The following is a 43,433-nucleotide window of genomic DNA, read 5'->3' as shown; positions in this document are numbered from 1 at the left end:
CGCTGCGTTGCATCACGAAATGCCCCTGCGCTATGAGGCCAAGCCAGCATTGGCACGGCACGCACTGGCATGGTCCTCGCTATAAGAGTCGCGCACCCTGAATCACACGAACACCAAAACAACTCAAGTGTGGACAGGACGCTACGGGGCTGATGCGGTTCGTTTTCGATTTGCCTGCTTCTGCGGGCCCACAAGAAAACAGTCACATCAGTAATAAAGAATGAAGCGCAACGCGCAAAGTCACGAGAGAGAACCAATCATGCTGACCCTTCAGTCCGATCTGCACGGCAATCATCTGCTTGGCGCGCTGCCTGCGCATGAGTGGCAAGCACTCACTCCTCACCTCGAACTCGTGCAACTGCGCACGGAACAATTGCTGTGCGATTCGGGTCAGCGTATTCATCACGTGTATTTTCCGACGACGGCGATCATCTCGCTGCTGCACACGATGGAAGACGGTGGCTCGGTGGAAATCGCCGCAGTGGGCCGCGAAGGCATGACGGGCGTGCCGGTACTCACGGGCGGCGAAACCATGCCGACGCGCGTGCAGGTGCAATGCCCCGGTTTTGCGTATCGCATGAGCGCGCAGGCTCTGCGCGAGCAATTCGGCCGTTCCGACTTCCTGCGCCGCCTGATGCTGCTCTATATGCAAGCGCTGCTGACGCAAGTTGCGCAGACGGCTGCCTGCAATCGCCATCATTCGCTGAACAAGCAACTGTGCCGCTGGCTTCTGATCGAGATCGATCGCACCGCGTCGAACGAACTGCAAGTGACGCAGCAACTCATCGCCGACATGCTCGGAGTGCGCCGTGAAGGCGTCACCGAAGCGGCGGGAAAGCTGCACGATGCGGGCCTGATCCATCACAGCCGTGGCTGCATCAAGGTGGTGGATCGTGAAGGCCTGGAAGCACGCGCCTGCGAGTGCTATGGACTCGTCAAGCGCGAATTCGACCGCCTGCTGCCGCGCCTGCGCGCGACGGAAACTGCGTCGGCCTCCAGCGTTTAACAATACTTATGCAGACTAGAAAACCCGGTGTGTTCTCGTGGGCGGCTCGTACGCTCGACGTTCTCTTTGTGATTGCGGGCGGGTTGATCGCGCATTCCATGCGCTTCTCCACGCTCGATATCAGCGACGTCGAAAAGCTGCTGATCGCCTTCAACGGCGTGTTGACGCTGCTGCTGTTCCCCGCTTACGGCGTGTATGAAACGTGGCGCGGCAAGTCCTTGCCGGTGATGCTCGCACGCGTCACGCTGGCGTGGATGTCGGTGGTGGCGGCCGGGCTGCTGCTCGCGTACACGCTGCATCGGATGGATGCGGTGTCGCGCTTGTGGTTCGCGTATTCCACGCTGATTTCCGGCGCGCTGATCGTCGCGACCAAGGCCGTGGTGTATAGCTCGTTGCGCGTGATGCGCGGGCACGGTCTCAATCAGAAGACGGTGGCGATCGTTGGTGCGCAGGGATTTGCGCGCACGCTGCTGGCGCATCTGTCGAGCACGCCGGAGCAAGGCTTCACGCCCGTCTGCCTGTTCGATACCACCGGCAGCGAAGAACTCACCGCGAGCGGCGCAGGCGTTATCACGAGCACGGCGGGCACCGACGGCACGCGTCTGCCCGTGCTGAACGACTTCGATGCGCTCGTCGCCAAAGTGCGCGCGGAAAAAATCCACGAAGTGTGGCTCGCGCTGCCTTTATCGCAGGAACACACGATTTATCGCTTCTCGCACGCGCTGCGCCACGATTTCGTGAACCTGCGCCTGATTCCGGACACGCGCAGCATTTCCCTCTTCAATCATTCGATGACGGATGTCGCGGGCCTCGCGACCATCAATCTGACGACATCGCCCGTCAGCAGCCTGCAGATGTGGCCGAAGATGCTGTTCGACCGCTGCTTCGCGGCGACGGCGCTGCTGGCCCTTTCGCCGCTTCTGATCGGTATTGCGATCGCGGTGAAGACCACATCGAAAGGTCCGGTGTTCTTCACGCAGAAACGCAAGGGCGCGGACGGCCGTCCGTTCCCGATCTACAAATTCCGTTCGATGGCCGTGCATCAGGAAAACACCGGCCACGTCACACAAGCCACGCGCAACGATCCGCGCGTGACGAAAGTTGGCGCGTTCCTGCGACGCACGAGTCTGGACGAGCTGCCGCAGTTCCTGAACGTGCTGTTCGGGCATATGTCGGTGGTAGGTCCGCGTCCGCACGCGCTCGAACACGACGATCTGTACAAGGATCTGGTGTACGGCTACATGTTCCGCTATCGCATCAAGCCGGGGATTACGGGCTGGGCGCAGGTGAACGGCTATCGCGGCGCGACGGAAAAAGTGGAAAAGATGCAGAGCCGCGTGAAGTTCGACCTGTTCTACATCCACAACTGGTCGTTCTGGTTCGACATCAAGATCGTGGTGATGACGATCTTCAAGGGATTCATCGGACGCAACGCGTATTGATTGGCAGGCGCTTGCGCGGAGGAGACAGGCCCGGCGATGTGTATCGCCGGGCTTTTTTGCTTTTTATTTCGGGTTTAGTTCTTATAGTCGATGCGCTCGACGCCCTGCTCCGTGCCGAGCAGGCAAAGATTCGCCCCGCGCGATGCAAACAAGCCCACGGTCACCACGCCCGGCCATGCGTTGATCTGCGCTTCGAGCGCGCGCGGGTCGGTAATCGACAGACCTTTGACGTCGAGAATCTCGTTGCCGTTATCGGTGATGAAGGGCATGCCGTCCTTCTGCACGCGCAGCACCGGCACGCCGCCGAGCGCCGCGAGCTTGCGGCCGATCGCGGTGCGGGCCATCGGCACGACTTCGACGGGCAGCGGGAATGTGCCCATCACCGGCACGCGCTTGCTGGCATCGGCGATACAGACGAATACGTCCGCCACCGACGCGACGATTTTTTCGCGCGTCAGCGCGCCGCCGCCGCCTTTGATCATCGCGCCGCTGGCGTCGATTTCATCGGCGCCATCGACGTAGATGGAGAGCGTGTCGATATCGTTCAGATCGAACACTTTGAAGCCGTGCGATTCGAGCCGCGCCGTAGTCGCGAGCGAACTCGACACCGCGCCGCGATAACGCGCTTTCGACTGAGCGATGGCATCGATAAAACAATTCGCCGTCGATCCGGTGCCCACACCGATGATCGAGCCTTCCGGCACATTCGCGTTCACGTAGTCGGCGGCGGCCTGGCCGACCAGTTGCTTGAGTTCGTCCTGAGTCATGGAATGGTGCTGCGCGTAGAGGGGAAAGCTGAATTTTAGCGGAGGAAACCGAGCGGATCGTGCGTGCGCGCAACCGAGGCAATGAACGCGAACACGATGATCGCCAGCACGCCCGTCACCGTGCGCACGCCTTTCGTGCGGCCGCGTTTCAGCGCAAACGTACCGAGCACGATGTAGACGACGAGGCTCAGGATTTTGGTCGAAATCCACGCGGCGTTCGCCTGAAAGCCGACGATGACCACGAGCGCGATCGCGCTGAGCAACAGCAAGGTATCGACGATATGCGGCACGATCTTCGATGCGCGCGCGTTCAGCAAGCGCGAGTCGTTGAGCATCCAGATCCAGCGCAGCACGAAACCGGTGATGCTCAGTGCCGCGCAGGACATGTGGATGGCGCGCAGTATCGGGAAGAATTCGGTCATTGCGGGAAGTATTTGTCGAGCAAGGCTTGCGCGATGGCATCGGTTTGGGCGTCTGGATTACCGGCGTAATCCGATGGACGGAAATGCATCTGGAACGCGCCGATCACGCGACGCGTTTTCTCGTCGAGCACGCCGTCGGTAGCGACGTCGTAGCCGTAGCGTTTGAGCTTTTCTTGCAGCGCGCGGACATCGACGGGCGATTTTGGATCGCGGTTGGCGAGAAGCGCGGCGACGGTGGCATCGTCGGGCCATGCGCCGATGCCGGCGTCGTAGAGCGTTTTCCACGGAAACGCGGGACCGGGATCGATCTTGCGTTGCGGCGCGATATCGCTATGTCCGACGATGCGCGTCGGCGGCAGCTTGTAGCGCGCGATGATGTCGCGCGAGAGTTTGATGATCGCATCGACCTGTGCGGGCGGATAAGGCTGCCACTGGCCGTTGCCGAGCGGCCCGAGATTCACGTTTTCGATGCCGATCGATGAGGCGTTCAGTTCGGTTGCGCCTTGCCAGTAACTTTGGCCCGCGTGCCAGGCGCGTTTTTCTTCGGGCACGAGTTGGTAGACGACGGGCTCGCCTCTTTCGACTTTAGGCGCTTCGGGGACGACGTAGTGGACGCTGACTTCGTCGCCGGTCAGGACCGCGAGCGAGCCGGATTCGTTGATTTCCGTGTAGTGCATCACGAGGAAACGGATGCGGGAATCGGCGGATTTCGCTTGGTGGGACGTGTCGGTGTAGTAGGTGCCGTGGTCGATCATCGTGGTGGTGCAGGCGGTGAGCGCGAGGAGCGCGGCGAAACCGGCGAGCCGTTTAAACAGATTCATGAGCGCGTGCCTGCTTGTCCCAGATCGATCGGACGAGGTGTAAGTGTGTGAGCAATGCGGCTTGGCTCGGTTGGTGCTCGGCTTTCTTCGGGAGACGCAGCACGCCGCTTTGCAGAAACGCGTACCTGCTCTTTCGCAATTCCTCAGCGACGACAACCTCGTATGTCGCCGGATCGATCGCGATCAAGGCGCGGTCGTAGAGCGTGTGCAAATCCGCGCGCAGCAACAGTCCGTTCGATACAACGTTGGTGTGCGCGCCCATATAGCGGCAGATATGCGCCGCTTCGAGCACGGGTTCGACGTCACAACCCGTCAGGGCGCAGCGACGCTCGTAGGCATCGAGTAACGCTTTTCTGAACGCCGGCTGACCTTGCCGCACGACAATGGCCGCAAAAGTCTTCTTGCGCGCGTCTTCGAGACTGGTGGGATCGAATGCGCCGGTTTGTACGGCTTCGTGTTCCGCGTCGGCTTCGGCGGTGAGTTCGGAGGCGACGAGCTTCGCGTATCGATTCAATACGAAGCTCGAGGGCAAAGGGCCCTCGTGAGACTCGTACACGAACTTGCCTTCGAACCGGAAGCCCGCGTACTCGTGCTCGTACTTCTCGGTCCGATAGAAAAGCAATAGCTCGATACCGCGTTCCTGATGCTCGATGATCAGCGAATCGGTACGGCCCGAGTTTTGGCCTTGCCAATGCAGCGTGTCGCCATCGAGTTTATCGACGTATTGCGTGCGATCGGACGGCTTCTTTACGGTCACGAAAAGCAGCACCGAATCGAAACCGGCGGGACGGAAGACGCCGGTATTGATCGTGGCGTCTTGCGTGTCGAGGATCGATTTCAGTTGATCGCGCGTGTAGATCTCGCCGGGGATCAGGAGATCGCTTACGAAATTCATGACGCGCCGCTTACTTCTTCACCCCTCTCTGCCTCACCGCCTCGAACAAACACACGCCCGACGCGACCGACACGTTCAAACTCTCCACCGCGCCCGCCATCGGGATATTCATGATTTCATCGCAGGTCTCGCGTGTGAGTCTGCGCATGCCTTCGCCCTCAGCGCCAACCACGATCGCCACCGGACCGTCCAGCTTGGTCTCGTACAACGAAGCCGTTGCCTCGCCCGCCGTGCCGATCACCCACACGCCCGCATCCTTCAACTCGCGCATCGCGCGCGCCAGATTCGTCACGGTGATGTAAGGCACGCTCTCGGCCGCGCCGCTCGCCACCTTCGCCGCCGTCGCGTTCAAGCCCGCCGAGCGATCACGCGGCGCGATCACCGCATGCGCGCCCGCTGCATCGGCGACGCGCAGACATGCGCCCAGATTATGCGGATCGGTCACGCCATCGAGCACGAGCAGCAAGGGCGTGCCGGAGACGCCATCGAGCAGTTCGGCCAGGTTTTGCGCCAGCGGCAAATCGCTCGCCCGCGCCACCACGCCCTGGTGCTGAGTGTTGCCCGCCAGGCCCCACAAGCGCTGTTCATCGGCGGCAATCAGGCGCACGCCCGCTTCCTTCGCGCTGCGCAGAAAATCCGTCATGCGCCGATCTTTGCGCGAAGGGTCGTACAACACCTCTTCGACCGACGATGCATCCGCGCGCACGCGAGCCGTAACCGCGTGAAAACCGTATAGAACCTTGAGACGTGACATGACTGTGATCCGAACCTTTAAAAAACTTCACGCGGTCCGATGCGCCTGCATCGGACCGCGTGCCTTTATCTAGCTACTACGACGGCCTTAACGCTTCTTGCGCGCCGGCCGCCCCTGCGCCGCCGATTTCGACGCCGCCCCGCGTTTCTTCGCCGCGCCCGCGCCGTTGCTGCCGCCACCGCCGCCATTGCGCGGCGTCGCTGTGCCACCGCCCTTCTTCGTGCCGCCACGCGCCCGCGTGCTAGGCATCTCGTCGTCGTTGAACGAACGGATGCGCGGCCCCGCCGATTCCGCTGCCGCCGATGACGACGAAGCCGCACGCGGCGCCTGCGGCTTCACCGGCGTATCGCGTACAAGGCGGAAGTCGATCTTGCGCGCATCGAGATCTACGCGGCTCACCTGCACGCGCACGCGATCCGACATCCGATAGCGAATGCCCGTGCGCTCGCCGCGCAACTCGTTTTTGATCTCGTCGTACTGGAAGTAGTCGGAGCCGAGTTCCGTGACGTGTACCAAGCCTTCGATAAACAGCGAATCCAGCTGCACGAAGATGCCGAACGACGTCACGCCGTTCACCATGCCGCCGTATTCCTCGCCGAGCTTGTCGCGCATGAAATAGCACTTGAGCCAGGCTTCGACATCGCGCGAGGCTTCATCGGCGCGACGTTCGTTCGACGAGCAATGCAGACCCAGTTCTTCCCAGATCGCGACGTTGTTGCGCGAACGTCCGCGCGCGGTGTCGTCGGATTTCTGCATTTCGCGCGCGGCCTTGGTGAGGCCCGTGCTCAGGAAGATATCGTGGCCCACTTCCGGCAGATACTTTTTGCCCTGCAAAATCGCATAAATCGCGCGATGCGTAAGCAAGTCCGGATAGCGGCGGATCGGACTGGTGAAGTGCGCGTACGCCTCATACGCCAGACCGAAGTGACCGATGTTGTCCGGACTGTAGACGGCCTGCTGCATGGAACGCAGCACCATCGACTGAAGCATCTGCGCGTCGGGCCGATCGCGAATCTGTGCGATCAGCGCGGCGTAATCGCTGGCGTGCGGTTTCGCGCCGCCCGTCAGCGTCAATCCGACGCCACGCAGGAACGTGCGCAAATTCTCCAGCTTCTCTTCCGTCGGCCCCGCATGCACGCGATACAGCCCCGGATGCTTGTTACGCTTCAGGAAATCCGCCGCGCAGACATTCGCCGCCAACATGCACTCTTCGATCAACCGATGCGCATCGTTCCGATGACGCGGCACGATCTGCTCGATCTTGCCCTGCGAGTTCACGACGATATACGTCTCGGTGGTATCGAAATCGATCGCGCCGCGTTTTTGACGCGCGGCATGCAGCGACTTGAACACGCCATACAAGTTCTGCAATTGCGGCACGACATCGGCACGTTTAGCCGCTTCCGGACCCTTGGTATTCGCCAGCACCGCCGCGACTTCCGTATAGGTCAGCCGCGCCGCCGAGTGCATCACGCCCGGATAGAACTGATACGCCTTGATCTCGCCGCGCGCGGTGATGACCATGTCGCACACCAGCACGCATCGATCGACGTCCGGATTCAGCGAACACAGACCGTTCGAGAGCTTCTCCGGCAGCATCGGAATCACGCGGCGCGGGAAATACACCGACGTGCTGCGGTCGAGCGCATCGACATCGAGCGCTTCGTTGGGGCGCACGTAATGCGAAACGTCGGCAATCGCGACCAGCAGTCGGAAACCCTGACCGCGCCCGACCGTGATCGGCTCGCAATACACGGCATCGTCGAAATCGCGCGCATCTTCACCGTCGATGGTGACCAGCGGCACATCACGCAAATCCACACGATGGCGGATATCCACCGGACGCACTTCGTCGGGCAGCTTGGCGGCTTGCGCGAGTGCGGCATCGCTGAATTCATGCGGCACGCCGTATTTGCGCACCGCAATTTCGATTTCCATGCCCGGATCGTCGATATCGCCGATCACTTCGACCACGCGCCCGAGGGGTTGCGAATGACGGCTCGGAAAATCCGTCAGATCGACGGACACCACTTGCCCGACCTTCGCCTTCTTCGGATTCTGCGTGATGAGAATATCGTGGCCGATACGCTTGTCTTCCGGCACGAGAATCAGCGCGCCGTTCTCGTTGATCAGCCGCCCGATGATGCGCTTGTTGGCGCGCTCGGTGACTTCGACGATATGCCCTTCCGGCCGTCCGCGCCGATCAAACCCGACGATGCGCGCGAGCACGCGGTCGTTGTGCATGACCTTCTGCATTTCGCCGTTCGGGAGGAACAGATCGTCCTGACCGTCATCGCGGATCAGAAAACCGAAACCGTCACGATGCCCCTGCACGCGGCCCGCAACAAAATTCGATGGATGCGTGAGCTGATAGTGACCGCGTTTGTCGAGACGGATCTGGCCGTCGCGTTCCATGGCCGCGAGTCGCTTGAAAAATCCTTCGCGCTCCTGGCGTTTGATCGACAGCGCTTCGGCGATGTCATTCGCGGCGTGGGGAGTCTCGCTCGTGCGCAATACGCCGAGGATCTCTTCGCGGCTGGGAATCGGATACGGATATTTGCTCAAGGGCTTGTCGATGATTTTTTCTCGTTGGGCTGGACTTTTTTGCCGTGCTTTGCGGCCTTGTTCGGCCTTGTTCATTGGCGGCCTGATTCACAAGCAAGAACAAGCAAGACGGACGGACATCGTTCGGACCATTCTAACACCCGTGCTTCAGACGCCACGGGCGTTACAGGCCGCTCATGTGTCGATGCGGTCCGCCACGCGCCGGTTGCATCGCGGGTTGTATCGACTGAATGCGAAACGCTTGACAGCCTCGTTACGCTCGCTATAATTGCGTTCTCTGCTGCTGACGAACTGACAGAAGCAGATCGCAACCTTGCCCAGGTGGCGGAATTGGTAGACGCACTAGGTTCAGGTCCTAGCGGTGGCAACACCGTGGAGGTTCGAGTCCTCTCCTGGGCACCAAGATGTTTGAAAAAGCCGCCTCGATGTCAAAGTCAGGCGGCTTTTTCTATTAGTGCAGGGACTGCGTTTTGATTCGATGAAGTCGTAAGACATTTCGGTTGACACGCCGCTCTGACCCGCTAGAATAGCGGGCTTGCTGTACCCCTTGGCCCAGGTGGCGGAATTGGTAGACGCACTAGGTTCAGGTCCTAGCGGTGGCAACACCGTGGAGGTTCGAGTCCTCTCCTGGGCACCAAGGTCCTTATTCTCGCGGTTCGCTCTTTAGCGCGTCGCGTACAAAAACCCCACGACTTCATCGTGGGGTTTTTTGTTTTTGCGCGCCGCTTTTTGCACGCCTTCTATTTCCCGCCACCACGCCACACAAAGGGCTAACCCCTTTCCTACCTGATTCGGGTGGCGTCCGCTCGTCCCCTCGCCCTTACCTTGACGTGAACGGCCCGTGCTCCGCCTCGCGCGAGAAGCCGATCAGCCGAGACGAAAAGCTAAGGAGACGAAATGATTGAACGGGGTCACGCGTGGACACTCGTGGCGGGAGCGCGCCGATGAACACTCCCGTCACCGATACTTCCGGCTTCCAGCCACGGTCTGCGTGGACGCTGGCCTTGATGCTCACGGGCCTGGCGACCATCAATTTTCTCGACAAGGTCGTGTTCGGCATGGTCGCCGTGCCGCTGACCGCAGAGATGCACCTGTCGCCCACCCAGTTCGGCTTCGTCGCGGGCAGCTTCTTCTGGCTGTTTTCGACCTCGACGATTGTCATCGGCTTTTTGTCCAATCGCGTGCCGACGCGCATCCTGCTGCTTGCCATGAGCATCTGCTGGGCTGTCGTGCAGATTCCGCAGGCGCTGGCCACCAGTCTGGTGGTTTTTCTCGTGTGCCGCGTCATTCTCGGCGCGGCCGAAGGGCCGTCCTTTCCGGTGTCGGTTCACGCGCTCTACAAGTGGTTTCCCAACCATAAGCGTGGCCTGCCCGTTGCAATCGTCAATCAGGGCGCGGCGCTCGGCTTGCTGCTCGCCGGGCTTCTGATCCCGCTGATCACTCACAAATGGGGCTGGCGGATGAACTTCTTCATCCTCAGCGCAGTGGGCGCGGTATGGACGGTGTTGTGGCTCTACTTTGGGCGCGAAGGCACGATCGGCACTCAGCAGCAAACGCCTGCCTCGCGCCATCTTGACGATAAGCCGAGCGCTCAACCCACGCGCCTGCCTTATCGAAAAATCCTGACGGACCGTTCGGTGCTGTCCACGTTCCTGCTCGGCTTCGTCGCCTATTGGATGCTCGGGCAAAACCTCGCATGGCTACCCACTTATCTCGAGAAAGGGCTCGGCTTCGCCAATATCGATGCAGGCCGGTGGTTCGCTGCGGTCATCGCGGTGGCGTCGCCGGTCAATATCGGCTTGAGTTGGTTCTCGCAATGGTTGCTGGGACGCGGCGCGACCACGCAGCAAGCGCGCGCCCGGCTCGTATGCCTGACCGTGTTCATCGGCGGCGCGATGCTCGTGATGCTGCCGGTCGTTCAGACGGGCGCGGTCGGCAAGGCGGCGCTGCTGGCCTTCGCCTGCGCGCTGCCGACGCTCTGCTTCACGCTCGCGCCCGCCTTGCTCGCGGAAGTCGTGCCCGATAGTCAGCGCGGCGCCATCGTCGGGATTCATACGGCGGTCGCGAGTCTGGGCGCGGCGATCGCGCCGACGGTCATGGGCCGCATCGTGCAGGCGAATGGCGCGACGGTCCACGCCTACGAGGTCGGCTTCGCGACGGGCGCTGTTCTGTTGATGGCCGCCGCGCTGATCGGTCTGCGTTTTCTGAATCCCGTGCGCTCGCATCAGATGCTGCTCGGCCAGCCGGTGAGCGACGTCGATTGGACGATCACGCCGACGCAAAACGTTCCGGAGCGGTGAGACGACCGCGTCCGCCACCGATCCATCGCAACAAACTGCATCAAGCCCGCGTATCAGGAGACACCCCATGCAAGCAGCAAGCACCGCTTTCCAATCCAGCCGAACCAAGGCATCGGATCTCGAAAACTGGCCGTTCAACGTGACGCGCCTCACGCCGACCATCGGCGCGGAAATCGATGATCTCGACCTGCGCGATCCGCTGGACGACGCCACCTACCTCGCGCTACGCCGGGCGCTGCTAAAGTTCAAGGTCCTGTTCTTCCGCGATCAGGATATCTCGCCGGCTCAACATATCGCGGTGGCGCGGCGCTTCGGGAATCTCGAAGTGCACCCGGCTTTTCCGCATCATCCGGATCATCCGGAACTCGTGATCCTCGGACGCAACGACTCGAAACGCGGCCGTGAAAACCTGTACCACTCCGACGTGTCGTGGCGCGAAGTCCCGTCGATGGGTTCGATGCTGCGTTGCGTGCAGTGCCCGGAAGTCGGCGGCGACACCATCTGGATCAACATGGTGGCGGCTTACGAGAATCTCTCCGATGACGTCAAGGCGCGCATCGACAGTCTCAAGGCCGTGCACGAGTTTCTGCCGCTGTTCGGCATCGTCATTCCCGATGATCAGCATGACGAAATGCGCAAGAAGTTTCCGCCGGTCGTGCATCCGGTCGTGCGCACGCATCCGGAAACCGGCGAGCGGATTCTGTTCGTCAACGAGGCGTTCACCACGCATCTGGAGAATTTCGGCAAGAAGACCGTCGATGAATACCGCATCGGCTTCGACTACAAGCTGGCCGAGATGGACCTGCTTCAGTATCTGTTCCGTCAGGCACAAGCGCCCGAATATCAGGTGCGTCTCAAGTGGCAGCCCAACACCATCGCGTTCTGGGACAACCGCTCGTGCCAGCACTACGCCGTGCAGGACTACTTCCCCGCGCCGCGTCAGATGATGCGCGCGACGATCATCGGCGACCGGCCGGTCTGAGTTCGCGCATCCAGGAAAGCCACATGAAGACGCTCAATACTTTCTATATCAACGGTCGATGGGTGGAACCCGCTCCCGGCGGCACGCTGACCGATCTGAACGATCCGGCCACGGAACGCCCCGTCGGCACCTTGGCGATGGGCACGGCGGCCGACGTCGATCGCGCCGTGGCGGCCGCGCGGGCGGCGTTTCCGGCGTGGTCGGAGTCGAGCCGCGATGAACGCATGGCGCTGCTCGAACGCGTGATCGCGGGATATCGCGCGCGCCTCGAGGAACTCGCGCGGGCGGTGTGCGAGGAAATCGGCGCGCCCATTTCCCTGTGCAATACGCTGCAAGCGCCGATCGGTCTCGCGCAGTTGCAGGCATCGCTGGAAACGTTGCGGCAGTTCGAATTCGAAAGCGTTCGCGGCAAAAGCTACGTGCGTCGCGAGGCCATCGGCGTCGCCGCGCTGATCACGCCGTGGAACTGGCCGCTGAACCAGATCACCGCGAAAGTCGCGCCCGCGCTGGCGGCCGGCTGCACGGTGGTGCTCAAGCCGTCCGAAATCTCGCCGCTCGACGCGCATCTCTTCGCCCAGATCATGCACGAAGCCGGTACGCCCGCCGGCGTGTTCAACATGATCTATGGCGATGGCGCACTCGTCGGCGAAGCGCTGGCGTCGCATCGCGGCGTGGACATGGTGTCGATCACAGGCTCGACGCGCGCCGGTATCGCCGTGGCGATGAGCGCCGCACCGACCGTCAAGCGCGTCGCGCAGGAACTCGGCGGCAAATCTCCGCTGCTGATTCTCGACGACGCCGATCTTCAATCGGCGGTGACGAGCGGCGTCGTGCAGTGCATGGTCAACTCCGGGCAAACCTGCGTTGCGCCCACGCGCATGCTGGTGCCACGCAATCGGCTCGAAGAGGCATCGGCGATTGCCGCGCAGGTGGCCAATGCCGTTGTCGTTGGCGATCCTAACGATCCCGCCACCAAGATGGGACCGATTTCGAACCGGATGCAATACGAGAAAGTGCAGCGCCTGATCGGTCTGGGTATCGAAGAAGGCGCGCGCGTGGTGGCGGGCGGCCTCGGCAGACCGGCCGGACTGGAACGCGGCTTCTACGCGAAGCCGACCGTATTCACCGATGTCCGCAATCACATGGCGATCGCCCGCGAAGAGATTTTCGGACCGGTGCTGGTCATCATCCCCTACGACGACGAAGAACAGGCCATCGCCATCGCCAATGACACGGAATACGGTCTGGCCGGGTATATCGCATCGAGCGATCCGGAGCGGGCGCGTCGCGTGGCGGCACGCCTGCGGGTCGGCTCGGTGCGGATCAACGGCGCGATGCTCGACATCACCGTGCCGTTCGGCGGCTACAAAACCTCGGGCAATGGTCGCGAATTCGGCGCGGAAGGTCTCGCCGAATATCTGGAATGCAAGTCGGTGACGATGTAATCGTGAACTCCGGTTCCGGCTTCGTCGCCACACAAAAAACCGGAGACAAGGAGATTGAATGAGCTTCGAACCACGCAGTGAATGGGTCGATTTCGGCGATTCGCTGATTCGTTTCATCGACCGGGAAGTGGCCGTGCTGGAGCACGAGCACCGCGCGCTGTTCGCCAGCGAACGGACCATCTACGGCACCGATGGCCGCTTCACCCCCGCCGTCCTGAACGTGCGACGTCAGGTGCGGATGCGCTCGGCGGAACTCGGCTTCTACACGGCGCTCGCGGATGAAAAGCTGGGCGGCGGCGGGCTCGGCGCGCAGGCCGCCGTCTATATTCAGGAGCGATTGAACGCGCATTGCGGACCTGGCAGGCATCTGGTGCAGACGGTCGTGCTGCCCTCGCCTTTCACGAACGGTCTGTCGCCAGTGTTGCGTCATCTCGACCCCGCCGTACTGGACACGTGCCGCGACGCACTCGCGAGCGGCCAGAAGACCATGTGCTTCGGCCTGAGCGAGCCCGACGCCGGTTCGGATGTGTTCGGCATCCGCACCCGCGCCGTGCGCGACGGCGATTCATGGATCATCAGCGGTACGAAGCAATGGATCACCAACGCGCCCTACGCGGATTACGCAATGATCTTCGCCATCACGGATGAAGAGAAGGTCAAGGCACGGCGCGGCGGCATCACCGGCTTCTTCCTGCCGACCGATACGCCCGGCTTCTCGGTGCCCGGTGTGATTCCCGTCATGGGCCATTTGGGCGCGGAGGTCGGCATTATCGCGCTGGACAATGTGCGCGTGCCGGACACGCATCGGCTTGGCGAAGTCGATCGCGGTCTTGCCGTCGCGCTCGATGGCGTCAATGCGGGACGGCTCAGCATGGCGGCATCGTGTCTGGGGCTGGCGCGCTGGGCGCTCGATCAGGCGCTCGAATACGTGAAGGTGCGTAAGACGTTCGGGCAAGCCATCGGCGAATATCAGGCCGTGCAGATCATGCTGGCCGAGGCGGCGATGGAAATTTACGCGTGCAAATCCATGATCCGTCATTGCGCATGGCTGATCGACGAGGGCCAGCCAGCCACCAAGGAGACATCGATCGTCAAGGCTTCCGCCACGGAAATGTGCGGCCGCGTGATGGATCGCGTCATTCAGATTCACGGTGGAATGGGTGTGACCAACGAGTTGCGGATCGAAGAAGGATATCGCTGGGCGCGCATGATGCGCATTCTGGACGGCACCTCGGAGATTCAGCGCCGCACGATCGCGCGCCGATTGCTCGACGGTGATTCGGAGTTCTGATCGGAGTTCTGATAAACCTCATTCCGGAGCGAGCGATACCCCGCGCGCTCCGGCCAAACTCTTTCTTCCTACAGCGTAGACAAGGTCAGCATATTCTTGACCGATGTCACGCCTGGCACGCCTGCGGCAGCACGTGCCGCCAATTCCGTCTGCGATTGCTCCGGCACCGTGCCTTCAAGGATCACCGCGCCGCTATTGGCCCGCACGGTAATCGCGCTGCTGCGCAATCCCTTCGTGGTACTCAACGCACGCACCACCTGCTTTTGCAGCGCACGGTTTGCCGCCTTCATCGCCTTCGCGTTGGACGGGCTGGACGCGTTCGCGGGCGAAGATGCCAGCGCGGCATCGCTCTCCTGCGCGTAAGCGCCAAAAGAAATCAATGCGACGAGCGCGCCGCTTGCGAGCTTGAATCCGAGAGTCGTTTTCATTACTTTGATGATCCACTTTTGATGATGTTGCTGATATTGCGAATAGAACCGCTCAGGCGCGGATCGACAGCGATCCGCCGATCCGCGCCCGAAGTCCTTGCCGCCTCCTTGCCGCCTGAAAGCGCCACTTAGAAGCGATGCGTCATCCCGAGCACGCCGACGACCTGCTTCGAACCCGCCGCGACGCCGCTCACACCCGGCCAGCTCATATTCGCGCCGCCGTTGTTCTTCATATACCCGGCGCGCATGTAGAAACTGGTGCGCTTGGAGATGTTGTGATCCGCGCCCACTTCAATGCCCCACGTGTTGTCATGCACGCCGCGCACCTGACGCTGAATGCCCGCGATTTCGATCACATCGACCGGCGTCGCCTGAATCGTTGCGCCCACTTCGGCGATGCTGTACGAGTGCACCAGCATCGACAACGGCACCTTGAGCGCAGGCGTGATCGATACGACCGCGCCATCCGGCACGTCCTTCGAGCGGTTATACGAGTAGTTCGCCTGAAAGTTGACGATGCCCCAGCGGTACGCGAGCGCGGCCGTGTAATGCTCCGTCGCCATCAGATCGAAGCTGGTGAGCAGACTCGGCGCGCTGGGCACAAGCGGCGCGGTCTCGCGGCCGCCGTGCTGGAACTGATAAGCCAGCGCGGCATAGAAGCCGTAGCCCGAATAGTTCACCGCGAGGTCCAGCATGTTCCCCGACGCCACCGCGATCGGCTGCGACACGGTGGATGCAAGCGCGTACATCGCGTAAAAGCGCGCGCCGCGCATATCCGGCGAGATATAGACGATCGAATTGCTGGTGCGCCCGGCGACATACTGCGTGGCAAGCGTGGACCGATCGGTCGCGCCCGCCAGATCGGCGGCGGCCAGCGGCGACATGACTTCGTTGCCACGGAAGGGATCGGTGAAATAGACGGCCCAGAAGCTCGGTTGATACTGTCTGCCGAACGACAGTTGCCCGTAAGCATCGCTCTTCAGGCCAACCCACGATTGACGATAAAACATCGTGTTGCTGTCAGCGAAGTATGTGCCATTGTTGATATTGAAACCCGTTTCGACGTCGAAGACTGCGTTGACGCCGCCGCCGAGTTCCTCGGTGCCTTTCAAACCGAACTGCGAACCCGCAGAACCCCCGCTTCGTTCCGAGTACGAATGTTTGCCGCCATTGTCCAGATACTGAATGAACGTGTCCGCCACGCCATACAGTGTGACGCTGGACTGCGCCGCTGCGCCGCTCGCGGCCAGCACCAGGCTGGTCCCGAAAATACTCTTGCTGATCAACCGCATTCACGTCTCCCTTCTTATGTTTGCCGAGCCAGTAAGCATCGGTGCTTCGAGCGTGGTACGAAGCAGACCTGAACATCGTGTTGCGTTCGGACGCGGGCGCTCTGTGCGCCATGATGCTGGCTTGAAAAACGGCGAAACCTACCCACGCGGAGTGGGAACGGGATTACCCGCACGTGCAGGAAGAACGCGGCATGCGCATTCGGTCTATTAGGGTAAGCCGCACAGCGAATTCGGAATTTGCGCGCTGCCGAACCACTGGAAAGCCCGGAAAGCAGCGTTACAATCGATCGACTCTTTTATTGGCTTCGGCTCATGTCGCTCAGGCGCGGGGCCGCGATTGTCAGGCGCTCGTGACCATGCCGCAAATCATTCTTTCGCCCGAAGCATGCCGGCCGCAGCGCGCGGTCGCGGACAAGGCAGACCCAAGATTGAATCCGCCGCGCAGCACTACGCGCGTGATCGCACGCGAGCGTCTGCTGGCTCAATTGCTCGATGCCCGGCGCAAACGCTGCGTCGTTATTCAGGGTCCGGCCGGTTGCGGCAAAACCACGGCGCTGGTCGCATGGCGCGAAGCGCTGTTGCCGCTCGGCTTCGAAATCGCGTGGCTCACGCTCGCACCGGACGATAACGATCTCGCCCATTGCCTCGATTACCTCGTGGCAAGCCTCGCACAAGTCGCGCCGGAAGCGTGCCACGAAGCCCTGCTGCTCGGCGGCCGTGGCATGGACGAGGAAGCTGTCGAGCGCACGGTGATCGCGCTGGTGCGGGGCATGGCCGATTGCGGCAAGGATGTCGTGCTGGTGCTCGACGACCTGCATCAGGTCAGCAACGCGCGTTGCCATGAAGCGCTCCAGTGGTTACTCGACTTTGCGCCCGCGAATCTGCATATCGCGCTGGTATCGCGCGGTGCGATACCGCTGTCGCTCGGCCGCTTGCGCGATCAGGACCTCGTCCTCGAACTGGACACGCGCGATCTGCGTTTTTCGCAGGCCGAGTCCGAGGAATTTCTCAAGACGCAACTCGGTCATCTCCATCACCGCGATGCCCGTCGTATGCATGAAATGACCGACGGCTGGGTCGCGGGCCTGCAATTGATGGCCATGCGCCTGAAGCGTCGCAAAACGGGCGCGTCCGACGCCCCGTTCGCCGATGCCCTGCCGCACGCGAAGCTTCATTTGCAGGATGTGCAGGCCTTCGCCGATTATTTCGAGCGCGAGGTGCTGTCGCGACTGTCTTCATCGGAAGTCGAATTGCTGACTCGCATGGCGATCTGCGCGCGGGTATGCGCGCCATTGTGCGTCGCACTGGTCGGAGAAGATCAGGAAGCCGAACAAGTTCTGGCGCTGCTGACGCGCCTTGAAAGCGACAATCTGTTTATCGCGCCTGTCGAGCGATCGGGCAGCGAAACGTGGTATCGGCTCAATCCGCTGTTCCGCGAAATTTTGCTCGCGCGTTTTCAGGCGCATAGCGAGGCCCAACAGCGCGCCATCCATCACGCCGCGTGGTCATGGCTGCGCGATCACAATGAACCCGATCAGGCCGTGCGCCATGCACTGCTCGCCGGTGAGCCGGGCGCGGCTGCAGATCATGTGCAACAGGTGGCTCGCGCCATGCAGTTGCGCGGCGACCTGCGCAAGCTGGTCAGTCTGATGCGCCTGCTGCCCGCCTCCGAAATTCAGTCGCGTATCGCGTTGCGCTTGTGGATGCTGCATCTGCACTTATACGCACGCGAATTCGAGGCATGCGCCAGCGGCATCGCGCAATTGGAAGCGGAATCGCCGGATGCGGACCGGGCATCGCGCTATCGCCTGACGTTATTGAAAGCGGCGCTCGCCGTGCAATGCGACGATCCCGACGCCGCCGTCGCCGTGCTGCCCGCCCTGCTCCAGCCGCCGCCCAGAACGGACGGTTTCGCCATGGGCGCGCGCAACAATCTGCTGTCATGGATCTATATGCGGCGCGGCGAATACGAACACGCGCGGCGCATCCAGCTCGAATCGCCCACGCTTGTCATGGATGGCGCGCCGCTCAGCGGCACGTCCGCAGGCATGCTGAACGGGCGCTGCATGATGGGCTTCAGTTATGCGCTGGAAGGCAAGTTCGCGCAGGTCGAGCGCATCAGCCGTGATGTGCTCGCCCAGGCCGATCCGCTCGGCAGCGCAGCGGCGGAAGGCGCGTGTTTCGCTGCCGCGCTGCTTGGCGAAGTGCTGTACGAATCGAACGATCTGGAAGCGGCGCGCAAGCTGCTCGAAGAGCGCGTCGATGTGCTCGAACGCGTCTCGATTCCCGACTCCGTGCTGCGCGTGCTGACGGTGTTATCGGCGGTGCATTGGCTGGCGGGCCATCGGCTCGATGCGTTCGCCTATCTGGAACGTCTCGAAGAATATGCAGCGCAACGCGGTCTGCAGCGTCTGATCGCGCACAGCCTCGCCGATCAGGTCCATCGGCACGTGTTGTGCGGCCAGATCGACGCGGCGGAATGCTGCCTCGCCCGGCTCGACGCCATGATCGCGTGCGTTCCGGAAAGCCGCCCGCGCACGCGCGCGGAGATCGAAGTATTGGCGCAACGCGCGCATATCGACTGGTGTATCGCGCAGGAAGATTTCGAGGGCGCGGCGACCCGGCTGCGGCCTCTGATCGCTCTGTGTGAGGAACGTGGATGGCAACGTCAGGTGGCGCGTTTGCTGATGCAAAGCGCGCTGATCGACGAACGACGCGGCCGTGCCGATGCCGCGCATCAAAGCGTGCTCGCCGCGCTGCGCCGTGGCCATAAACTCGGTCTCGTCCGTGGCCTGCTCGACGCCGATCCCCGCGCGCTCGAACTGATCACGCGGGCCGTGAAACAGGAAGCCGCCGATCCCTTGCTGTCCTTTTACGTGAGCCGCCTGGAAGCGGCGCATCAGAGCACGCCGGTCGATTGCTGCGAACGTGCCGGACGGAGCGCGCCCCGCCATGCGCTGCCCGGCATCGAGGCGCTCAGCGAACGCGAGTCGCGCGTGGTCGGTCTGCTCGCTCAGGCGCTGCCGAACAAGAAAATCGCTCGCACGCTGGGTATTTCGCCTGAAACCGTGAAGTGGCATCTCAAGAATATCTACGGAAAACTCGGCGTGTCGAGCCGTGATGAAGCCGTGTCACGCATGCGCGATCTCGAATGCGGGGCATCGGCGGCATCGGCACATTCACGCAGCGCGGCGACCGACAGCCACCGCGTATAACGCGCCAATTCCCCCGCCGCGCCCCCTCTTTTCCCCTTCCGATACCTTCCCATGCCTTCGCTACCCGCCTCGGGTGGTGCAGGCATTCAGACGATTCCCTATTCTAGTTTTCAGGGTGTCGTGCGTCCGTCTGGGCGACTCACACCTGCAAAACAAAACGCGGCTGCGCAATGCGCGCACCAAAGCCCAGGAGACACGCGTCATGACTTCGCTCAACCCGAGTGAATCCACCGTCGCACCTTATCGTCCGGTGCGATTCCCGGACCTCGCCACGCTGGTCGAACGGCGTACGGACGGCTCGCTGATTCTGCGTTCCGCGCATCCGCCGCCCGCCATCACGCAGCTCGGCTTTGCGGACTTTTTGCCGCTGTGGGCGGATCGCCGCGGCGAGACGCTCGCATTTTGCGAGCGCGACGCGCAGGGCACCTGGCGCGTGATGAGTTGGAACGCGCTGTGGCAAGAGGTGCAAGCCGTCGCGGCGGCGCTGCTCGATCTGGGGCTGGGACCGTCGCGTCCGCTGATGCTGCTGTCGGGCAATTCCATCGAACAGGCGGTGCTGCTGCTGGCAGCGGAATACGTCGGCGTGCCGACCGCGCCGGTTTCACCCGCTTACGCGCTGCTGAGCAAGGACTTCGCGCGTCTGAAAGGCGTGTGCGAACTGGTTCCGCCCGCCGCGATCTTCGTTCAGGCGGCGGCGCCGTTTGAACGCGCGCTCGGTGCGCTGGGTGCTGGAAAGATTCCGGTCATCGCCGTGCAGGGCGCGACGAGCGGGCAACTCGCGTGGAGCGCGCTGAGCAGCACCGTGCTGACAGCGCAACGTCTCGGCAAGATCGCCTCGGCGCACGCCGCGCGGCGCGCCGAAGACACGGTCCGCGTGCTGTTCACATCCGGTTCGACGGGACTGCCCAAGGGCGTCAATCTGACCTACGGCAACTTCAAGGCCGTTGCTTCGTACTACGCGGCAAATCTCGCCTGGCTCAGCGAAACGCAACCGCGATTCCTCGACTGGCTGCCGTGGCATCACGGTCTTGGCGGCGTGCTGAATCTCGGCCGTTCGGTGCAATTCGGCGCAACGCATTACATCGACGATGGCCGGCCGCTGCCCGGTCATATCGATCGAACGGTGCGCAACCTCCGTGAAGTCTCGCCCACGGTTTTCACGAGCGTGCCGTCCGCATGGGCCATGCTCGCGACCGAACTCGAACGCGATCCGGTGCTGGCGCGCAATCTGTTTTCGAGTGTGCAATTCCTAGGCTACGGCGGCGCGAGCATGCCGCGCGATATCTGGCAGCGCATCCAGAACGTGGCCGAACGCACCGTGGGCGAACGCATCGCGTTCTGCACGGGGCTGGCGTGCACGGAGACCAGTGGCATGGGCACGTACTGGGGCCGCACGGGCGACCATCTCGGCAATGTTGGCACGCCCGTCCCCGGTGCCGAAGTCAAGCTGATCCCGCTCGATGGCGACGGCAGCCGCTATGAAATCCGCATGCGCGGCCCGCATGTGTTCGCGGGCTACATCGGCCATCCCGAACTGACGCGCGCCGCCTTCGATGAAGAAGGCTACTTCCGCCTCGGCGACGCCGTGCAACTCGCCGATCCGCTCGATCCGGCCAAGGGGCTGCTGTTCGCGGGCCGCGTGGTCGAAGACTTCAAGCTGGACAACGGCACCTGGGTACGCACGGGCGCGGTTCGTCTCGAACTGATCGACCGCTGCGCCCCGCTCATCAGCGACGCCGTGATCTGCGGCCACGACCACGGCTATCTCGCCGCGCTTGCATGGCCGAACGTGACGGGCTGCCAGCGTCTCGCGCCCGAACTCGCCGGTCTCGGCGCCGCCGAACTGGCGCGGCATCCGCTGGTCGTGGCGGCGCTCGAAGAACGCCTGCGCGAGCAGCCGCAGCGTGGCGCGAGCCTCGCCATCGAACGGCTGGTACTGATGACCGAACCGCCATCGATGGATGCCAACGAAATCGCCGATAAGGGCTACGTGAACCAGGCCGTGACGCGCGCCCGGCGCGCACATCTGATCGACGAGCTGTATCGGCAGGATCCCGAAGCGCATGTCGCCTGCATGCGATAACCCCAGTCACGACTGACGCCTCAAATCTATTCAGGACAACGCAATGCACATCTCCCGTACCGTATTCCGCGACGATCACGAAATGCTCCGCACCACGGCGCGCCGCTTCCTCGAACGCGAGTGCGCGCCGCGACAGGCGGCCTGGGACAAGGCCGGCTGCGTCGATCGTGAAACCTGGCTCAAGGCCGGGCGCGAAGGTCTGCTGTGCCTGACGCTGCCAACCGAATACGGCGGCGGCGGCGGCGGCTTCGGCCATGCGGCGGTCTTCAACGAAGAGATCAACGCGGCCGGCATCAGCGGTCTCGGCTTTTCGGTTCACTCGGACATCATCGCGCCGTATATCGCCCGTCTCGGCAACGAAGAGCAGAAGCAGCGCTGGCTGCCCAAGATCTGCTCGGGCGAAGCGATTCTCGCCATCGGCATGACGGAACCCGGCACCGGTAGCGACCTGAAAGCGGTTCGCACAACCGCCGTGCGCGACGGTGACGAATACGTCATCAACGGTAGCAAGACCTTTATCAGCAACGGTCTTATGGCCGATCTGATCATCATGGTGTGCAAGACCGACCCGAGCGCCGGATCGCGCGGCGTGAGCCTGATCGTCGTCGAGGCGACGCGCCCAGGCTTTCGGCGTGGCCGCAAGCTCGACAAGGTCGGCCAGCATGCACAGGACACGGCCGAACTCTTTTTCGACGATGTACGCGTGCCGGTCACCAATCTGCTCGGCGAAGAAGGCAAAGGCTTCTCCTATCTGATGGCCGAACTGCCGCAGGAACGTCTGTCGATCGCGCTTGGCGCTGCCGCGAAGCTCGAAGCGTGTCTCGAACACACGATCAACTACGTGAAGGATCGCCGCGCGTTCAATCAGACCGTGTGGGATTTCCAGAACACCAAATTCAAGCTCGCCGACATCAAGGCGCAGGCCGTCGCCGTGCGTCTGATGGTCGATCACTATCTTTCCGAACACGTGCGCCGCCGGCTTACGCTCGAAGAAGCCGCGATCGCCAAGCTTTTCGCCACCGAGACGCTCGGCAAGGCGCTCGACGAAATGGTGCAACTGCATGGCGGCTACGGCTACATGCTCGAGTATCCGGTGGCCCGCGCCTTCGCCGATGCACGCGTCACGCGCATTTACGGCGGCACCAGCGAGGTCATGCGCGACCTCATCTCCCGCAAGTTGTGAATCCGAACAATTCCGAATAATTCTTCAGGAAGGAGCAACACCATGAGTCGTAAGGTCTTCGTTGCCGGCGTCGGCATGATTCCGTTCAAGAAACCCGGCACCAGCGATGCCTATGACGTGATGGGCGCAGGCGCGGTGCGGCAGGCGCTGACCGACGCGGGCGTCGCCTACGCCGATGTGCAGCAGGCCTACGCAGGCTATGTTTATGGCGACTCGACCTGCGGTCAGAAGGCGCTGTATCACGTCGGCATGACGGGCATTCCGGTCATCAACGTCAACAACAATTGCGCGACCGGATCGTCGGCGCTGTTTCTCGCGCGTCAGGCCGTGGAAAGCGGCGCGGTGGATTGCGCGCTGGCGCTGGGCTTCGAATTCATGAATCCGGGCGCGCTCAAGTCGGTCTGGACGGACCGCGCATCCGCACTGGAACGCGCCAATCATCTTGTCGATGAACTCGTTGGTCCTCCTGACGGTTTGAGCAACGCGATCCGCCAGTTCGCCGGCGCGGGCATGGCGCATATGAAGAAATACGGCACAAAGCTCGAGACCTTCGCGAAGATTCGCGCCAAGGCGAGCCAGCACGCGGCGCGCAATCCGCTCGCGGTGTTTCGCAACGTCGTATCGACCGAGGACGTGATGGCCGCGCCCATGCTGTGGGACGGCGTGCTGACGCGCCTCATGGCCTGCCCGCCGACATGCGGCGCAGCGGCGGCCATCGTCGTCTCGGAAGCGTTCGCCCGCAAGCACGGTCTGCGCACCGATGTGCTGATCGCCGGTCAGGCGCTGACCACCGATCAACCCAGCACGTACGACGCCAAGGACATGATTCGCGTGGTCGGTTTCGACATGACGCGTTCGGCGGCGAACATCGCGTATGAGCAGGCGGGCATCGGGCCGGAAGATATCGACGTGATCGAACTGCACGACTGCTTCGCGCAAAACGAACTGCTCACCTACGAAGGCCTCGGCTTGTGCGGTGAAGGCGAAGGCGAAAAGCTCGTCAACGATGGCCACAACACCTACGGCGGCAAGTGGGTCGTCAATCCGTCGGGCGGTCTGCTTTCGAAGGGCCATCCGCTGGGCGCGACCGGTCTTGCGCAGTGCTACGAAATGACTCAGCAGTTGCGCGGCACGGCCGAGCAGCGTCAGGTCGATGGCGCGAAGGTGGCGCTGGCGCATAACGTCGGGCTGGGCGGCGCATGCGTCGTCACCGTGTACAAGGCCGCCTGACGCGCGCGTCGAAGGAGGGACTCACATGATCGACAAGAAATTTATCGGCAAGGTGCTGCCGTCCTTTCGCGCGGTGGCCGAGGCGGGGCAACTGCGCTTCTTCGCCAAGGCCACGGCGGAATCCAATCCGATCTACTTCGATGAATCCGCCGCGCGCGATGCAGGTCATCGTCACCTGCCCTTGCCGCCGACGTTTTTGTTCTCGCTGGAATTCGAACAGCCCGACAAAAGCTGGCGCGATGAAGTGGGCATTCAGATGGCCCGCATCCTGCACGGCGAACAGTCGTTCACGTACCACCGGCTCGCTTATGCGGGCGACGTGTTGCGCTTCGAGAGCCGTATCGCCGATATCTACGACAAAAAAGGCGGCGCGCTTAGCTTCGTGGTGCGCGAAACGCGTGTCACGAATCAGAACGACGAGCACGTGGCCGATTTGCGCAGCGTGCTGGTGCATCGCAACGGCTGAACCTGAGAGGCAGACTGTATGAGCACATTGAAATTCGCGGACATCCGAGTGGGTGACACGCTGCCGCCGCTGACGCTCGCGCCGATCAACCGCACCACGCTCGCGCTTTTCGCGGGCGCATCCGGCGATCACAACGCCGTGCATATCGATCTCGACTATGCCCGCCGCGCCGGCATGCCGGACGTGTTCGCGCACGGCATGTTGTCGATGGCGTATCTCGGCCGCCTGCTGACGCAATGGGTCGATCAGCGTCAACTGCGGCAGTTCGGCGTGCGCTTCGTCGGCATTACGCATCTCGGGCATCAGATCACCTGCAGCGGCTTCGTGACCGAGAAATTCGAAGCGGACGGCGAGCAGCGCGTGCGGCTTGAAATTCGCACGACGAATCAATATGACGAGCCGCGCGTACTCGGCGACGCCGTCATCGCTTTGTGATATCGATCAATCAAGGAGAAAGAAACATGGGAAAGCTTGACGGCAAAGTGGCGCTGGTCACCGGCTCCGGCCGTGGCATCGGCCGCGCGATCGCCGAAAAATTCGCCAGCGAAGGCGCGCGTCTCGTCATTAACGATCTCGACGCCGATCCGGCGCATGAAATGGTCGAAGCCCTCAAAAAGCGCGGCGTCGATGCGGTGGCGTGTGTCGGCAACGTGAGCGCCCCGGACTTCGGCGATCGCTTCGTCAACACGGCCATGAGCAAGTTTGGCGGCATCGATATCATCGTCAATAACGCGGGTTATACGTGGGACGACGTGGTGCAGAAGATGACCGACGAGCAGTGGTACGCCATTCTCGATTGCCATATGACCGCGCCCTTTCGCATCCTGCGCGCCGCCTATCCGCATATCAAGGCGCTCCACGCCGCCGATAAGGAAGCGGGCCGCGAGAACTATCGGAAGATCGTCAATATCTCGTCGGTTTCGGCGCTGAACGGCAATGCCGGACAGATCAACTATTCGTCGGCGAAGGCGGGTGTGATCGGCATGACGCGTGCAATGGCGCGCGAATGGGGACGCTTCAACGTCAACGTGAATTGCGTGGCGTTCGGGCTGATTCATACGCGGATGACGTCGGCGGATGCCAATGCGGGCGCGACCGTGCAGATCGAAGGACGCGATATTCGTGTCGGCCTGAATCCGGAAATGCTGAAGAGCCACGCGCAACGCAATCCGCTCGGCCGTGGCGGTACGCCGGAAGAAGCGGCGGGCGGCGTGTATCTGTTCTGCTCGCCCGAGTCGAATTACATTACGGGCCAGACGATTGCCGTAGCAGGGAATCTGCAGTAATCCCTATATTTCGTACTGCGTTGTAAGAAAACGCCCGATGCTCGCATCGGGCGTTTTGCTTTTAGCTCATATATGCAAGACCGCGGGCGCGCAGCTTCTCGACTGCGGCTTCATCGAAGCCCCAGTCTTTCAGCGCGACCGACCCGCGTTCGCCACGCTGCGGCGCAGGGCCTTTGATGGCGGAAGGCGTCGCCGAGAAGCGCGGCGCGGGACCGGGCTGCACCACGCCCGCTACTTCCACGAAACTCCCGCGCGCCCGGTGATGCGGATGCGCAGGCGCTTCCGAAAAGTTCAGCACCGGCGCGACGCAGGCATCGCTTCCGTCGAAGATGGCGGACCATTCGTCGCGCGTGCGCGTCAGGAAGGCGGCAGCGAAGCGCTCGCGCAATTGTGGCCAGCCGCCGCGATCGTGCTGATTCGGCAAGCCTGCATCGGCGAGACCAAGCTTTTGCAGCAGTTCGCCGTAGAAACGCCCTTCGACCGCGCCGACCGCCATGTATTGGCCATCGCGCGTGCGGTAGCTGTCGTACCAGGGCGTGCCGCCATCCAGCAGATTGCTTTCGCGTTGTTCGTGCCAGTTGCCCGATGCCAGCAAGCCCCACACGACCGCGCCCAATTGCGCCGCGCCTTCGATCATCGCCGCATCGACGACCTGGCCCGCGCCGCCGCGCTGCACATTCAGAAGCGCCGCGACGATACCCAGCGCCAGCAGCATGCCGCCACCGCCGTAGTCACCGACCAGATTCAACGGCGGCACCGGCGCTTCGCCCGCACGGCCGATGCCGGACAGCACGCCCGACAACGCCACGTAATTCAGATCGTGTCCCGCGCGCGCCGCCAGCGGCCCCGTCTGACCCCAGCCGGTCATGCGGCCATAGACCAGGTTCGGGTTGCGCGCAAAGGCGGCGTCCGGCCCGAGACCCAGCCGCTCCATCGTACCGGGACGGAACCCTTCGATCACGACATCGGCGCGCGCGATCAGATCGAGCGCGGCATCGGCGGCTTCGGGGCGCTTCAGATCCAGCGTCACCGAACGCCGGCCGCGTCCGGTCACATCGACCTTCTTTCCGTTCGACTTCGGTCCCAGATCTTCGGGCGCAGCCGGCCGGTCGATACGCAGCACATCCGCGCCCATATCCGCCAGAAGCATCGCGCCGAACGGTCCCGGACCGATGGCTTCGAATTCGAGTACGCGGATTCCGCTGAGTACGCCCATGTTTGTCTCCCGTCGATATCAAAAATAATCAGTAGGCCAGATTGGACCGACCCGCCGACCACCCTTGCCGGGGAGCGTGGATTCCGGAACGGCTTCATCGCGCTTTCATTTCGCATTCGAAACGGCGACGAACTTATTCAGGTAAGCGTGCATTTAACAGGCGGCGTACACTGCTTTGCGTTCTATCCGGCCGAGACAGGGCCGGTGTGTTTATTGCTCGACTGCATCGCAAGACGAGACTTGCAATCAAACCAACGGGAGATCACGGCGATGGCCTGGACGCGAGAACAACGAAACGTCACGATTGCCGCGTACCTGGGCTGGACCCTGGACGCGTTCGACTTCTTCCTGATGGTCTTTATCCTCAAAGACATCGCTGCCGAGTTCAACACGAAGATTCCTGCCGTCGCCTTCGCCATCACGCTGACACTGGCGATGCGGCCCATCGGCGCGCTGATCTTCGGCCGGCTCGCGGACAAGTTCGGCCGCCGTCCGACGTTGATGATCAACATCGCGATTTATTCGCTGCTGGAAATGCTCTCCGGCCTGTCGCCGAATCTGACGACGCTGCTGATCCTGCGTGCGCTGTTCGGCATTGCGATGGGCGGCGAATGGGGCGTCGGTTCCGCGCTGACGATGGAAACCGTGCCGCCACACGCGCGCGGCTTCGTCTCCGGCTTGCTTCAGGCGGGTTATCCGAGCGGCTATCTGCTGGCATCGATCGTATTCGGGGTGCTTTATCAGTATGTCGGCTGGCGCGGCATGTTTTTCGTCGGCGTCGCGCCTGCTTTGCTCGTGCTCTATGTACGCGCGCACGTGCCCGAATCGCCCGCATGGCGCGTGATGGAGAAACGCAAGCGGCCCGGTCTGCTCGCCACGCTCAAAAAGAATTGGACCTTGTCGCTCTACGCCATCGTGCTGATGACGGCGTTCAATTTCTTCTCGCACGGCACGCAGGATTTGTATCCGACTTTCCTGCGCGAGCAGCATCACTTCGAGCCGCATACGGTGTCGATCATTACGATTGTGCTGAACGTCGGCGCGATCGTCGGCGGGCTGTTTTTCGGCTCGCTTTCGGAGAAGATCGGTCGGCGCGTGGCGATTTTCATCGCGGCGCTGATCGCGTTGCCGGTGTTGTACCTATGGGCTTTTTCGACAGGACCGGTCATGCTCGCCGTGGGCGCGTTTCTGATGCAGATTTCGGTGCAAGGCGCGTGGGGTGTGATTCCGGTGCATCTGAACGAAATCTCGCCGGATGAGATTCGCGCAACATTCCCTGGGCTGGTGTATCAGCTCGGCAATCTTTTTGCGGCAGTGAACGCCACGCTTCAGGCATCGATTGCCGATAAACACAACGATAACTACGGCATGGCAATGGCGATCGTCGCGGGAACCGTCGCGGTGGTGATCGCGGCGCTGATCTTCTTTAGCCGGGAGCGGCGCGGGGTGGATCTGACGCAATCGGCGGAGCAGGTCAGCGCGACGGGATAGAGACTGGCCGATATGACCGGCACACCTCGTGCTTCGTCGTTGGAATGGCCGCTACTCCGGAGTTCGTGATGCCCGCGCTCTACGTCATCGCATTTCTCCTCGCATTGGTACTTATCGCCGGTGTACTCGCATTCGTTCGAGCGCCGGCTCTGGCGTGGTTCGCGGCGCTCGCAATCTGGGTCGCCGCGGGCCCGGCGCTGAACATCGTTTCGATGGCCGTGGCAACCATCCTCGCCATCGTCTTCGTACTCCCGCCTCTGCTGCTCGCGATCAAACCGCTGCGCCGCGTGCTGATATCGAAACGCATCTTCGCGATGTTTCGAAATATGCTGCCGCAGATGTCCTCCACCGAGCGCGATGCCATCGAAGCCGGCACGGTCTGTGGGACGCCGATCTCTTCTCCGGTCGCCCGAATTGGGACTCACTGCTCGCACACGGCGCGCCAAAGCTCACGCCCGAAGAACAGTCGTTCATCGATCACGAATGCGCGCAGCTTTGCGATTTGTCGAACGACTGGGACACCACCGCCATCTGGCAAGACCTTTCGCCCGAAGCGTGGTCGTACATCAAGGAACATGGCTTTTTGGGCATGATCATTCCGAAGGAGTACGGCGGAAAAGCGTTCTCCGCCTACGCTCATTCGCAGGTCATCATGAAGCTGGCGACGCATTCGTCGGCGGCTGCGGTTTCGGTGATGGTGCCGAACTCGCTCGGTCCTGCCGAATTGCTGCTTCATTACGGCACCGAAGATCAGAAGCATCACTATCTGCCGAGGCTTGCGCGCGGCGAAGAAATCCCCTGCTTCGCGTTGACGAGTCCGTATGCCGGATCGGATGCCGCCGCGATTCCCGATGTCGGCATCGCCTGCAAAGGGATGTTCGAGGGCCGCGAAACGCTCGGCTTTCGCGTGACGTGGGACAAACGCTACATCACGCTCGGGCCGATCGCCACGGTGCTCGGGCTCGCCTTCCGCGCGCTCGATCCCGATCACTTGCTGGGCGATGACGACGCGCCCGGCATCACCTGCGCGCTGATCCCGACCACGCATCCCGGCGTGCATATCGGCCGACGTCACTGGCCGCTGAACGCGGTGTTCCAGAACGGCCCGAATCACGGCAAGGACGTCTTCGTGCCGATGGAATGGATCATCGGCGGACGCGCGCAAGTGGGAAACGGTTGGCGCATGTTGATGGAATGCCTCGCGGCAGGACGCGCGATTTCGCTGCCGTCATCGAATGTCGGCATGGCGAAACTCGCGGTGCGCGGCACGGGCGCGTATGCCGCCGCGCGCCGTCAGTTCCGCACGTCGATCGGACGCTTCGAGGGCATTCAGGAAGCGCTTGGCCGCATGGGCGGCAATCTCTATGTGATGGACGCCGCGCGCCGACTGTCCGCGCAGGCGGTCGATCTGGGCGAAAAGCCATCGGTCATTTCGGGCATCGCGAAATATCACATCACGGAGCGCGCGCGCAAAGTCGTCAATGACGCGATGGACGTGGTCGCGGGCAAAGGCATCTGCATGGGACCGTCGAATTTTCTGGCGCGCGCCTATCAGCAGATGCCGATCTCGATCACCGTCGAAGGCGCGAACATTCTCACGCGCTGCCTGATCATCTTCGGGCAAGGCGCGATCCGCTGTCATCCCTATGTGCTGAAGGAAATGGCGGCGACGCGCGATAACGACCTGCGCGCCTTCGACGACGCCTTCTTCGGCCACGCCGCGTTTCTAGTCTCGAACGCGGTGCGCAGTCTGGTCTATGCATTCGGCGGCAGCGTGCTGATCCGCCCGCCAACACGCGCCGACGCGCGTCTTGCGCCCTACTACCGCGCCGCCACGCGCCTGTCGAGCGCCTTCGCGCTGTTCGCGGATGTGTCGATGCTCACGCTCGGCGGAGAGTTGAAGCGCCGCGAACGGCTGTCCGCGCGGCTCGGCGACATTCTCTCGCAGCTCTATCTGATTTCCGCGACGCTCAAGCGCTTCGAGGACGATGGCCGTCCCGAGGCGGATTTGGCGTTGGTGCGCTGGGGTATCGAAGATGCGCTGGTGCAGGCGCGTCTCGCCTTCGAAGGCTTACTCGCGAACTATCCGCATCGCGGGGCGGGGGCGCTGCTGCGCGCGCTGGCGTTTCCGTTCGGCATGACGCACGTGCCGAGCACCGATGCACTCGGCAGCGAGGTCGCGCTCGTCATGCAGACGCCGGGTGAAACACGCGATCGCCTGCTGGCGGGTTCGCACGTCTCGTCGCTGAAGGCCGATCCGATCGGCGGTCTGGAGAAGCTGCTCGCGCTAACGCCTGCGCTGGGCGCGCTTGAATCGCGTCTGCGCGAGTCGAAACTGGCGCTGCCGGCAAGTCCCGACGAATGGGACGCGTGGGCGCAAAGTGCCGTCGAACAAGGATCGATCGATGCAGACGAGCACGCGCTTCTGCTCGAATGGGCCGCGCTCGCCCGCGATGCCGTGAAAGTCGATGATTTTTCCGCAGACTTCGGTATCCTCGAAGCATTGCAACGGCGCAGCGCCGCGCTCGAGGGCGAAATGCCCGAGATCGTCGCGTGAGCCATGCTTCTGATTCGAGGACCGACGTCATTCGATGAAAGACCGCTATCTCGACTTCGTCAATTCGCCCTTCGGCACCCGCATCGCGCGCACGCTCGGTCTGCCGAAACCCGACGTGCTGCGTCGCCATCGCGCGGATCAGGCCGAATTCGGCGGCATGGCCGCGATCGGCGCGGGTCCGTCGCCTGGCTTGTTCGATACGCTCGTCGCCGTGTTGTCCGGCATCGGCATCACAGGCGTGGCGCATGACAGCGCGCCGGACTGGTTGCCGTGCGCCGCGCGTCACGGCGCGATGAGCGGCCGCTTCGAGCCTCGCTCGAATACCGGCGACACGCATCCCGGCGACCGCGTTCAAGCCTTGATTTTCGATGCCACCGGCATCACGCAAAGCGCCGAGCTTCATTCGCTCTATCACTTTTTTCACGATGCGATCCGCTCGGTCGCAAAAAGCGGCCGCATCGTCGTATTTGGACGCGCGCCTTCGCGGCTCACCGATCCGCACGCCGCCACCGCGCAGCGCGCGCTCGAAGGTCTGACGCGCTCGCTGGGCAAAGAGGCGCGTGGCGGCATCACATCGAATCTGCTGCGCGTCGAGGATGGCGCGCAGATCGAAGGCGCGCTGCGGTTCTTCCTGTCGCCGCGTTCGGCTTATGTGTCGGGACAAGTCGTGCATATCGGCGTCGGCGCGGCTGAGTCAGGCGCGCCGCCAGGCTGGAGCAAACCGCTCGATGGCAAGCGCGCACTGGTGACGGGCGCGGCGCGTGGTATCGGCGCGGCGATCGCGAAGGTGTTGGCGGGGCGCGGCGCGATCGTCACCGGACTCGACGTCGAAGCCGCCCGCGACGCGCTCGATCAAACCATGTTGTCGATCGAAGATCTCGCGCCTTCGAACGGCGCGCATGCCGCGCTGATCGCGGATATCGCCGCGCCCGAAGCGCCCGATGAAATCGTGGCGGCGCTCGCGCTGTCGGGCGGTATCGATATCGTCGTGCACAACGCGGGCATCACGCGCGACAAGACGATTGCGCGCATGAGCGATGACATGTGGGCCAGCGTCATCGATATCAATCTGCTCGCGCAGGAACGTATCGATGATGCCTTGCTCGCCAAAAACGTTTTGCGCGATGGCGGGCGCATCGTCGCGGTATCGTCGATCAGCGGGATTGCGGGCAATCGCGGGCAGACGAATTACGCGACGTCCAAGGCGGGCGTGATCGGGCGCGTGGAAAGCATGGCGTCCGTTTTGAAGGCGCGCGGCATCACCATCAATGCGGTCGCGCCAGGTTTCATCGAAACGCATATGACCGCGCGGATGCCGCTCGGCGTGCGCGAAGCCGGACGCCGCCTCAATTCGCTCGGGCAAGGCGGCCTGCCCGTCGATGTCGCCGAGACCGTCGCGTGGCTCGCGAGTCCGGGCAGCGCGGGCGTCACGGGCAATATCGTGCGCGTGTGCGGCCAAAGCCTGATCGGAGCCTGACGACGATGCACGCACCCACGATGCCACGCGCCCGCACCGTCGTCATCGAAGAATTGCCGCCGCCCGCCAAGCTCTACGGGCGCGCGCTGCCCGGATTGTTCCGGCGGCATCGCGCGGCGGAGTTGCCCGCGCTGCGGCTGATCCGTCCGAACGTGAAGCTCGACGCCGAACATATCGGCCGATACGCCCGCGTCTGCGGTTTCATTCCCGAGCATGGCGTGCCGCTCACGTTCCCGCACGTGCTCGCGTTTCCGCTGCATCTGATGATGCTCACCGATCCGTCGTTTCCGTGGTCGGCGCTAGGCGTCGTGCATCTGTCGAATCGCGTGCATCTGCGGCAGCCGCTGGCGGCGGGACAGGCGTTGCGGATCGAAGTGGAATGCGGGCCGCTGGTGCCGCATCAGAAGGGACAGGCGTTCACGTTGCACACGCGGATTTATCGGCGCGGCGAAGCGGTCTGGGATGGCGACAGCGTGTATCTGAAGCGCGGCGTGCGCAGCGAAAGCATCGCGACTGTGCCCGAAGTCGCTGAAGCACACGTACCGCTGCTCGCCCGCGAAGCGCGCTGGCAACTTCCCGCGCAACTCGGACGCGATTACGCCAAGGCATCCGGCGACTTCAATCCGATCCATCTGCACACGCTGAGCGCGAAAGCCTTCGGTTTTCCGCGCGCGATTGCGCATGGCATGTGGACGCTGGCGCGCACGCTCGCGGCGCTGCATCCGTCGAAGGCACTCGCATCCGGTCAGGCGCACGGCGACTTCAAACTCCCGCTTTACCTTCCCGGCGATGCCACCCTCTGGAGCGCCGCGCCCTCGCCGACCGCACGCGATTTCGAAGTGCGCGATGAAGCCGGCGACCGGCCGCATTTGCGCGGTCAGTTCGAATGGGAGCTGCCATGAACGCCGTACGACGCGTCGCCATTATCGGCAGCAACCGGATTCCGTTCGCGCGCTCGAACACGGCGTACGCGACGGCATCGAATCAGGACATGCTGAGCTTCGCGCTGCAAGGTCTGATCGATCGATACGCGCTGCATGGACTGAAGCTCGGCGAAGTCGCGGCGGGCGCGGTCATCAAGCATTCGCGCGATTTCAATCTGACGCGCGAGGCGGCGCTATCGACCACGCTCGCGAAGGAAACGCCCGCCTACGATGTGCAGCAGGCGTGCGGCACATCGCTCGAATCGGTGATTCTGGTCGGCAACAAGATTGCGCTCGGGCAGATCGATGTGGGTATCGCGGGCGGCGTGGATACGGCGTCGGATGCGCCGATCGGCGTGAACGAGCGCATGCGCAAGATTCTGCTCGAAGCGAATCGCAGCCGCTCGGCGGGACAGCGCGTCGGCGCGTTGGCGAAGCTGCGGCCCGGCATGTTCTTCCGGCCCGCGTTGCCGCGCAATGCCGAACCGCGCACGGGTTTGTCGATGGGCGAACATTGCGAATTGATGGCCAAGCGCTGGAAGATTTCACGCGAAGCACAGGACGCGCTGGCGCAGGAAAGCCATATCAAACTGGCATCGGCATTCGGGCGCGGCTTCTTCAACGATCTGATGACGCCGTATAAAGGCCTCTCGCGCGATAACAACTTGCGGCCCGATGTATCGCTCGATCAGTTGGCGAAGCTCAGGCCCGTGTTCGATCGCGACGCGGGCACGCTCACCGCAGGCAATTCGACGCCACTCACCGATGGCGCTTCGGCGGTGTTGCTGGCATCGGAAGAATGGGCGGCGCAGCGCGGCTTGCCGGTGCTCGCGTGGCTCACGTATTCCGCGACCGCCGCCGTCGATTATTTCGACAAGCGCGAAGGCCTGCTGATGGCCCCCGCCTACGCCGTTCCATCGATGCTCGCGCGCGCAGGCCTCACTTTGCAGGACTTCGATTTCTACGAGATTCACGAAGCCTTCGCCGCGCAAGTGCTTTGCACGCTCGCCGCGTGGGAAGACGACGAATACTGCCGAGCCACGCTCGGCCTGAACGCGCGGCTCGGTTCCATCGATCGCGCGCGGCTGAACGTGAATGGCAGTTCGCTGGCGACGGGACATCCGTTTGCGGCGACGGGCGCGCGTATCGTCGGGACGCTGGCGAAGATGTTATCGAACGCGCCCGCACGCAGCGACGGCAAACCGTTGCGCGGGCTGATATCGATTTGCGCGGCGGGCGGACAAGGCGTCGTCGCGATACTTGAGCGTTAATCAGCAGAACAAAAGATAAGGCGCGCGCACACGAGGCGACGCCAACGGAGACAAGCATGAAGCCCGCTGCACAGGGACAGGCCGCGCCGCGCGTGAGCCTGTCGCCGCACGCGACCGATGGCGTCTGGTACGCGTCGTATCCGCCGAACGTCGCGCATGAAATCGATCCGTCGCGCTGGCGCTCGCTGGTGCATTACTTCGATGACTGCATCGCGCGCTTTCGTCTCGGCGGACACGTCGCGTTCGCGAGTCTCGGCTCGAATATGAGCTTCGATACGCTCGGACAGAAGGCGCACGCATTCGCATCGTATTTGCAGGAAGTGGGCGTGAAACCCGGCGATCGTATTGCGCTGATGATGCCGAACACGCTCGCTTATCCCGTCACGCTGTTCGGCGCGCTGATCGCGGGCGCGACGGTGGTGAACGTGAACCCGCTCTACACGGTGCGAGAACTCGGCGTGCAGTTGAAGGATTGCGGCGCGCAAAGCATCGTCGTATTCGATGTGTTCGCGAAGACGCTTGAAGATGCGCGCCCCGGCACGCGCATTCATCACGTGATCGTGACCGGCCTGGGCGACTTGCTCGGCGATGGCATCAACGTGAAGGGACGCGCGCTCGATTTGTTTATGCGTCACGTGAAAAAACGCGTGCCCGCATACTCGATTCCCGATGCCGTCACGCTGAATCAGGCACTCGCACGCGGCGCGCGGCGCAAGTTCGAACCGGTGCGCGTCGGACACGGCGATATCGCATTTATTCAGTACACCGGCGGAACCACGGGCGTGCCCAAAGGCGCGATGCTTACGCATCGCAATGTCATCGCCAATGTGATGCAGGCGCTGGCATGGGCGCGCGGCGTGCTTGTCGATGAGCAAGAAACAGTCGTGACGCCGCTGCCGCTTTATCACATCTATTCGCTGACGGTAAACGCGCTGGTATGTCTGGGTATCGGCGCGCGCAATGTGCTGATCGTGAATCCGCGCGATATTCGCGCTGTGTTGCGCACGTTGAAGCACGAGTCGTTCACCGCGATTACCGCATTGAATACGCTCTACAGCGCCCTGCTCGATCACGATGAATTCCGTCAGCGCGATTTCTCCGCGCTTAAGCTCGCGATGGCGGGCGGCATGGCGACGCAACGCGCTATCGCGGAGCGCTTCGAAAAAGTGACGGGACGCGGCATCGTCGAAGGATATGGGCTGACGGAATGTTCGCCGCTGGTCTGCGCCACTCCGCTGCGCGCCGATGGCAAGGTCACATTCGAAGGCAATATCGGCCTTCCCGTTCCTTCCACGCTCGTGCGCCTGAAACGTGACGACGGACAATGGGCCAATTTCGACGAACCGGGCGAACTCTGCGTGCAAGGTCCGCAAGTGATGAAAGGCTACTGGAACCGCCCCGACGACACCGCGAAAGCCATCGATGCACAAGGCTGGTTCGCCACCGGCGATATCGGCGTGATGGATGCGCGCGGCTTTATTCGCCTGATCGATCGCAAGAAGGACATGATGATCGTGTCCGGCTTCAACGTGTATCCGAACGAGATCGAGGACGTGCTCGCGGCGCATCCGAAAGTGCGCGCGGTCGCGGCGGTCGGCATGCCGGATGCTGTGACCGGCGAACGCGTGAAAGTGTTCATCGTCAAACGGGATGATTCACTGACGATGGAAGAGTTGCTCGCCTTCGCCCGTTTACACCTCACCGGTTATAAGGTGCCCACTGCCGTCGAGTTCCGCGATGCCTTGCCGCTGACATCCATCGGCAAAGTGCTGAGACGAGAATTGCGGGATTCGTGATTCACTCATCGGGAGGAGCCGCATGCTGCGTGCTGCGTTGCTGATTCTGTGCTGCTGCATGTGTATCGGACGCGCGCAGGCGCAGGATCTCGCCACGCTGTCCATCGACGAACAAGTGCGTTGGTTGGCAAACGCAGCCGAAACCGGCGCGCTAGAAAACCTCGACGACGATCAACTCACTCCGCTCTTTCGCTCGCTCGATCCGCTGACGGTGCCGCGATATCTCGAAGCAGGCCAGCATCAGTACGCATCGTGCGAATTCACCATGCGGCGACGCGAGCGCATCAAGGGCAAGTGGCCGAAGCGCGAAGATCATATGCTGGTGCGCGTCACGCGCGACCCGCTGCGCATCTACGCCAAATGGCTGCCCGATGGCGCGCATGCGGGCCAGGAAGTCATTTACGACGATTCGAAACGGCCCGACGAACTGTACGGCCATCTCGGCGGTTTTCTCGGCGTCGTGCCACTATGGGCTTCGGTGAACGGGACGCTTGCGCGCGCGCAGTCGAATCATTCGATCCGCGAACTCAATGTCGAATCGATCACGCAGCGCTTTCTGGCCGAAGGCAGGAAGTTTGCGGAAGCGGGCATCACGAAGCCATCGAGCATCGACGTAAAGACATTCGATGGCGTGCGCGTGGTCGCCTTCACCTATGACACGCCGACCGGCCAGCCCGCGTTTTACGCCAAGCGCGAAATTCTCGGACTGGACTTGCGGCGTCCGCTGCTGCGCACGGTCGAATCGTTCGATAACGACGGTGAGATTTTCGAGAGCGTGGTGTTCGAGCGTATCGAAGAGAAGCCTTTCGACGATCTGACCTTCGATCCGCGCAATCCGGAGTACCGGTTTTAGCGCGTTTTTTGATGGCGACATACGGTGTGACATGCGGTGTAACAACTGCGCACCCGACGCGCGCCAGGTTTTAAGTTTCGCCTAAGACTCGGCCGATAACCTGCTCCGCACTCCATCGACATCAAGGCGGACCGTTCCAACCGAGGCACACCGCGCATCGTCATGTAAAACAAGGGCTTGACCATGAAAATCCGTCCGGTAATCAAACGGCTTCTGAGCCATCACGAAATCGCCACGCTGCTGCTTTTGTTGCACGCGCCGATCGACGCCATGGCGGCCACGCCTGATGTGGCGTCGCTGCAGGAATACGGCTATGTCGAGATCGTGTCGCCGGACGCGAGCCGCCCGCAAATCCGCCTCACCGACGACGGCAATGCCGTGCTGCGCGGTCTGGGCATCAAGCCATCCTCTAATTAACCGTAATCGCGTATTCAACAAACTCTGTAATAATCGGTCGATATCTTTCGCCACCGGTTAAAGGAGTGATACGCGATGTCCGCCATTGAACCCATCGTTCAACGTGTGCTGCTGACCAATGACGACGGTATCGACGCGCCCGGGTTGGCCGTGCTCGAAGCCGTTGCCGCCGAACTCGCGCACGAAGTCTGGGTGGTCGCGCCCGAGCACGATCAGAGCGGAACATCGCATTCCATCAGTCTGCATTCGCCGCTGCGCGTATCGCGTCAGGGCGAGCGGCGCTTCGGCGTGCAAGGCACGCCCGGCGACTGCGTGGTGATGGCCGCGCGGCACCTCATGAAAGACGCGCCGCCGACGCTGGTGCTGTCGGGCATCAATCGCGGTGCGAATCTCGGTGTCGAGACCATGTTCTCCGGCACGGTCGGCGCGGCAATGACTGGCTTGCTGCTGGGCTTGCCATCGATTGCGCTGAGTCAGACCTTCTCCGATCGCGATAACGTCCGCTGGGACACCGCGCGTGCGCTCGCGCCGGGCGTGATCCGCCGCCTGCTCGCCGTGTCGCACGATGCCCCGACTTGCCTCAACGTCAACTTCCCCGATTGCGATGCGTTCGATGCCGGTCCGCTGACCGTCACGCGTCAGGGCGTGGGACTGGTGGAAGGTATCGACGTGGTGACGAATGTCGATCCGCGCGGCATCGAATATCACTGGCTGCGATTTCAGCGCGGTCCGCGCGAGAATGCGCCCGATAGCGAAACGGCCGTGGTCGCGTCGAAACGTGTCTCGGTGACGCCGCTGCATTTCGATCGCACGGACGAGCGCACGTTCGCTACACTCGAAGCTGGCCTGCGCTGATTATTCAAACGATAAGACGGAGACAAATCTATGACCGGTTTCATCGGCCAGCGACTGGCCATCGGCGCGCTGCTCGCATTAGCGGCAAGTAGCGCGTTCGCTCAGGCGACGCCCGCAGGCAAGTGGCAAACCATCGACGATGCTTCGGGCCAGCCGAAAGCGATCATCGAAATCGCCGACGATGGCAGCGGGCAGTTGTCGGGCAAGATTATTCGGGGTATCGGCAAGCTGGATCAGCCGGAGAAACGCTGCACGGCTTGCAAGGACGAACGCAAGGATCAGTTGCTCAAAGGCATGACGATCATCACCGGCATGCGCCAGAGTGGCGATGTCTGGGATGGCGGCCAGATTCTCGATCCCGAGAACGGCAAGCTCTACAAATGCAAGATGACGCTGGAAGACGGCGGGCAGAAACTGGTGGTGCGCGGGTATATCGGCGTATCGCTGCTCGGGCGCTCGCAGACCTGGATTCGCGAACAGTAACGGGAACAGTATCGCCGTAAAAAAAGCCGACCGAAGATTTGCATCTTCGGTCGGCTTTTCATCGTGCAGCTTCGAATAAGTTTTTACGCCGCGCGGCGCGCCGGTTCCGCAGCTTCGTTCACGCTCGCATTTCCGGCGGCGGCGACGCCCGCCACGTTGCCATAAGTCTCGGCAGCGGCGATAAACGGCAAATCGCTCGGCACGCGCATGCGCGACGTCATCAGCGCATACAGCGATTCACCCGCCGGCCCGAACAACTGCGTCATCACACGCAAGAGCACGCCGGTCTCATGCCACGTCTTGAAGCGCCGATGGCACGTCTGATACGACGGATATTTGCGCGGCAGTGTAGACCACGACGCGCCGCTATACATCACCCAGAGCACGCCGTTGAGCACGGCGCGGGTATTCGCGAGCGGCCGTCCGCGCAATTCCGAACGCGGACGCAGTGCGGGCAAAAGCGGCGCGACCATCTGCCATTCTTCGTCGGTCATATCGCGGTAGGGTTTCACTATTCTTTCTCCATTTGAGTACCCGGTCACGATACCGAGTGCACCAAATCGGGGAAATAAGAGTGCTCCGAATCTTGAAAATGTCGGCAAAGCCTTATGCCGATTGAAGAAATACAGTTTTTTGATTCTCGTTAAGTTTTGTTGCCGCTAAGTCAACGAGATATCCGCCATGCGGCGCGGCGCTTCCAGATATTCCTTCGACTGCATCTCGATAATGCGCGACACGGTCCGCGCAAACTCGTTCGCCATCGGTCCTTCCACGTACAGCTCCTCGGCCGGCACCGCCGCCGACATCAGCAGCTTGACCTTGTGGTCGTAGAACACGTCGATGAGCCACGTAAAGCGGCGCGCTTCGGAGGCCATGCGCGGCGTCATTTGCGGGACATCGGAGAGAATGACCGCGTGGAAACGCGTCGAGAGTTCGAGATAGTCGTTCTGCGAACGCGGACCACCGCATAAGGTCGCGAAGTCGAACCAGACGACGCCATTCGCTTTGCGCAGCGCCTTGATCTCGCGCTTTTCGATATGCAGAATCGGGCTTTCGTCCGGCACGGCGGCGAGCTTGGCGAAGTCCGCGCGCAAGGCTTCGTTCGCGCCAGCGCCCAGCGGCGTGTGATACGCCTTCACTTGCGAGAGCGTCTGACGCCGATAATCCGTGCCTGCATCGACATTCAGGACGTCTAGATTGTCTTGCAGCAGTTGAATGGCCGGCAGCAACCGATCGCGATGCAAACCATCCGGATACAGCGTGGTCGGCTCGTAATTGGACGTCATCACGAACTGCACGCCATTCTTGAACATGCGGTCCAGCAGGCGATACAGAATCATCGCATCGGCGATATCGCTGACGTGGAACTCGTCGAAGCAAATCAGCCTATATCGCTTGGCGATGCGTTTCGCCAGCTCATCGAGCGGATCGGCCTGTCCTTTCAGCTCTTCCAATTCACGATGCACCTCACGCATGAACTCGTGAAAATGCAGCCGCGTCTTGCGCGTCACCGGCACCACGGCATAGAAGCTGTCCATCAGAAAGCTCTTGCCGCGCCCCACGCCGCCCCACATATACACGCCACGCGGCGGATCGGGACGCACCAGAAACTTCTTCAGCGCGTTCGAGCGGCGCGCCTTGTACGCGACCCATTCCTCGTAGCACTGCTGAAGGCGTGCGACCGCCGCGAGCTGCGCCTCGTCCGATTGATAGCCCCGCGTGCGCAGTTCGTTTTCGTAGTATTCGGTGACGTTCATGATCTTGTGAATGACAAAGGCGAGCGGTGTGATCCGCTCGCCTTCGTTTTTGCGATGCTGATTGCCCGAAGCCGAGCTTGCTTACATATTCAACGCACGCTTATCGACCGCGAGCGCTGCTTCACGCATCACTTCCGACAGCGACGGATGCGGATGGCAAATACGGCCGATATCTTCCGACGCCGCCTTGAACTCCATCGCCACCACCGCTTCCGCGATCAGATCCGACGCGTCCGCCGCGATGATATGCACGCCGAGAATCTCATCGGTCTTGGCATCCGCGATCATCTTGACGAAGCCTTCAGCCTTGCCGATACCCAATGCGCGGCCATTGGCCATCATCGGGAACTGGCCGGTCTTGATCTCACGGCCTTCGGCCTTGAGCTGCTGTTCCGTCTTGCCGACCCACGCGATTTCCGGTTCCGTGTAAATGACCCACGGCACGCAGTTGTAGTCGATATGCGGCTTCTGACCGTCGATGATTTCCGCCACTGCCACGCCTTCGTCTTCCGCCTTGTGGGCGAGCATCGGGCCGCGCACCACGTCGCCGATGGCGTACACGCCCGGCACGCTTGTCGCGCAATGATCGTCCACGTCGATGAAACCGCGCTCGTTCGCCTTCAGGCCGATGCTTTCCAGACCGAGGTTATCGGTGTTCGGCACGCGTCCGATCGACACGATCAGACGATCCGCTTCCAGCGTCTGCGCATTACCGGCGTTGTCCGTATAAGCGATGGAAACACCGTTGTCCGACGTCTGCACTTCGCCGATCTTGACGCCGAGGTGAATATCCAGACCTTGCTTCTTGAACTGCTTGGCGGCTTCCTTCGCCAGCGATTCATCCGCCGCGCCGAGGAATTGCGGCAGCGCTTCGAGCACGGTCACATCCGCGCCCAGACGACGCCACACCGAGCCGAGTTCCAGACCGATCACGCCCGCGCCGATCACGGCGAGCTTCTTCGGCACGGCATCGAAGGACAATGCGCCTTCGTTATCCGCGACGATTCGGTTATCGACCGGAATATTCGGCAGATGGCGCGCCTTCGAACCCGTCGCGATGATCACGTTCTTCGCGGTCACCGTTTCAGCTTCGCCTTCGCCCGACACTTCGATCTGCACGCCCGACGCATTCTTGCCGGTGAACTTGCCATGACCCTTGAGCCAGGTGATCTTGTTCTTGCGGAACAGGAACTCGATACCCTTGGTCATCTTCTCGACGATGCCGTCCTTGCGCGCCAGCATCTTCGACACATCGAGCTTCACGTCCGACACGCTGATCCCGTGATCGGCCAGATGCTTCGACGCATTCTCGAATTCTTCCGACGACGCCAGCAGCGCCTTCGACGGAATGCAGCCCACGTTCAGACACGTGCCGCCGAGCTTCAGTGCGCCTTCCGGGTTCTTCCACTTTTCGATACACGCAACCGACTTGCCGAGCTGCGCTGCGCGAATCGCCGCGATATAGCCGCCAGGGCCCGCGCCGATCACGACGACATCAAATTCTTTGGACATGACTTTCCTTTCGCATGACTGCGCTCTTGCGCAGACGCCTTCTTCAAGGCGCGCGCGAGCCTATCGCGCGCGCCCGAAGGCACTTATCGATACTTACAGGTCCAGCAGCAGACGCGCCGGATCTTCCAGCGCATCCTTCATCGCGACCAGCGACAGCACGGCTTCGCGGCCGTCGATGATGCGGTGGTCGTAGGACAGTGCGAGGTAGTTCATCGGACGGATCACGATCTGGCCGTTTTCGACCACCGCGCGTTCCTTCGTCGCGTGCACGCCGAGAATCGCCGATTGCGGCGGGTTGATGATCGGCGTCGACAGCATGGAGCCGAACACGCCGCCGTTCGAGATCGAGAACGTGCCGCCGGTCATTTCTTCGATCGACAGCTTGCCGTCCTTCGCCTTCTGGCCGAATTCGGCAATCTTCTTTTCGATGTCGGCGAGGCTCATCTGATCGGCGTTGCGCAGGATCGGCACCACCAGACCGCGCGGCGAACCGACCGCGATACCGATGTCGAAGTAGCCGTGATAGACGATATCGTTACCGTCGATCGATGCGTTCACGAGCGGGAACTTCTTAAGCGCCGCCACAGCGGCCTTCACGAAAAACGACATGAAGCCGAGCTTCACGCCGTGTTCCTTCTCGAACTTGTCCTTGTACTTGTTGCGCAGATCCATGACCGGCGCCATGTTGACTTCGTTGAACGTCGTCAAAATGGCGTTGGTTTGTTGCGATTCGAGCAGACGCTCCGCGATACGCGCGCGCAGACGCGACATCGGCACGCGTTGTTCCGGGCGGTCCTTGAGCCAGGCATCGGCGGAAGCCGGTGCGTTGACTTGCGGCAGCGACGGCTTGGCAGCCTTCGCGGGCGCAGCGGCGGGCGCCGGTGCTGCGGTCTTGGCGGCGGGAGCGCCGGCCTGAGCGGCGAGCGCATCGCCCTTGGTGATACGGCCGTCG

35 protein-coding genes, 2 tRNA genes and 1 pseudogene are annotated in these 43,433 nt (G+C 62.3%); 25 read left to right on the top strand and 13 right to left on the bottom strand.

The genetic code is table 11. The features are described 5' to 3' along the window. The first annotated feature begins 259 nt into the window (after nt 1–259). Both P7F28_RS26995 and P7F28_RS26990 read left to right on the top strand, forming a co-directional pair. Nucleotides 260–1,006 carry a Crp/Fnr family transcriptional regulator gene (locus P7F28_RS26995; protein ID WP_277187912.1) on the top strand — a complete coding sequence of 249 codons (747 nt, stop codon included), beginning with the start codon at nt 260–262 and terminating at the stop codon, nt 1,004–1,006. A gap of 29 nt (nt 1,007–1,035) precedes the next feature. Further along, a complete protein-coding gene (locus P7F28_RS26990; protein WP_277188005.1) occupies nt 1,036–2,448 on the top strand; it encodes an undecaprenyl-phosphate glucose phosphotransferase in 1,413 nt (470 codons plus the stop codon). Between the two features lie 74 nt (nt 2,449–2,522). Here the strand turns inward: P7F28_RS26990 and rpiA are convergent, their stop codons facing one another. The 6 genes from rpiA to rnr all read right to left on the bottom strand — a co-directional run bounded on the left by rpiA (nt 2,523) and on the right by rnr (nt 8,747). Next, nucleotides 2,523–3,215, bottom strand: coding sequence for a ribose-5-phosphate isomerase RpiA (gene rpiA, locus P7F28_RS26985; RefSeq protein ID WP_277187911.1), 693 nt, complete (start codon nt 3,213–3,215; stop codon nt 2,523–2,525). A gap of 35 nt (nt 3,216–3,250) precedes the next feature. After that, the gene (locus P7F28_RS26980; protein ID WP_277187910.1) at nt 3,251–3,637 is read right to left on the bottom strand and encodes a SirB2 family protein; all 387 of its coding nucleotides are present in this window, start codon (nt 3,635–3,637) and stop codon (nt 3,251–3,253) included. After that, nucleotides 3,634–4,458 carry an N-acetylmuramoyl-L-alanine amidase gene (locus P7F28_RS26975; protein ID WP_277187909.1) on the bottom strand — a complete coding sequence of 275 codons (825 nt, stop codon included), beginning with the start codon at nt 4,456–4,458 and terminating at the stop codon, nt 3,634–3,636. The genes P7F28_RS26980 and P7F28_RS26975 overlap by 4 nt, the downstream gene beginning before the upstream one ends. Then, nucleotides 4,445–5,353 (bottom strand): HNH endonuclease, encoded by a 909-nt coding sequence (locus P7F28_RS26970; protein WP_277187908.1) that lies wholly within the window; start codon nt 5,351–5,353, stop codon nt 4,445–4,447. Before P7F28_RS26970 ends, P7F28_RS26975 begins: the two co-directional genes overlap by 14 nt. A 10-nt stretch (nt 5,354–5,363) precedes the next feature. Further along, entirely contained in the window at nt 5,364–6,107 is a 744-nt protein-coding gene (gene rlmB, locus P7F28_RS26965; RefSeq protein ID WP_277187907.1) for a 23S rRNA (guanosine(2251)-2'-O)-methyltransferase RlmB, read from the bottom strand. Between the two features lie 87 nt (nt 6,108–6,194). Continuing rightward, entirely contained in the window at nt 6,195–8,747 is a 2,553-nt protein-coding gene (gene rnr, locus P7F28_RS26960; RefSeq protein WP_277187906.1) for a ribonuclease R, read from the bottom strand. Nucleotides 8,748–8,987: 240 nt separating this feature from the next. Here rnr and P7F28_RS26955 point away from each other — a divergent pair. The 6 genes from P7F28_RS26955 (at nt 8,988) to P7F28_RS26930 (ending at nt 14,690) form a co-directional block, all read left to right on the top strand. Further along, nucleotides 8,988–9,074, top strand: a tRNA-Leu gene (locus P7F28_RS26955). 148 nt (nt 9,075–9,222) lie between these two features. Next, nucleotides 9,223–9,309, top strand: a tRNA-Leu gene (locus P7F28_RS26950). A 307-nt stretch (nt 9,310–9,616) separates the two neighbouring features. Continuing rightward, nucleotides 9,617–10,972 (top strand): MFS transporter, encoded by a 1,356-nt coding sequence (locus tag P7F28_RS26945; RefSeq protein WP_277187905.1) that lies wholly within the window; start codon nt 9,617–9,619, stop codon nt 10,970–10,972. A 67-nt stretch (nt 10,973–11,039) separates the two neighbouring features. Continuing rightward, nucleotides 11,040–11,954, top strand: coding sequence for a TauD/TfdA family dioxygenase (locus tag P7F28_RS26940; protein ID WP_277187904.1), 915 nt, complete (start codon nt 11,040–11,042; stop codon nt 11,952–11,954). Nucleotides 11,955–11,977: 23 nt separating this feature from the next. Further along, on the top strand, nt 11,978–13,399 hold the full coding sequence (locus tag P7F28_RS26935; protein ID WP_277187903.1) for an aldehyde dehydrogenase family protein: 1,422 nt from the start codon (nt 11,978–11,980) through the stop codon (nt 13,397–13,399). Between the two features lie 58 nt (nt 13,400–13,457). Further along, a complete protein-coding gene (locus P7F28_RS26930) occupies nt 13,458–14,690 on the top strand; it encodes an acyl-CoA dehydrogenase family protein (RefSeq protein ID WP_277187902.1) in 1,233 nt (410 codons plus the stop codon). A gap of 68 nt (nt 14,691–14,758) precedes the next feature. Here the strand turns inward: P7F28_RS26930 and P7F28_RS26925 are convergent, their stop codons facing one another. Continuing rightward, nucleotides 14,759–15,118: a BON domain-containing protein gene (locus tag P7F28_RS26925; RefSeq protein ID WP_277187901.1), complete on the bottom strand. Its 360-nt coding sequence runs from the start codon at nt 15,116–15,118 to the stop codon at nt 14,759–14,761. A 128-nt stretch (nt 15,119–15,246) separates the two neighbouring features. Then, entirely contained in the window at nt 15,247–16,410 is a 1,164-nt protein-coding gene (locus P7F28_RS26920) for a porin (protein WP_277187900.1), read from the bottom strand. Nucleotides 16,411–16,766: 356 nt separating this feature from the next. On the opposite strand from P7F28_RS26920, the gene P7F28_RS26915 reads away from it, so the two are divergent. From P7F28_RS26915 to P7F28_RS26885, 7 genes are all read left to right on the top strand, one after another. Then, nucleotides 16,767–19,625, top strand: a complete 2,859-nt coding sequence (locus P7F28_RS26915; RefSeq protein ID WP_277187899.1) for a LuxR C-terminal-related transcriptional regulator — start codon at nt 16,767–16,769, stop codon at nt 19,623–19,625. 202 nt (nt 19,626–19,827) lie between these two features. Further along, nucleotides 19,828–21,708 carry a feruloyl-CoA synthase gene (locus tag P7F28_RS26910; RefSeq protein WP_277187898.1) on the top strand — a complete coding sequence of 627 codons (1,881 nt, stop codon included), beginning with the start codon at nt 19,828–19,830 and terminating at the stop codon, nt 21,706–21,708. Between the two features lie 43 nt (nt 21,709–21,751). Next, nucleotides 21,752–22,891, top strand: coding sequence for an acyl-CoA dehydrogenase family protein (locus P7F28_RS26905; RefSeq protein ID WP_277187897.1), 1,140 nt, complete (start codon nt 21,752–21,754; stop codon nt 22,889–22,891). 42 nt (nt 22,892–22,933) lie between these two features. Then, nucleotides 22,934–24,121: a lipid-transfer protein gene (locus tag P7F28_RS26900; protein WP_277187896.1), complete on the top strand. Its 1,188-nt coding sequence runs from the start codon at nt 22,934–22,936 to the stop codon at nt 24,119–24,121. A gap of 25 nt (nt 24,122–24,146) precedes the next feature. After that, complete coding sequence (locus P7F28_RS26895; RefSeq protein ID WP_277187895.1) at nt 24,147–24,587, top strand: MaoC family dehydratase N-terminal domain-containing protein; 441 nt, start codon at nt 24,147–24,149, stop codon at nt 24,585–24,587. Between the two features lie 18 nt (nt 24,588–24,605). After that, nucleotides 24,606–25,022 carry a MaoC family dehydratase gene (locus P7F28_RS26890; protein WP_277187894.1) on the top strand — a complete coding sequence of 139 codons (417 nt, stop codon included), beginning with the start codon at nt 24,606–24,608 and terminating at the stop codon, nt 25,020–25,022. Nucleotides 25,023–25,048: 26 nt separating this feature from the next. Continuing rightward, nucleotides 25,049–25,873 (top strand): SDR family NAD(P)-dependent oxidoreductase, encoded by an 825-nt coding sequence (locus P7F28_RS26885; protein ID WP_277187893.1) that lies wholly within the window; start codon nt 25,049–25,051, stop codon nt 25,871–25,873. Nucleotides 25,874–25,934: 61 nt separating this feature from the next. On the opposite strand, the gene P7F28_RS26880 is transcribed toward P7F28_RS26885, so the two are convergent. After that, complete coding sequence (locus P7F28_RS26880) at nt 25,935–27,089, bottom strand: CaiB/BaiF CoA-transferase family protein (RefSeq protein ID WP_277187892.1); 1,155 nt, start codon at nt 27,087–27,089, stop codon at nt 25,935–25,937. Between the two features lie 270 nt (nt 27,090–27,359). Between P7F28_RS26880 and P7F28_RS26875 the strand changes: the two genes are divergently transcribed. The 10 genes and pseudogenes from P7F28_RS26875 (at nt 27,360) to P7F28_RS26830 (ending at nt 39,212) form a co-directional block, all read left to right on the top strand. Continuing rightward, the gene (locus P7F28_RS26875; protein WP_277187891.1) at nt 27,360–28,580 is read left to right on the top strand and encodes an MFS transporter; all 1,221 of its coding nucleotides are present in this window, start codon (nt 27,360–27,362) and stop codon (nt 28,578–28,580) included. A 68-nt stretch (nt 28,581–28,648) separates the two neighbouring features. Further along, nucleotides 28,649–31,137: pseudogene (locus P7F28_RS26870) on the top strand (acyl-CoA dehydrogenase). A gap of 34 nt (nt 31,138–31,171) precedes the next feature. Then, the gene (locus tag P7F28_RS26865; protein ID WP_277187890.1) at nt 31,172–32,614 is read left to right on the top strand and encodes a 3-oxoacyl-ACP reductase; all 1,443 of its coding nucleotides are present in this window, start codon (nt 31,172–31,174) and stop codon (nt 32,612–32,614) included. Nucleotides 32,615–32,619: 5 nt separating this feature from the next. Beyond that, nucleotides 32,620–33,516, top strand: coding sequence for a MaoC/PaaZ C-terminal domain-containing protein (locus P7F28_RS26860; RefSeq protein WP_277187889.1), 897 nt, complete (start codon nt 32,620–32,622; stop codon nt 33,514–33,516). After that, the gene (locus P7F28_RS26855; RefSeq protein WP_277187888.1) at nt 33,513–34,808 is read left to right on the top strand and encodes an acetyl-CoA C-acetyltransferase; all 1,296 of its coding nucleotides are present in this window, start codon (nt 33,513–33,515) and stop codon (nt 34,806–34,808) included. Before P7F28_RS26860 ends, P7F28_RS26855 begins: the two co-directional genes overlap by 4 nt. A gap of 56 nt (nt 34,809–34,864) precedes the next feature. Further along, nucleotides 34,865–36,604, top strand: a complete 1,740-nt coding sequence (locus P7F28_RS26850) for an AMP-binding protein (RefSeq protein ID WP_277187887.1) — start codon at nt 34,865–34,867, stop codon at nt 36,602–36,604. Nucleotides 36,605–36,662: 58 nt separating this feature from the next. Continuing rightward, on the top strand, nt 36,663–37,457 hold the full coding sequence (locus P7F28_RS26845) for a DUF1571 domain-containing protein (protein ID WP_277188004.1): 795 nt from the start codon (nt 36,663–36,665) through the stop codon (nt 37,455–37,457). Between the two features lie 183 nt (nt 37,458–37,640). Then, nucleotides 37,641–37,874, top strand: a complete 234-nt coding sequence (locus tag P7F28_RS26840) for a hypothetical protein (RefSeq protein WP_277187886.1) — start codon at nt 37,641–37,643, stop codon at nt 37,872–37,874. Between the two features lie 75 nt (nt 37,875–37,949). After that, a complete protein-coding gene (gene surE / locus P7F28_RS26835) occupies nt 37,950–38,729 on the top strand; it encodes a 5'/3'-nucleotidase SurE (RefSeq protein ID WP_277187885.1) in 780 nt (259 codons plus the stop codon). 30 nt (nt 38,730–38,759) lie between these two features. Next, nucleotides 38,760–39,212, top strand: coding sequence for a DUF2147 domain-containing protein (locus tag P7F28_RS26830; protein ID WP_277187884.1), 453 nt, complete (start codon nt 38,760–38,762; stop codon nt 39,210–39,212). Between the two features lie 83 nt (nt 39,213–39,295). Here P7F28_RS26830 and P7F28_RS26825 read toward each other — a convergent pair whose 3' ends face one another. The 4 genes from P7F28_RS26825 to odhB form a co-directional block, all read right to left on the bottom strand. Beyond that, nucleotides 39,296–39,724, bottom strand: coding sequence for a transposase (locus P7F28_RS26825; protein WP_277187882.1), 429 nt, complete (start codon nt 39,722–39,724; stop codon nt 39,296–39,298). 147 nt (nt 39,725–39,871) lie between these two features. Next, complete coding sequence (gene zapE, locus P7F28_RS26820; protein ID WP_277187881.1) at nt 39,872–40,969, bottom strand: cell division protein ZapE; 1,098 nt, start codon at nt 40,967–40,969, stop codon at nt 39,872–39,874. Between the two features lie 81 nt (nt 40,970–41,050). Continuing rightward, nucleotides 41,051–42,481, bottom strand: a complete 1,431-nt coding sequence (lpdA, locus tag P7F28_RS26815; RefSeq protein WP_277187879.1) for a dihydrolipoyl dehydrogenase — start codon at nt 42,479–42,481, stop codon at nt 41,051–41,053. Between the two features lie 93 nt (nt 42,482–42,574). Continuing rightward, a partial coding sequence (gene odhB, locus P7F28_RS26810) for a 2-oxoglutarate dehydrogenase complex dihydrolipoyllysine-residue succinyltransferase (protein WP_277187877.1) occupies nt 42,575–43,433 on the bottom strand: 859 nt, incomplete at its 5' end.

Source organism: Caballeronia sp. BR00000012568055, assembly GCF_029439455.1.
In the GTDB taxonomy this organism is placed as follows: Bacteria; Pseudomonadota; Gammaproteobacteria; order Burkholderiales; family Burkholderiaceae; genus Caballeronia.
This window is presented reverse-complemented; position numbering and strand designations above follow the sequence as displayed.

Excerpts from the sequence above, each read along its gene's own strand:
- P7F28_RS26995 (WP_277187912.1), top strand. The coding sequence starts at position 260 with ATGCTGACCCTTCAGTCCGATCTGCACGGCAATCATCTGCTTGGCGCG.
- rpiA (WP_277187911.1), bottom strand. The coding sequence starts at position 3,215 with ATGACTCAGGACGAACTCAAGCAACTGGTCGGCCAGGCCGCCGCCGAC.
- P7F28_RS26980 (WP_277187910.1), bottom strand. The coding sequence starts at position 3,637 with ATGACCGAATTCTTCCCGATACTGCGCGCCATCCACATGTCCTGCGCG.
- P7F28_RS26975 (WP_277187909.1), bottom strand. The coding sequence starts at position 4,458 with ATGAATCTGTTTAAACGGCTCGCCGGTTTCGCCGCGCTCCTCGCGCTC.
- P7F28_RS26970 (WP_277187908.1), bottom strand. The coding sequence starts at position 5,353 with ATGAATTTCGTAAGCGATCTCCTGATCCCCGGCGAGATCTACACGCGC.
- rlmB (WP_277187907.1), bottom strand. The coding sequence starts at position 6,107 with ATGTCACGTCTCAAGGTTCTATACGGTTTTCACGCGGTTACGGCTCGC.
- rnr (WP_277187906.1), bottom strand. The coding sequence starts at position 8,747 with ATGAACAAGGCCGAACAAGGCCGCAAAGCACGGCAAAAAAGTCCAGCC.
- P7F28_RS26945 (WP_277187905.1), top strand. The coding sequence starts at position 9,617 with ATGAACACTCCCGTCACCGATACTTCCGGCTTCCAGCCACGGTCTGCG.
- P7F28_RS26940 (WP_277187904.1), top strand. The coding sequence starts at position 11,040 with ATGCAAGCAGCAAGCACCGCTTTCCAATCCAGCCGAACCAAGGCATCG.
- P7F28_RS26935 (WP_277187903.1), top strand. The coding sequence starts at position 11,978 with ATGAAGACGCTCAATACTTTCTATATCAACGGTCGATGGGTGGAACCC.
- P7F28_RS26930 (WP_277187902.1), top strand. The coding sequence starts at position 13,458 with ATGAGCTTCGAACCACGCAGTGAATGGGTCGATTTCGGCGATTCGCTG.
- P7F28_RS26925 (WP_277187901.1), bottom strand. The coding sequence starts at position 15,118 with ATGAAAACGACTCTCGGATTCAAGCTCGCAAGCGGCGCGCTCGTCGCA.
- P7F28_RS26920 (WP_277187900.1), bottom strand. The coding sequence starts at position 16,410 with ATGCGGTTGATCAGCAAGAGTATTTTCGGGACCAGCCTGGTGCTGGCC.
- P7F28_RS26915 (WP_277187899.1), top strand. The coding sequence starts at position 16,767 with ATGCCGCAAATCATTCTTTCGCCCGAAGCATGCCGGCCGCAGCGCGCG.
- P7F28_RS26910 (WP_277187898.1), top strand. The coding sequence starts at position 19,828 with ATGACTTCGCTCAACCCGAGTGAATCCACCGTCGCACCTTATCGTCCG.
- P7F28_RS26905 (WP_277187897.1), top strand. The coding sequence starts at position 21,752 with ATGCACATCTCCCGTACCGTATTCCGCGACGATCACGAAATGCTCCGC.
- P7F28_RS26900 (WP_277187896.1), top strand. The coding sequence starts at position 22,934 with ATGAGTCGTAAGGTCTTCGTTGCCGGCGTCGGCATGATTCCGTTCAAG.
- P7F28_RS26895 (WP_277187895.1), top strand. The coding sequence starts at position 24,147 with ATGATCGACAAGAAATTTATCGGCAAGGTGCTGCCGTCCTTTCGCGCG.
- P7F28_RS26890 (WP_277187894.1), top strand. The coding sequence starts at position 24,606 with ATGAGCACATTGAAATTCGCGGACATCCGAGTGGGTGACACGCTGCCG.
- P7F28_RS26885 (WP_277187893.1), top strand. The coding sequence starts at position 25,049 with ATGGGAAAGCTTGACGGCAAAGTGGCGCTGGTCACCGGCTCCGGCCGT.
- P7F28_RS26880 (WP_277187892.1), bottom strand. The coding sequence starts at position 27,089 with ATGGGCGTACTCAGCGGAATCCGCGTACTCGAATTCGAAGCCATCGGT.
- P7F28_RS26875 (WP_277187891.1), top strand. The coding sequence starts at position 27,360 with ATGGCCTGGACGCGAGAACAACGAAACGTCACGATTGCCGCGTACCTG.
- P7F28_RS26865 (WP_277187890.1), top strand. The coding sequence starts at position 31,172 with ATGAAAGACCGCTATCTCGACTTCGTCAATTCGCCCTTCGGCACCCGC.
- P7F28_RS26860 (WP_277187889.1), top strand. The coding sequence starts at position 32,620 with ATGCACGCACCCACGATGCCACGCGCCCGCACCGTCGTCATCGAAGAA.
- P7F28_RS26855 (WP_277187888.1), top strand. The coding sequence starts at position 33,513 with ATGAACGCCGTACGACGCGTCGCCATTATCGGCAGCAACCGGATTCCG.
- P7F28_RS26850 (WP_277187887.1), top strand. The coding sequence starts at position 34,865 with ATGAAGCCCGCTGCACAGGGACAGGCCGCGCCGCGCGTGAGCCTGTCG.
- P7F28_RS26845 (WP_277188004.1), top strand. The coding sequence starts at position 36,663 with ATGTGTATCGGACGCGCGCAGGCGCAGGATCTCGCCACGCTGTCCATC.
- P7F28_RS26840 (WP_277187886.1), top strand. The coding sequence starts at position 37,641 with ATGAAAATCCGTCCGGTAATCAAACGGCTTCTGAGCCATCACGAAATC.
- surE (WP_277187885.1), top strand. The coding sequence starts at position 37,950 with ATGTCCGCCATTGAACCCATCGTTCAACGTGTGCTGCTGACCAATGAC.
- P7F28_RS26830 (WP_277187884.1), top strand. The coding sequence starts at position 38,760 with ATGACCGGTTTCATCGGCCAGCGACTGGCCATCGGCGCGCTGCTCGCA.
- zapE (WP_277187881.1), bottom strand. The coding sequence starts at position 40,969 with ATGAACGTCACCGAATACTACGAAAACGAACTGCGCACGCGGGGCTAT.
- lpdA (WP_277187879.1), bottom strand. The coding sequence starts at position 42,481 with ATGTCCAAAGAATTTGATGTCGTCGTGATCGGCGCGGGCCCTGGCGGC.